The sequence below is a fragment of the Citrobacter freundii complex sp. 2024EL-00216 genome (assembly GCF_043945515.1).
GTDB lineage: Bacteria > Pseudomonadota > Gammaproteobacteria > Enterobacterales > Enterobacteriaceae > Citrobacter > Citrobacter portucalensis.
In genome coordinates, this window is the sequence record NZ_JBIMRA010000004.1 from 173,015 (window position 1) to 230,685 (window position 57,671).

50 protein-coding genes and 1 riboswitch (2 of these 51 running past the window's edge) are annotated in these 57,671 nt (G+C 53.3%); of the genes, 23 read left to right on the forward strand and 27 right to left on the reverse strand.

Annotated elements, in window-relative coordinates; genetic code table 11:
• The 4 genes from ACHHZ7_RS06855 to sgrT all read right to left on the reverse strand — a co-directional run.
• Positions 1 to 421 carry the 5' portion of an MFS transporter gene (locus ACHHZ7_RS06855; protein WP_003829574.1) on the reverse strand. Its footprint begins 863 nt before the window's first position, so only the first 421 of its 1,284 coding nucleotides appear in the window; its start codon is at positions 419 to 421; its stop codon lies beyond the left edge, outside the window.
• A 58-nt stretch (positions 422 to 479) separates the two neighbouring features.
• Positions 480 to 1,244 carry a gluconate 5-dehydrogenase gene (idnO, locus tag ACHHZ7_RS06860; RefSeq protein ID WP_008786186.1) on the reverse strand — a complete coding sequence of 255 codons (765 nt, stop codon included), beginning with the start codon at positions 1,242 to 1,244 and terminating at the stop codon, positions 480 to 482.
• A 278-nt stretch (positions 1,245 to 1,522) separates the two neighbouring features.
• A complete protein-coding gene (locus ACHHZ7_RS06865; protein WP_060682756.1) occupies positions 1,523 to 2,701 on the reverse strand; it encodes a sugar efflux transporter in 1,179 nt (392 codons plus the stop codon).
• Between the two features lie 108 nt (positions 2,702 to 2,809).
• Positions 2,810 to 2,938 (reverse strand): glucose uptake inhibitor SgrT, encoded by a 129-nt coding sequence (gene sgrT, locus ACHHZ7_RS06870; RefSeq protein WP_060682757.1) that lies wholly within the window; start codon positions 2,936 to 2,938, stop codon positions 2,810 to 2,812.
• Positions 2,939 to 3,037: 99 nt separating this feature from the next.
• Here sgrT and sgrR point away from each other — a divergent pair, with 99 nt between their 5' ends.
• The 4 genes from sgrR to thiQ all read left to right on the forward strand — a co-directional run bounded on the left by sgrR (position 3,038) and on the right by thiQ (position 8,273).
• Positions 3,038 to 4,693: an HTH-type transcriptional regulator SgrR gene (gene sgrR, locus ACHHZ7_RS06875; RefSeq protein ID WP_057067388.1), complete on the forward strand. Its 1,656-nt coding sequence runs from the start codon at positions 3,038 to 3,040 to the stop codon at positions 4,691 to 4,693.
• Between the two features lie 46 nt (positions 4,694 to 4,739).
• Positions 4,740 to 4,864, forward strand: a riboswitch (TPP riboswitch).
• A gap of 157 nt (positions 4,865 to 5,021) precedes the next feature.
• Positions 5,022 to 6,005, forward strand: a complete 984-nt coding sequence (gene thiB / locus ACHHZ7_RS06880) for a thiamine ABC transporter substrate binding subunit (RefSeq protein ID WP_060682758.1) — start codon at positions 5,022 to 5,024, stop codon at positions 6,003 to 6,005.
• On the forward strand, positions 5,981 to 7,591 hold the full coding sequence (thiP, locus tag ACHHZ7_RS06885) for a thiamine/thiamine pyrophosphate ABC transporter permease ThiP (RefSeq protein WP_192463933.1): 1,611 nt from the start codon (positions 5,981 to 5,983) through the stop codon (positions 7,589 to 7,591). The genes thiB and thiP overlap by 25 nt, the downstream gene beginning before the upstream one ends.
• Positions 7,575 to 8,273: a thiamine ABC transporter ATP-binding protein ThiQ gene (gene thiQ / locus ACHHZ7_RS06890; protein ID WP_032942352.1), complete on the forward strand. Its 699-nt coding sequence runs from the start codon at positions 7,575 to 7,577 to the stop codon at positions 8,271 to 8,273. The genes thiP and thiQ overlap by 17 nt, the downstream gene beginning before the upstream one ends.
• 97 nt (positions 8,274 to 8,370) lie before the next feature.
• On the opposite strand, the gene ACHHZ7_RS06895 is transcribed toward thiQ, so the two are convergent.
• Together ACHHZ7_RS06895 and araC are read right to left on the reverse strand one after the other, a co-directional pair.
• Entirely contained in the window at positions 8,371 to 9,138 is a 768-nt protein-coding gene (locus tag ACHHZ7_RS06895; RefSeq protein ID WP_060682760.1) for a DedA family protein, read from the reverse strand.
• Positions 9,139 to 9,257: 119 nt separating this feature from the next.
• Positions 9,258 to 10,103, reverse strand: a complete 846-nt coding sequence (gene araC / locus ACHHZ7_RS06900) for an arabinose operon transcriptional regulator AraC (protein ID WP_003829586.1) — start codon at positions 10,101 to 10,103, stop codon at positions 9,258 to 9,260.
• Between the two features lie 339 nt (positions 10,104 to 10,442).
• On the opposite strand from araC, the gene araB reads away from it, so the two are divergent.
• The 3 genes from araB (at position 10,443) to araD (ending at position 14,457) form a co-directional block, all read left to right on the forward strand.
• Positions 10,443 to 12,152, forward strand: a complete 1,710-nt coding sequence (gene araB / locus ACHHZ7_RS06905) for a ribulokinase (RefSeq protein WP_060682761.1) — start codon at positions 10,443 to 10,445, stop codon at positions 12,150 to 12,152.
• Positions 12,153 to 12,162: 10 nt separating this feature from the next.
• Positions 12,163 to 13,665, forward strand: coding sequence for an L-arabinose isomerase (araA, locus tag ACHHZ7_RS06910; protein WP_003829590.1), 1,503 nt, complete (start codon positions 12,163 to 12,165; stop codon positions 13,663 to 13,665).
• Positions 13,666 to 13,761: 96 nt separating this feature from the next.
• A complete protein-coding gene (gene araD, locus ACHHZ7_RS06915) occupies positions 13,762 to 14,457 on the forward strand; it encodes an L-ribulose-5-phosphate 4-epimerase (protein ID WP_060682762.1) in 696 nt (231 codons plus the stop codon).
• A gap of 40 nt (positions 14,458 to 14,497) precedes the next feature.
• On the opposite strand, the gene ACHHZ7_RS06920 is transcribed toward araD, so the two are convergent.
• Positions 14,498 to 14,884, reverse strand: a complete 387-nt coding sequence (locus tag ACHHZ7_RS06920; protein WP_395148844.1) for a DUF4751 family protein — start codon at positions 14,882 to 14,884, stop codon at positions 14,498 to 14,500.
• Between the two features lie 574 nt (positions 14,885 to 15,458).
• Here ACHHZ7_RS06920 and polB point away from each other — a divergent pair.
• The 3 genes from polB (at position 15,459) to rluA (ending at position 21,565) form a co-directional block, all read left to right on the forward strand.
• Positions 15,459 to 17,810 carry a DNA polymerase II gene (gene polB / locus ACHHZ7_RS06925; RefSeq protein WP_192463934.1) on the forward strand — a complete coding sequence of 784 codons (2,352 nt, stop codon included), beginning with the start codon at positions 15,459 to 15,461 and terminating at the stop codon, positions 17,808 to 17,810.
• A 177-nt stretch (positions 17,811 to 17,987) separates the two neighbouring features.
• The gene (gene rapA / locus ACHHZ7_RS06930) at positions 17,988 to 20,894 is read left to right on the forward strand and encodes an RNA polymerase-associated protein RapA (RefSeq protein WP_048236149.1); all 2,907 of its coding nucleotides are present in this window, start codon (positions 17,988 to 17,990) and stop codon (positions 20,892 to 20,894) included.
• Positions 20,895 to 20,905: 11 nt separating this feature from the next.
• Complete coding sequence (gene rluA / locus ACHHZ7_RS06935) at positions 20,906 to 21,565, forward strand: bifunctional tRNA pseudouridine(32) synthase/23S rRNA pseudouridine(746) synthase RluA (protein ID WP_060682765.1); 660 nt, start codon at positions 20,906 to 20,908, stop codon at positions 21,563 to 21,565.
• Positions 21,566 to 21,660: 95 nt separating this feature from the next.
• Here rluA and djlA read toward each other — a convergent pair whose 3' ends face one another.
• A complete protein-coding gene (gene djlA, locus ACHHZ7_RS06940) occupies positions 21,661 to 22,476 on the reverse strand; it encodes a co-chaperone DjlA (protein WP_008786173.1) in 816 nt (271 codons plus the stop codon).
• 379 nt (positions 22,477 to 22,855) lie between these two features.
• Here djlA and lptD point away from each other — a divergent pair, with 379 nt between their 5' ends.
• The 6 genes from lptD to apaH are packed head-to-tail and all read left to right on the forward strand — an operon-like array spanning position 22,856 to position 29,602.
• The gene (gene lptD, locus ACHHZ7_RS06945; RefSeq protein ID WP_060682766.1) at positions 22,856 to 25,216 is read left to right on the forward strand and encodes an LPS assembly protein LptD; all 2,361 of its coding nucleotides are present in this window, start codon (positions 22,856 to 22,858) and stop codon (positions 25,214 to 25,216) included.
• 54 nt (positions 25,217 to 25,270) lie between these two features.
• A complete protein-coding gene (gene surA, locus ACHHZ7_RS06950) occupies positions 25,271 to 26,557 on the forward strand; it encodes a peptidylprolyl isomerase SurA (protein ID WP_003829603.1) in 1,287 nt (428 codons plus the stop codon).
• Entirely contained in the window at positions 26,557 to 27,549 is a 993-nt protein-coding gene (gene pdxA / locus ACHHZ7_RS06955) for a 4-hydroxythreonine-4-phosphate dehydrogenase PdxA (RefSeq protein ID WP_060682767.1), read from the forward strand. The genes surA and pdxA overlap by 1 nt, the downstream gene beginning before the upstream one ends.
• Positions 27,542 to 28,363, forward strand: a complete 822-nt coding sequence (gene rsmA, locus ACHHZ7_RS06960; protein WP_003829609.1) for a 16S rRNA (adenine(1518)-N(6)/adenine(1519)-N(6))-dimethyltransferase RsmA — start codon at positions 27,542 to 27,544, stop codon at positions 28,361 to 28,363. The genes pdxA and rsmA overlap by 8 nt, the downstream gene beginning before the upstream one ends.
• Before the next feature lie 2 nt (positions 28,364 to 28,365).
• Positions 28,366 to 28,743 carry a Co2+/Mg2+ efflux protein ApaG gene (gene apaG, locus ACHHZ7_RS06965; RefSeq protein ID WP_003018867.1) on the forward strand — a complete coding sequence of 126 codons (378 nt, stop codon included), beginning with the start codon at positions 28,366 to 28,368 and terminating at the stop codon, positions 28,741 to 28,743.
• A gap of 10 nt (positions 28,744 to 28,753) precedes the next feature.
• The gene (gene apaH / locus ACHHZ7_RS06970) at positions 28,754 to 29,602 is read left to right on the forward strand and encodes a bis(5'-nucleosyl)-tetraphosphatase (symmetrical) ApaH (RefSeq protein WP_003829612.1); all 849 of its coding nucleotides are present in this window, start codon (positions 28,754 to 28,756) and stop codon (positions 29,600 to 29,602) included.
• 90 nt (positions 29,603 to 29,692) lie between these two features.
• Here apaH and folA read toward each other — a convergent pair whose 3' ends face one another.
• The 9 genes from folA to ACHHZ7_RS07015 form a co-directional block, all read right to left on the reverse strand.
• Positions 29,693 to 30,172, reverse strand: a complete 480-nt coding sequence (folA, locus tag ACHHZ7_RS06975; protein WP_003018873.1) for a type 3 dihydrofolate reductase — start codon at positions 30,170 to 30,172, stop codon at positions 29,693 to 29,695.
• Between the two features lie 198 nt (positions 30,173 to 30,370).
• The gene (gene kefC / locus ACHHZ7_RS06980) at positions 30,371 to 32,233 is read right to left on the reverse strand and encodes a glutathione-regulated potassium-efflux system protein KefC (protein ID WP_003829616.1); all 1,863 of its coding nucleotides are present in this window, start codon (positions 32,231 to 32,233) and stop codon (positions 30,371 to 30,373) included.
• On the reverse strand, positions 32,226 to 32,756 hold the full coding sequence (gene kefF / locus ACHHZ7_RS06985) for a glutathione-regulated potassium-efflux system oxidoreductase KefF (RefSeq protein ID WP_003829618.1): 531 nt from the start codon (positions 32,754 to 32,756) through the stop codon (positions 32,226 to 32,228). The genes kefC and kefF overlap by 8 nt, the downstream gene beginning before the upstream one ends.
• Before the next feature lie 103 nt (positions 32,757 to 32,859).
• Positions 32,860 to 33,093 carry a YgdI/YgdR family lipoprotein gene (locus tag ACHHZ7_RS06990; protein WP_003018880.1) on the reverse strand — a complete coding sequence of 78 codons (234 nt, stop codon included), beginning with the start codon at positions 33,091 to 33,093 and terminating at the stop codon, positions 32,860 to 32,862.
• A gap of 91 nt (positions 33,094 to 33,184) precedes the next feature.
• Positions 33,185 to 34,528 (reverse strand): MFS transporter, encoded by a 1,344-nt coding sequence (locus ACHHZ7_RS06995; protein WP_020996234.1) that lies wholly within the window; start codon positions 34,526 to 34,528, stop codon positions 33,185 to 33,187.
• A gap of 147 nt (positions 34,529 to 34,675) precedes the next feature.
• Positions 34,676 to 34,963 (reverse strand): ferredoxin-like protein FixX, encoded by a 288-nt coding sequence (gene fixX, locus ACHHZ7_RS07000; protein ID WP_000203736.1) that lies wholly within the window; start codon positions 34,961 to 34,963, stop codon positions 34,676 to 34,678.
• The gene (locus ACHHZ7_RS07005) at positions 34,960 to 36,246 is read right to left on the reverse strand and encodes an FAD-dependent oxidoreductase (protein WP_003018887.1); all 1,287 of its coding nucleotides are present in this window, start codon (positions 36,244 to 36,246) and stop codon (positions 34,960 to 34,962) included. The genes fixX and ACHHZ7_RS07005 overlap by 4 nt, the downstream gene beginning before the upstream one ends.
• Positions 36,247 to 36,294: 48 nt before the next feature.
• Positions 36,295 to 37,236, reverse strand: a complete 942-nt coding sequence (locus ACHHZ7_RS07010; protein WP_032942344.1) for an electron transfer flavoprotein subunit alpha/FixB family protein — start codon at positions 37,234 to 37,236, stop codon at positions 36,295 to 36,297.
• A 15-nt stretch (positions 37,237 to 37,251) separates the two neighbouring features.
• Positions 37,252 to 38,022 (reverse strand): electron transfer flavoprotein FixA, encoded by a 771-nt coding sequence (locus ACHHZ7_RS07015; RefSeq protein ID WP_032942343.1) that lies wholly within the window; start codon positions 38,020 to 38,022, stop codon positions 37,252 to 37,254.
• A gap of 479 nt (positions 38,023 to 38,501) precedes the next feature.
• On the opposite strand from ACHHZ7_RS07015, the gene caiT reads away from it, so the two are divergent.
• The 6 genes from caiT (at position 38,502) to caiE (ending at position 45,644) form a co-directional block, all read left to right on the forward strand.
• A complete protein-coding gene (caiT, locus tag ACHHZ7_RS07020; protein ID WP_003829695.1) occupies positions 38,502 to 40,019 on the forward strand; it encodes an L-carnitine/gamma-butyrobetaine antiporter in 1,518 nt (505 codons plus the stop codon).
• 34 nt (positions 40,020 to 40,053) lie between these two features.
• Positions 40,054 to 41,196, forward strand: coding sequence for a crotonobetainyl-CoA dehydrogenase (gene caiA, locus ACHHZ7_RS07025; RefSeq protein ID WP_060682768.1), 1,143 nt, complete (start codon positions 40,054 to 40,056; stop codon positions 41,194 to 41,196).
• A gap of 123 nt (positions 41,197 to 41,319) precedes the next feature.
• Entirely contained in the window at positions 41,320 to 42,537 is a 1,218-nt protein-coding gene (gene caiB / locus ACHHZ7_RS07030; protein WP_003018901.1) for an L-carnitine CoA-transferase, read from the forward strand.
• Positions 42,538 to 42,598: 61 nt separating this feature from the next.
• Positions 42,599 to 44,152 (forward strand): crotonobetaine/carnitine-CoA ligase, encoded by a 1,554-nt coding sequence (gene caiC, locus ACHHZ7_RS07035; RefSeq protein WP_060682769.1) that lies wholly within the window; start codon positions 42,599 to 42,601, stop codon positions 44,150 to 44,152.
• 54 nt (positions 44,153 to 44,206) lie between these two features.
• Entirely contained in the window at positions 44,207 to 44,992 is a 786-nt protein-coding gene (caiD, locus tag ACHHZ7_RS07040) for a crotonobetainyl-CoA hydratase (RefSeq protein WP_032942338.1), read from the forward strand.
• A 55-nt stretch (positions 44,993 to 45,047) separates the two neighbouring features.
• On the forward strand, positions 45,048 to 45,644 hold the full coding sequence (gene caiE, locus ACHHZ7_RS07045; RefSeq protein ID WP_008786161.1) for a carnitine operon protein CaiE: 597 nt from the start codon (positions 45,048 to 45,050) through the stop codon (positions 45,642 to 45,644).
• A 76-nt stretch (positions 45,645 to 45,720) separates the two neighbouring features.
• Here the strand turns inward: caiE and caiF are convergent, their stop codons facing one another.
• From caiF to ACHHZ7_RS07070, 5 genes are all read right to left on the reverse strand, one after another.
• Positions 45,721 to 46,116, reverse strand: coding sequence for a carnitine metabolism transcriptional regulator CaiF (caiF, locus tag ACHHZ7_RS07050; protein WP_003829705.1), 396 nt, complete (start codon positions 46,114 to 46,116; stop codon positions 45,721 to 45,723).
• Between the two features lie 277 nt (positions 46,117 to 46,393).
• Positions 46,394 to 49,618: a carbamoyl-phosphate synthase large subunit gene (carB, locus tag ACHHZ7_RS07055; RefSeq protein WP_003829707.1), complete on the reverse strand. Its 3,225-nt coding sequence runs from the start codon at positions 49,616 to 49,618 to the stop codon at positions 46,394 to 46,396.
• Between the two features lie 17 nt (positions 49,619 to 49,635).
• A complete protein-coding gene (gene carA, locus ACHHZ7_RS07060; protein WP_060682770.1) occupies positions 49,636 to 50,784 on the reverse strand; it encodes a glutamine-hydrolyzing carbamoyl-phosphate synthase small subunit in 1,149 nt (382 codons plus the stop codon).
• 455 nt (positions 50,785 to 51,239) lie between these two features.
• Entirely contained in the window at positions 51,240 to 52,061 is an 822-nt protein-coding gene (gene dapB / locus ACHHZ7_RS07065) for a 4-hydroxy-tetrahydrodipicolinate reductase (RefSeq protein ID WP_060682771.1), read from the reverse strand.
• A gap of 268 nt (positions 52,062 to 52,329) precedes the next feature.
• The gene (locus ACHHZ7_RS07070) at positions 52,330 to 52,962 is read right to left on the reverse strand and encodes a hypothetical protein (protein WP_060682772.1); all 633 of its coding nucleotides are present in this window, start codon (positions 52,960 to 52,962) and stop codon (positions 52,330 to 52,332) included.
• 92 nt (positions 52,963 to 53,054) lie between these two features.
• Here ACHHZ7_RS07070 and ACHHZ7_RS07075 point away from each other — a divergent pair, with 92 nt between their 5' ends.
• A complete protein-coding gene (locus ACHHZ7_RS07075; protein ID WP_032942336.1) occupies positions 53,055 to 53,963 on the forward strand; it encodes a LysR family transcriptional regulator in 909 nt (302 codons plus the stop codon).
• Here ACHHZ7_RS07075 and rihC read toward each other — a convergent pair whose 3' ends face one another.
• From rihC to ileS, 5 genes are all read right to left on the reverse strand, one after another.
• A complete protein-coding gene (gene rihC / locus ACHHZ7_RS07080; RefSeq protein WP_060682773.1) occupies positions 53,964 to 54,878 on the reverse strand; it encodes a ribonucleoside hydrolase RihC in 915 nt (304 codons plus the stop codon). It abuts the gene before it with no gap.
• Positions 54,879 to 54,943: 65 nt separating this feature from the next.
• Positions 54,944 to 55,894, reverse strand: coding sequence for a 4-hydroxy-3-methylbut-2-enyl diphosphate reductase (gene ispH / locus ACHHZ7_RS07085; protein WP_060682774.1), 951 nt, complete (start codon positions 55,892 to 55,894; stop codon positions 54,944 to 54,946).
• Position 55,895: 1 nt separating this feature from the next.
• The gene (gene fkpB / locus ACHHZ7_RS07090; protein WP_003018929.1) at positions 55,896 to 56,345 is read right to left on the reverse strand and encodes an FKBP-type peptidyl-prolyl cis-trans isomerase; all 450 of its coding nucleotides are present in this window, start codon (positions 56,343 to 56,345) and stop codon (positions 55,896 to 55,898) included.
• Positions 56,346 to 56,462: 117 nt separating this feature from the next.
• Positions 56,463 to 56,960, reverse strand: coding sequence for a signal peptidase II (lspA, locus tag ACHHZ7_RS07095; protein WP_003018932.1), 498 nt, complete (start codon positions 56,958 to 56,960; stop codon positions 56,463 to 56,465).
• Positions 56,960 to 57,671 carry the end of an isoleucine--tRNA ligase gene (gene ileS / locus ACHHZ7_RS07100; RefSeq protein WP_003829724.1) on the reverse strand. The gene runs 2,105 nt beyond the window's last position, so the window shows 712 of its 2,817 coding nt (coding positions 2,106–2,817); the start codon falls outside the window, past its right edge; its stop codon occupies positions 56,960 to 56,962. The genes lspA and ileS overlap by 1 nt, the downstream gene beginning before the upstream one ends.

A 57,671-nucleotide genomic window follows, 5' to 3' on the forward strand; every position in this document is an offset into this window, starting at 1 on the left:
TGGCGCGCGAGCGTTCAGTTTTGGTAAACCAGTTGCTGATATAAATCAGCATCGCGGGCATCACTGCCGCTTCGACGATGCCGAGAATAAAGCGGATCGCCATCAGCGTTGGGATATTGCTGACAAAGCCGGTCGCCGCGGCACAAAGCCCCCAAAGGATCAGGCTGTAAAAAATCATTTTGCGCACGCTATGCTTTACGGCGTACATCGCGCCCGGCACCTGGAAAAAGAAATAGCCCAGGAAGAATAACGCGCCAATTAACGATGCTGTTCCCTGAGTAATCCCTAAGTCATGTTCAATACCGGCGGCAGCGGCAAAGCCGTAATTGGCGCGGTCGAGATAAGCTAAGCTGTAGGTAATAAAAATAATCGGCATTAAATACCACCAGCGACGCGCTGGCAGTTTTGCGAGCATATTCATACTCACTCCTTGGATTATTGTTTTATCGCTCAGGCCGCGCGTTGCGGCCCATTATTGATCAGACCGCGGCCAGCATGCCGCCGTCCACAAACAGAAGATGCCCATTCACAAAGTCAGAAGCGGGCGCGGCAAGATAAACCGCCGCGCCGATCAGCTCCTCCGGGTTACCCCAGCGAGCGGCGGGCGTGCGCTGGAACAGCCAGGCGGAGAATGCTTCATCGTTGACCAGCGCGGTGGTCATGTCGGTGGCGAAATAGCCGGGAGCAATGCCGTTGACCTGAATATTGTATTCCGCCAGCTCCACGCACATGCCACGGGTTAACATTTTGACCGCGCCTTTTGACGCCGCATATGGAGTAATGGTTTTACGACCTAATTCGCTTTGCATTGAGCAGATATTAATAATCTTCCCGCGGCGGCGTTGCACCATGTAGCGGGAAACCTGCTGCGACACCAGAAAGACCGATTTCTGGTTTACATCAATCACTTTGTCCCATTCAGCCTCCGGGAATTCGGTGAAGGGAAAACGACGCTGAATTCCGGCGTTGTTAATTAAAATATCAATGGCCCCAACTTCCTTTTCGATTTGCGCGATGGCGCGCGCAACCTCTTCCCCGTTGGTGACATCAAATCCATAGCCAACGGCGCGATAGCCTTCGGCAACCAGTTTGTCCGCCGCCGCCTGAGCGCGCTGCTGGGTAATATCGTTAATCACAATCTCAGCACCGTGCGCCGCCAGACCGTTGGCCAGCAGGTTACCAATGCCCTGAGCGGAACCGGTAATCAGCGCGCGTTTACCGGTCAGGTCGAATAGGTTCTTCATAAAAAACTCCTTTTTTAATAACTGTTACGCGTAACTGTATACGCGTAACAGTAGAAAAAAGAAGATCCAGGAAGAGGAAAATGATCGTTATGTGATCAACATTGCATTTACGTGCAAGATGAAAAAAAGAGGGATTGGCCTGATAAGCGTAACGCGATCAGGCCGTAAGGACAGGTTGCCGGATGGCGGCGTAAACGCCTTATCCGGCCTACAAAAACGACAAAAGCGAATACGAAATGTCGTCCGGTCGGGCACTGCAACGCCGGGACTGCACCGGACTAAACATCCTTCACCCGCCCGGTCATCCACAGCGTCACCACCGAAATCACCGCAATCACCCAATAGACGGCATAGTGACCGTAGCTTTGCGCAACAGCCCCCTGAATCACCCCTGCCAGAATGACTCCCGTTGAAATACTGTTGGTAAATAATGTGGTCGCTGAGCCCGCACGTCCGGGCATCAGATCCTGAAACCACAGCATGCCTATCCCGGCGATAATACCGATAAATATCGCGTTAAACAGTTGCAGCACCAGCAGCGCCGTACGGCTGTGAAAGAAGATCAAACCAAGATAAAACAGCACGCCTGCCGCGACGGCCGCGATCATCATTCGCCGTTTGCCAAAGCGCTTCACGTAATAGCCCGCAAGAATCATCGCCGGAATTTCCAGTCCAGCCGCCGTCCCCATTAAAATCCCGGCCAGCTTGTCCGGCAAGCCCAGTTCGAGGCTTATCCACAGCGGCATATCGATGATGTACATGGTGTTGCAGGTCCACATCAGCGTGGAGGCAATAAACAACATGCGTACATTTTTGTCCTGCCAACCGCCGGTCTGTTCCAGCGGCACGTCTACAGGCTGCTCCACCCGAGCAACTGACGGCAGTATCAGCGCAATCAGCACCAGGCTAATGGCAAAAATCCCTGCGGCAATGGAAAACATCGCCGTAAAGCCGTAATTCAGCGCCAGCATAAAAGCCAGCGGTGGGCCAATTACCCAGGCCAATGAAAGCTGCGCACGCATCACCGAGCTAAACATCACCACTTCACGCGCGGAGTTATCAGCATATTCCCGCGCCAGCGCAAACAGCTGCGGCATGGCGGTGTTCGCCAGCGAGGCCAGCAGCACACCGCAGGTGATCAGCGTAAGATAGTGACGATTAAAGGCAAACAGCAACGCATTGCCAATTGCCATCAGGCAGCAGAACATGATCAACTTACGTCGATCGCCCTGGCTGTCGGATCGTTTCGCGAGGCCAAGGCTGACGACGATCCCGACAATCGCATTGACGGTGTAAAACAGCCCGACCCAAAATGGCTGCGCCCCGACTTCACGGCTCAGGAACAGACTCAGCGTGGGTGCCTGCAATGCCCCCGCCACGCCCATCATAAAAGCGACCAGCATAAATGCCGCGTAAACGCCGTTGAGGCGCCGTCCCATGGTCATAATCCAGAGCATATCTTTCCTTTTAAGCGCAGCTGAAACGAAAAAAGCCAGCAGATGATACCTGCTGGCGCGGCGATTAACACCAATACTCAGTCACACATGATGTCTGCAATTTCCAATTCAGGAGTCAGATGTCATCTCCCACTGCATCAGCTCTTCGAGCATATTTAAGCGCTGCGGGGCACTCGGGCAAGCCAACCAGGACGATTTTTCTGTCGCGGTAAAGTACTTCAACCAGAACTGACGCATAGATGACCCCTTCGTTGTCTCATCGCTTCATCGGAATCTATTATTGGCTTAATATAGGGATTATAAAATTGCTGAGTTTTCCGCAGGAGTTCCCCTTTTATGTCTTCTGGTCGTTTGCAACAACAGTTCATCCGTCTGTGGCAATGCTGTGACGGCAAGACGCAAGAAACGACGCTCAACGAGCTGGCGGATCTGCTGAGCTGCTCGCGCCGCCATATGCGTACGCTGCTTAATACCATGCAGGATCGTGGCTGGTTAACGTGGGAAGCTGAAGTTGGACGAGGTAAACGCTCGCGACTGACATTCCTCTATACCGGGCTGGCGCTCCAGCAGCAGCGCGCGGAAGACCTACTGGAACAGGATCGCATCGATCAACTAGTGCAGCTTGTCGGTGACAAAACGGCCGTACGGCAAATGCTGGTCTCCCACCTTGGCCGCAGCTTTCGCCAGGGTCGGCATATCATGCGCGTTCTCTATTATCGCCCGATGCACAACCTGCTCCCCGGTACGGCATTACGCCGCTCCGAAACCCATATCGCCCGCCAAATTTTCAGTGCCTTAATTCGGGTAAATGAGGAAAATGGGGAACTGGAAGCGGACATTGCCCATCACTGGCAGCAAATTTCACCTTTGCATTGGCGATTCTTCCTGCGCCCGGGGATCCATTTTCATCATGGCCGCGAGCTGGAAATGGAAGATGTTATCGCCTCGCTGAGGCGCATTAACGCCCTACCACTGTACTCACACATCACGCAGATCGTCTCTCCCACGGCCTGGACGCTGGATATCCATCTGGCCCAGCCAGATCGCTGGCTTCCCTGGCTATTGGGGCAGGTCCCCGCCATGATCCTGCCGCGAGAATGGGAAACGCTAAACAACTTTTCCAGCCACCCGATTGGTACCGGTCCGTATGCGGTAATGCGCAATACCAATAACCAACTGAAAATTCATGCATTTGATGATTACTTTGGCTACCGGGCGCTGATTGACGAAGTTAACGTTTGGGTATTACCCGACATCGGAGAAGAGCCTGGCGGCGGGTTGACGCTAAAAGGTCCAACAGAGGATGAAAAGGCGATCGAAAGCCGCCTCGAAGAAGGTTGCTACTACCTGTTGTTTGATGCGCGTAGCCACCGTGGCGCGAACCAGGAGGTTCGCGAGTGGGCAAGCCGCGTTCTCTCGCCAACGAATTTAATCTGCCACGCCGATGAACAGTACCAGCGGTTGTGGTTTCCCGCCTACGGTTTGCTTCCCCGCTGGCATCACGCCAAACCTGGCCATGGTGAAAAACCCGCCGGGCTGGAAACGCTGACGATCACCTACTATCGCGATCATATCGAACACCGGATTATCGCGCAGATCATGAAAACGTTGCTGGCGCAGCATCAGGTACAGTTGAATATTCAGGAGATCGACTACGATCAATGGCATGCAGGTGAAATCGTCAGCGATATCTGGCTCAACAGCGCCAACTTTACCCTCCCGCTGGACTTCTCACTGTTCGCCCATTTGTGCGAAGTCCCTTTGCTGCAAAACTGTATCTCGCGTGACTGGGAAAACGATGCGGCTCGCTGGCGAACGGGCGAAATGAGCCTGGCAGCATGGTGCCAACAGTTGCTCGCCACAAAGGCCATTGTGCCATTAATCCACCACTGGCTGATCATTCAGGGACAGCGCAGTATGCGCGGGCTGCGCATGAATACCCTCGGCTGGTTTGATTTTAAATCGGCGTGGTTTGCTCCGCCGGATCCTTAGATCCGGCTCTTGATTGCCGCCCAGCAACAAAATCACTACACTAACGCCGTTCTCAACGGGGTGCTAAATAAAAAACATACACAAAATCATTCGATCTGTGTATGGGCTGAGAGATACCCGTCGAACCTGATCCGGATAATGCCGGCGAAGGGATTTGAGGCTGTAGCTCAAGTCCTTTGCCACCTAACTCGTCATATTTCAAGCTGCAGATGCGTTGGCTTTCCTCGCTCACCCCAGTCACGTACTACCTGTACGCTCCTGGGGATGCGCTGCGTCGCCGCCTTCCTGCAACTCGAATTATTTAGAGTTTTACTTTATGAGGTGCAAAGTGTTTAAAAAATGTCTTCCGCTTTTACTGCTGTGCGCAGCGCCTGCCTTCGCTAAACCTGTACTGACCGTCTATACCTACGACTCGTTCGCAGCTGACTGGGGCCCGGGCCCGACAATCAAAAAAGCCTTTGAAGCTGACTGCAACTGCGAGCTAAAACTGGTGGCGCTGGAAGATGGCGTTTCGCTGCTTAACCGCTTGCGAATGGAAGGAAAAAACAGCAAAGCCGACGTCGTACTGGGTCTGGATAACAACCTTCTGGAAGCCGCTACAAAAACCAAACTGTTTGCCAAAAGTGGTGTTGCAAACGACGCCGTTAACGTACCCGGCGGCTGGAAAAACGATACCTTCGTTCCGTTTGATTACGGCTATTTCGCCTTCGTTTATGATAAGAACAAGCTGAAGAATCCGCCCAAAAGCCTGAAAGAACTGGTAGAGAGCGACCAAAAATGGCGCGTCATTTATCAGGATCCGCGCACCAGCACGCCGGGATTGGGTCTGCTGCTATGGATGCAGAAAGTCTATGGCGATAAAGCGCCAGAGGCGTGGCAGAAACTGGCAGCCAAAACCGTCACCGTCACCAAGGGCTGGAGCGAAGCCTACGGCCTGTTCCTTAAAGGTGAAAGCGATCTGGTGCTCAGCTACACCACCTCTCCGGCCTATCACATCATCGCCGATAAAAAAGACAACTACGCCGCAGCCGACTTTAGCGAAGGCCATTATTTGCAGGTGGAAGTCGCCGCCCGTACCGCGGCCAGCAAGCAGCCGGAACTGGCCGAGAAATTCCTGAAGTTTATGGTATCCCCGGCATTCCAGAATGCGATTCCGACCGGCAACTGGATGTATCCCGTGACGCAAGTCGCCCTACCGCCAGGATTCGAGCAACTGAATAAACCGACCACCGCGCTGGAATTTTCGCCGCAGCAGGTTGCGGCTCAACGTCAGGCATGGATTAGCGAATGGCAACGCGCCGTCAGCCGTTAATCCCCGGCTGGCTGGTTCCAGGGCTTACCGCCGCCACGCTGATGGTGGCCGTTGCCCTGGCCGCATTTTTGGCACTGTGGTTTAACGCCCCGCAGGGAGAATGGCTCTCGCTGTGGCAAGATGACTACCTGTGGCACGTGGTGCGCTTTTCTTTCTGGCAGGCTTTTTTATCCGCAGTGTTGTCGGTTGTCCCGGCGATTTTCCTTGCCAGAGCGCTCTATCGTCGCCGTTTTCCAGGACGTCTGGCGCTGCTGCGCCTGTGCGCGATGACGTTAATCCTGCCAGTGCTGGTCGCGGTATTCGGTATTCTTAGCGTCTACGGTCGCCAGGGTTGGCTGGCCTCGCTCTGGCATACATTCGGGCTGGAGTGGACGTTTTCGCCATACGGTTTGCAGGGCATTCTGCTGGCGCATGTCTTTTTCAATCTGCCGATGGCCAGCCGCCTGCTGTTACAGTCGCTGGAGAATATTCCCGGCGAACAGCGGCAGTTAGCCGCTCAGTTGGGTATGCGTGGCTGGCATTTCTTCCGTTTTGTTGAATGGCCATGGCTGCGTCGTCAGATCCTGCCCGTCGCGGCACTCATCTTTATGCTGTGCTTCGCCAGTTTCGCCACCGTTCTGTCGCTTGGCGGCGGGCCACAGGCCACCACCATCGAGCTGGCTATCTATCAGGCGCTGAATTTTGATTACGATCCTGCCCGCGCAGCCATGCTGGCGTTGATCCAGATGGTTTGTTGTTTGGCGCTGGTGCTCCTCAGTCAACGTCTGAGCCGGGCGATTGCTCCCGGTGCTACCCTGGTACAAGGCTGGCGCGATCCCGACGATCGCCTGCACAGCCGACTGGCTGACGCAATCCTGATTATTCTTGCCCTGTTGCTGTTATTGCCGCCGTTGCTGGCGGTGATTGTCGATGGCTTAAACCGCCAGGTTCTGGATGTACTGATGCAGCCAGTGCTGTGGCAGGCGCTGGGAACCTCGCTGCGCATCGCATTAGCAGCAGGAGCGTTATGCGTCGTGCTCACTATGATGCTGTTATGGAGCAGTCGTGAACTTCGTGCCCGACAGCAACTGCTGGCAGGTCAGATGCTGGAGTTGAGCGGCATGATGATCCTCGCCATGCCGGGCATCGTGCTGGCAACCGGCTTCTTTCTGCTGCTCAATAATACCATTGGGCTTCCCGAATCTGCCGACGGTATTGTCATTTTTACCAATGCGCTGATGGCGATCCCTTATGCACTGAAGGTACTGGAAAACCCAATGCGTGACGTCACTGCGCGCTACAGTATGTTGTGCCAGTCGTTAGGCATTGAGGGATGGTCGCGTCTGAAAGTGGTTGAACTGCGCGCCCTGAAGCGCCCGCTGGCGCAGGCGATGGCGTTTGCCTGCGTCCTGTCGATTGGCGATTTTGGCGTAGTGGCATTATTTGGTAATGAGGATTTCCGTACCCTGCCATTTTATTTATATCAGCAGATTGGCTCTTATCGCAGTCAGGATGGCGCGGTTACGGCGTTATTACTGCTGATCCTGTGCTTTACGCTGTTTACCGTTATTGAGAAATTGCCGGGTCAAAATGTTAAAACTGATTGATATCACATGGCTTTATCACCATTTGCCTATGCGCTTTACGCTGTCGGTCACGCGCGGTGAGCAAATAGCTGTACTCGGGCCCAGCGGTGCCGGGAAAAGTACGCTGCTGAATCTGATTGCCGGCTTTCTCACGCCTGCCAGCGGTACCATGATGATTGACGGTGAAGATCACACCACCACGCCGCCCTCACGCCGACCCGTATCCATGCTGTTTCAGGAAAACAACCTGTTCAGCCATCTGAGCGTACAGCAAAACATCGGCCTGGGCCTGAATCCGGGATTGAAGCTGAACACATCGCAGCGGGAGAAAATGCACCACATCGCTCAACAAATGGGACTCGACTCTCTGCTGGAACGCCTCCCCGGTGAGCTTTCCGGCGGGCAGCGGCAGCGCGTGGCGCTGGCGCGTTGTCTGGTGCGAGAACAACCTATTTTACTGCTTGATGAACCGTTCTCAGCGCTCGATCCCGCGCTGCGCCAGGAGATGCTAACGCTGGTCGCCGAAGTCTGTCGCGAGAAGCAGCTGACGTTGCTGATGGTTTCTCACAGCGTAGAAGATGCCGCGCGAATTGCGTCCCGCTCGATTGTGGTCGCCGACGGGCGCATCGCGTGGCAGGGCAAAACGGACGATCTGTTAAGCGGCAACGCCAGCGCCTCGGCGCTATTGGGCATTAAAGCATAATGCGTTGCCGGATGACGGCGTGAACGCCTTATCCGGCCTGTAGGTCGCACATTTTGTAGGCCGGATAAGGCGAAGCCGCCATCCGGCAAAGGTATCGTCAGTAACCTACAACCTTACGCAGAATGTCGATATACACCGGCATCAGCGGATGGCGCAGTAACGCCACCAGCGCGACCACGCCGATCCCGAGCGTTAACGGCGCCAGATACAGCAAACGGCTGCGGGGGAAATACGTCGTTAAGCGATCAACAGCCGCTTTGCCACTACGCCATAGCCGCCAGCAAAACCAGCCGCCCACCCAGAGCAACACCGCCGTCGCCAGCAGCAACCATTTAAAATCCCCGCTCTGCATATCAGAAGGGATATCAATTGCCGCTCCCGCCAGGATCCCCGGCAGGAAGTAGAACGGTGGCCACAGCACGCAGCCAATAATATTCGGGACGATAAATTTAGCGACAGGCAGATCCAGCATGCCTGCTACCATCGGCACCAGCGGGCGCGTCGGTCCGACAAAACGGCCTACCAGAATGGTAAACATGCTGTGTTGATGCAGGGCGTGCTCGGTTTTATCCAGCAACGCCTTGTTCTTTTTCATGAACGACCAACGGTGCAATGGCTTTTTAAAGCGCCAGCCCAACCAGAAGGAGATCCAGTCCCCCAACAGGCAGCCGACAATGCCCGCAAGCCAGGCATGCCAGAAGTTCAGTTCGCCGCTGCCAATCAGCGCGCCCAACCCCGCCATCATCACGGTCCCGGGCAGAATCAGACCAACCAGCGCCAGCGACTCCAAAAAAGCCACCAGAAGTACGGCGATCAGAGAGTACAGGGCGGACTGGAGAATAAAGTGTTCCAGCAATGCTTGCATAATGTGTCCGTCAAATTTACGAAGCAGGGATTTTGATAACCCCTCTCAACTTCGTCAAGCCATCAATTGTCTGAATAGATTGCGAGTTATGACAACTTTCAGGATACATCATTCACTTTTTATTCACATCCAGCGCGAAACTCGCTCGGACTGGCACCGGTACATTTTTTGAAAACACGAGAGAAATAGAGCTGGTCGTCAAAACCAACATTGCGACCTACGGTGGCGATAGGCATACGTGTGGTACTCAGCAGTAGCTTCGCCTGGCTGATGCGCTGGTCCTCGCGCCAGCTTAATACGCTGATCCCCAACTGCTGACGGAACAGATGCGACAAACGGGAAGGTGACAGGCAGACGTGCTGCGCGACGCTGGCGATATCAAAATTGCTGTCCGCCAGGTGATCGCTGATGTACTGGCAGGCATCACGGACGCGGTTGTCCATGGGCGGGTGTAGCGATTCATTGATGGCTTCCATACGTCGGAGCAACAACTGCTCCAGTAAATTAATCGCCAGCAGTTCGGAATAACGACCTTCTCCCTGCCCGGCGTTAATTATCTGCCCAAACAGTTCGTTAAAATGCGGCTGATGCGCTTCATCCGGGCGGAAAAAGCCGGTCTGGCCAAAAATGGCCGGCCAGGTCAGCCACTCCTGCCAGTAGGCGCGCGGACGAAAGTAAACCCACTGGTGATACCACTCGCTGGCATCAGGGTGGCGCCCGTAGTGGTGAATTTCTCCAGGTGGAAACAACAGAATATCGCCAGGCCGGCAGACAAACTGCTTGCCCTGATTATTGATAACCCCTTCGCCACGGATGGTGAGATTGAGGATATAACCCTTCATACCCAGCGGCCTGTCGATAAAAAAATCCAGGTATCCGTTCGCCTCAATGGGGGTTAATCCGGCCACCAAATGCGCGTTAAACGAATAACCAGGCAACAGGGGATCGTTTTGCGTTTCAGCCATAATTTCAATACTCCCTACGTCCTGCCAAGAAACAATTTGTCCATATTACGCCAGACATCATCGCTGTCGCCCCTGCGGGCCGCTGTATTTGCGGTAATGGACCACCAACCCCGCTTGTGAAAAGCTCTTTGTAAAAAACATGTACTACGCCAACGTCAAAATCGGCTAACAAAAGTGTCTATAACTACGGCAGAAATGTCCACATTGATTATTTGCACAGCGTCACACTTTGTGATGCCACAGCATTTTAGTCCATAAGATTAGCGGATCCTGCCTGACGGTTTTTATCGCTACTCACTACTGTTTATCCATACCCGTATTTTTGGATGGAGTAAGACGATGGCGATTGCAATTGGCCTCGATTTTGGTAGTGATTCAGTACGCGCTTTGGCGGTGGAATGTGCCACCGGCGAAGAGATCGCCACCAGCGTTGAGTGGTACCCACGTTGGCAGGAAGGGCAGTATTGCGATGGCCCAAACAACCAGTTTCGCCATCATCCGCGCGACTACATTGAGTCCATGGAAGCGGCGCTGAAAACCGTCCTGGCCGAGCTGAGCGCGGAACAACGCGCGGAAGTGGTCGGGATTGGCGTTGACAGTACCGGCTCAACCCCGGCACCCATCGATGCAGACGGTAATGTACTGGCGCTGCGTCCGGAGTTCGCGGAAAACCCGAATGCGATGTTCGTCCTGTGGAAAGATCACACCTCAGTAGAAGAAGCCGAAGAAATCACCCGCCTGTGCCATACACAGGGCAAGATCGATTACTCCCGCTATATCGGCGGCATTTATTCCAGCGAATGGTTCTGGGCCAAAATTCTGCATGTAACTCGTCAGGACCACGCAGTTGCCGAGGCTGCGGTTTCGTGGATTGAGCTATGCGACTGGGTTCCGGCCCTGCTCTCCAACACCGTACGCCCACAGGATATTCGTCGCGGTCGCTGCAGCGCCGGGCATAAATCCCTGTGGCATGAAAGCTGGGGTGGTCTGCCGCCAGCCAGTTTCTTTGACGAACTCGACCCCATCCTCAACCGCCATCTGCAATACCCAATGTTTACCGATACCTTCACCGCGGATCTGCCGGTTGGCACCCTGTGCACCGAGTGGGCACAGCGTCTGGGACTACCGGAAAGTGTGGTGATTGCAGGCGGTGCTTTTGACTGCCATATGGGCGCGGTCGGCGCAGGTGCACAGCCTAACACGCTGGTGAAAGTCATCGGCACGTCAACCTGCGACATTCTGATTGCCGACAAGCAAAGCGTTGGCGAGCGTGCGGTGAAAGGCATTTGCGGCCAGGTTGATGGCAGCGTGGTACCTAATTTTATTGGTCTCGAAGCTGGTCAGTCTGCATTCGGCGATATCTATGCCTGGTTTAGCCGCGTGCTGAGCTGGCCGCTGGAACAGCTTGCCGTACAGCATCCGGAACTGCAGACCCAGATTAAAGCCAGTCAAAAACAGCTGCTACCTGCACTCACCGAAGCATGGGCGAAAAATCCATCACTGGAGCATCTGCCGGTCGTGCTCGACTGGTTCAACGGTCGCCGTACGCCCAATGCCAACCAGCGTTTGAAAGGGGTGATTACCGATCTGAACCTGGCAACCGACGCGCCAGCGCTGTTCGGTGGTCTGATTGCCGCCACGGCCTTTGGCGCGCGCGCCATTATGGAATGCTTCACCGAACAAGGCATTGCGGTTAACAACGTGATGGCGCTTGGCGGTATCGCGCGCAAGAACCCGGTCATCATGCAGGCCTGCTGTGACGTGCTGAACCGTCCGCTACAGATTGTCGCTTCAGACCAGTGCTGCGCACTCGGTGCGGCTATCTTCGCCGCCGTTGCCGCGAAAGTACACGCCGATATCCCTGCCGCTCAGCAGCAGATGGCAAGCGCCGTGGAAAACACGCTGCAACCTCGCCCAGAGCAGGCTCAACGTTTTGAACAGCTTTACCGCCGCTATCAGCAGTGGGCAGTAAGCGCTGAACAGCAATACCTTCCGACTGCCGCTCCGGCGCAACAAGCCCCGGTAGACCTGGCAACCCTGACACATTAAGGACACGACAATGACGATTTTTGATAACTATGAAGTGTGGTTTGTGATTGGTAGCCAGCATCTGTATGGCCCTGAAACCCTGCGTCAGGTAACCCAACATGCCGAGCACGTCGTTAACGCACTGAATACTGAAGCCAAACTGCCCTGCAAGCTGGTATTAAAACCGCTGGGCACTTCCCCTGATGAGATTACCGCTATCTGTCGTGACGCGAATTACGACGATCGCTGTGCAGGTATGGTGGTCTGGCTGCATACCTTCTCCCCGGCCAAAATGTGGATTAACGGCCTGACTATCCTCAACAAGCCGCTGATGCAGTTCCACACCCAGTTCAATGCCGCCCTGCCGTGGGACAGCATTGATATGGACTTTATGAACCTGAACCAGACTGCGCACGGCGGTCGTGAGTTCGGCTTCATCGGCGCGCGTATGCGTCAGCAGCATGCCGTGGTCACCGGTCACTGGCAGGATAAACAAGCGCACGAACGCATTGGCTCCTGGATGCGCCAGGCCGTGTCCAAACAGGATACCCGCCACCTGAAAGTCTGCCGTTTTGGCGACAACATGCGTGAAGTTGCGGTCACCGATGGCGATAAAGTCGCTGCGCAGATCAAGTTCGGCTTCTCGGTAAACACCTGGGCCGTGGGCGATCTGGTGCAGGTAGTGAACGCAATTAGCGACGGTGAAATCAACGCGCTAATCGATGAGTACGAAAGCACATACACCATGACGGCGGCGACGCAAGTCCACGGTGAAAAACGTCAGAATGTCCTGGAAGCGGCCCGTATTGAACTGGGGATGAAGCGCTTCCTGGAACAGGGCGGATTCCACGCCTTCACCACCACATTTGAAGATTTACACGGCCTGAAACAGCTCCCTGGTCTGGCCGTACAGCGTCTGATGCAGCAAGGCTACGGCTTTGCGGGCGAAGGCGACTGGAAAACCGCCGCTCTGCTTCGCATCATGAAGGTGATGTCAACCGGTCTGCAGGGCGGCACCTCATTTATGGAGGATTACACCTACCACTTCGAGAAAGGCAACGATCTGGTGCTCGGCTCGCACATGCTGGAAGTGTGCCCGTCCATCGCGGTGGAAGAGAAACCGATCCTCGACGTACAGCACCTCGGCATTGGTGGTAAAGACGATCCTGCCCGTCTGATCTTCAACACCAAAACCGGCCCGGCAGTGGTTGCCAGCCTGATCGATCTCGGCGATCGCTATCGCCTGCTGGTTAACTGCATCGACACGGTACAAACGCCGCACTCCCTGCCAAAACTGCCTGTCGCTAACGCGCTGTGGAAAGCTCAACCGGATCTGCCAACCGCTTCTGAAGCCTGGATCCTGGCCGGTGGCGCGCACCACACCGTGTTCAGCCACGCGCTGGATCTGAACGACATGCGTCAGTTCGCTGAAATGCACGATATCGAGATCGCGGTGATCGATAACGATACCCGCCTGCCGGCCTTTAAGGACGCGCTGCGCTGGAACGAAGTGTATTACGGGTTCAAACGTTAATTGGTGAAACGGATTGCCCGGTGGCATTTCATTTACCGGGCCTACAAATTACGTAGGCCGGATAAGCGAAGCGCCATCCGGCATTCAGGAGTTAACATGCTAGAAGATCTTAAACGTCAGGTACTGGAAGCGAATCTGGCGCTGCCAAAGCACAACCTGGTGACGCTGACCTGGGGAAACGTTAGCACCGTCGATCGCGAGCACGGCGTGTTTGTGATTAAACCTTCCGGTGTCGATTACAGCGTCATGACCGCAGACGATATGGTTGTTGTCAGTATCGCCACTGGGGAAGTCGTTGAAGGCACGAAAAAGCCCTCCTCCGATACCCCAACACACCGTTTGCTGTATCAGGCGTTCTCGACCATTGGCGGCATTGTTCACACCCATTCGCGCCATGCAACCATCTGGGCACAGGCGGGTCAGTCGATTCCGGCAACGGGGACCACCCATGCGGACTATTTCTACGGTTCGATTCCCTGCACACGCAAAATGACCGACGAAGAAATCAACGGCGAATATGAATGGGAAACCGGTAACGTAATCGTTGAAACCTTTGAAAAACAAGGTATTGACGCCGCACAGATGCCTGGCGTGCTGGTGCACTCTCACGGTCCATTTGCCTGGGGAAAAAATGCCGAAGATGCGGTGCATAACGCCATCGTGCTGGAAGAAGTCGCCTATATGGGGATCTTCTGTCGCCAGCTCGCGCCGCAGTTACCGGATATGCAGCAAACCCTGCTAGATAAACACTACCTGCGCAAACACGGTGCAAAAGCGTATTACGGGCAGTAAAAGAAATAAGCGCGCAGATAATCTACGCGCTCCTTTATAGTTATTCGCTATAATATTCGGCGAATGAACCTTGGTATACACAATCATTTGAACAGATATAATTAATTACATTATCATAGTGTCCATGAGACTTATTTCCTTCCAGACAATGGAAAAAGACATAATCTGTAATCGTCGCCTGCCACTTCTGCCCGTTCAGCAGATAATTAATCACTGTATCTTTGTGCCCCTTACTTTTGTCATTACCCTGCCAGTGAAAAAAAGCGCTACCATTTTCAATAATTTCAGCATTCCACAACTTACCGCCCCATGTTTTATATAAAATATATTTGCTCACAGTTTTAATCGCTGGATTAGAAATCATTGTGTTAACAAACACATAGTTCTGATATTTAATGCCAAACTGATGTTTGGAAAGAACGTTCATAAAAACTCCATTTTTTCAAAATTAATATCAAAAGGACAAAAAAATGCACAAGCCATCGAAAAAAATAAAATTATATTCACAGAGAATTTCCCGACGAAATTGAATTGAAATTGTTTATTTAGAACAATAACAATCCCATTTAAATATATTATATTTAAGATAATGACCCAAACATTTCGAATGAAAGTTTTACACTAACAGCTAATAAAAACAAATAAAAATATAATTTTTTCACTAATCCGAGAAATATGTAGCAAAATCAAATGAGCACTATTCCTAAAAATCATAAAAAGTATGAAAACGAACTTGTAATTAACAATTAAAACATAAACAGCGTAATTAATGGAAACTAATGTACAAATACCAGCTATAACATATCTATCTGTAGCCTATCAAAGCTATTTTATTCATATATTGCATATGAAGATAACATTGTCAGGTAGGAATAATTATTTTACTCAGGAAAGCGTATTTCGGGCAGTAACCTCTTCTGAGCATGACAACTGTATAAAATCACAGCTAATCTATCAGAACCAGGCTATAATAATGCCTGGTTTTTTGACGGATACGCAGCGTGGCGCAAGCAGGTTTTATTTTAACCCGGCACTGGCGGGACACCCCGCAGGGAACTGAGGTCTCATTCTGGCTGGCGACAGACGATGGGCCGCTGCAGGTCACGCTCGCGCCTCAGGAGTCGGTCGCGTTTATTCCCACCAGTCAGGTTCCTCGCGTAATGTCATTATTACGCACTGAAAACGGCTATCGCCTGAAATCGCTGCAATTGCAAGACTTCCACCGCCATCCTGTTTCCGGCCTGTATTGCCGCTCACATCGCCAGCTCATGCGGTTGGAAAAACTGCTGCGCGAAAACGCAGTCACCGTCTATGAGGGCGATGTACGCCCACCTGAGCGGTATCTGATGGAGCGCTTTATCACCTCCCCTGTTTGGGTCGAAGGCGACAGACATAATGACATGCTGGTGAATGCCCGCCTGAAGCCGAACCCTGACTATCGACCACCGCTAAAATGGGTATCGCTGGATATCGAAACCACGCGCCACGGCGAACTCTATTGCATCGGTCTTGAAGGCTGCGGGCAACGTATTGTCTATATGCTCGGCCCGGCAAACGGCGACGCCTCTACGCTTGATTTTGAACTTGAGTACGTTGCAAGCCGCCCGCAGTTGCTGGAAAAACTCAATGACTGGATTGCCCGTCACGATCCTGATGTGATAATCGGCTGGAACGTCGTGCAATTCGATTTACGCGTCCTGCAAAAGCACGCCGAACGTTACCGCATTCCCCTGCGTTTTGGTCGTGATAGCAGCGAGCTTGAGTGGCGCGAGCATGGCTTCAAGAACGGCGTATTCTTCGCTCAGGCTAAGGGGCGCCTGATTATCGACGGTATTGAGGCGCTAAAATCAGCGTTCTGGAATTTCTCGTCATTCTCGCTGGAAACGGTGTCGCAAGAATTGCTGGGTGAAGGCAAGTCGATTGATAACCCGTGGGACCGAATGGACGAAATTGACCGTCGGTTTGCCCAAGATAAACCCGCGCTCGCCACCTACAATCTCAAAGACTGTGAGCTGGTCACGCGTATTTTTCATAAAACCGAGATCATGCCATTTCTGCTGGAGCGCTCGACGGTCAACGGTCTGCCGGTCGACCGTCACGGTGGTTCGGTTGCCGCCTTCGGCCACCTCTACCTTCCGCGCATGCACCGGGCGGGTTATGTGGCGCCGAATCTGGGTGAAGTCCCCGCGCACGCCAGTCCCGGCGGCTATGTGATGGACTCGCGCCCGGGATTGTACGACTCCGTACTGGTGCTGGATTACAAAAGCCTGTATCCCTCAATAATTCGTACTTTTTTAATCGATCCGGTGGGGCTTATCGAAGGGATGGCGCAGCCGGATCCGGAACACAGCACCGAAGGTTTCCTTGACGCCTGGTTTTCACGCGAAAAGCACTGCCTGCCGGAAATCGTTACTCAGATCTGGCACGGGCGCGAAGAAGCAAAACGCCGCGGCAATAAGCCACTCTCGCAGGCGTTGAAAATCATCATGAACGCATTTTACGGCGTGCTGGGCACCACCGCCTGTCGCTTTTTCGACCCGAGACTGGCCTCGTCCATTACCATGCGCGGCCATGCGATCATGCGCCAGACCAAAGCGTTAATTGAGGCTCAGGGTTACGATGTCATTTATGGCGATACCGATTCCACCTTTGTCTGGCTGAAAAAGGCGCACTCAGAAGACGATGCAGCCCGAATTGGTCGGGAACTGGTGAGCTATGTCAACACCTGGTGGGCGCAATCGCTGAAGCAACAAAATCTGACCAGCGCGCTGGAGCTGGAATTTGAAACCCATTTTTGTCGCTTTCTGATGCCGACCATTCGCGGTGCAGATACCGGCAGTAAAAAACGCTATGCGGGGATGATTCAGGACGGTGCTGAGCAACGTATGGTGTTTAAGGGACTGGAAACGGTACGAACCGACTGGACGCCGCTAGCCCAACAATTTCAGCAGGAGCTATACCTGCGAATTTTTCGTAACGAACCTTATCAGGAGTTTGTTCGCGAGACTATTGCCCGTCTGATGGCCGGTGAAATGGATGAACAACTGGTGTACCGCAAGCGCCTGCGCCGCCCGTTAAGCGAATACCAGCGAAATGTTCCACCACACGTTCGTGCCGCGCGACTTGCCGATGAGCAGAATGTAAAACTGGGGCGTCCACCGCAGTATCAGAATCGCGGAACCATAAAATATGTCTGGACGGTCAATGGCCCAGAACCTGTTGATTATCAGCTATCTGTGCTCGATTACGAGCATTATCTGACCCGCCAGATCCAACCTGTTGCTGAGGGAATTCTTCCCTTTATTGACGATAATTTTGCTACACTACTCACAGGACAACTGGGGTTATTTTGACGCGTGACGAAACCGCCGCCATCCAGTACCATAGCGCCCTTTCCATTCCTGGACCCATTTAACACCACTACCACTGATTTATTAGCCTGGTAGCGGGGTCGTATGCTCTCAATAACGGGGATTAGCCCGGAAAATGACGAGTATTGCCTGTAATTAAAGATATAGAGCCGAACATATATGCCTTTTACACTTGGTCAACGCTGGATCAGCGATACAGAAAGCGAATTGGGACTTGGTACTGTTGTCGCCATGGATGCGCGAACCGTCACTTTACTTTTCTCATCGACGGGCGAAAACCGTCTGTATGCGCGCAGTGATTCCCCCGTGACCCGCGTGATGTTCAATCCTGGCGATACGATAACAAGCCATGAAGGCTGGCAACTGCATGTCGATGAAGTAAAAGAAGAAAACGGCCTGCTTGCCTATATCGGAACCCGCCTGGATACCGAAGAAACCGGAGTCATGCTGCGTGAAGTACTGCTCGACAGCAAACTGGTATTCAGCAAACCACAAGATCGCCTGTTTGCTGGCCAGATTGACCGCATGGATCGCTTTGCTCTGCGCTATCGCGCCCGTAAATTTCAGAGCGAACAATACCGTATGCCGTGGAGTGGGTTGCGTGGTCAACGTACCAGCCTGATTCCTCACCAGCTGAACATTGCCCATGATGTTGGTCGTCGTCATGCGCCTCGCGTTTTACTGGCAGACGAAGTGGGTTTAGGTAAAACCATTGAAGCCGGGATGATCCTGCATCAACAACTGCTGTCCGGCGCCGCAGAGCGCGTGCTGATCATCGTCCCGGAGACATTACAGCACCAGTGGCTGGTCGAAATGCTGCGCCGCTTCAACCTGCGTTTTGCACTGTTTGATGATGAGCGTTATGCAGAAGCGCAGCACGACGCCTACAACCCGTTTGAAACCGAACAACTGGTCATCTGCTCGCTGGACTTTGCCCGTCGTAATAAACAACGTCTGGAGCACCTGTGTGACGCCGAGTGGGATCTGCTGATTGTCGATGAAGCCCATCACCTTGTGTGGAGCGAAGACGCGCCCAGCCGCGAATATATGGCCATTGAACAACTGGCAGAACGTGTGCCGGGCATCCTGCTGCTAACCGCTACACCGGAGCAGCTGGGCATGGAAAGTCACTTTGCACGCCTGCGCCTGCTGGACCCGAGCCGTTTCCACGATTTCGCCCAGTTTGTTGAAGAGCAAAAAAATTATCGTCCGGTCGCCGACGCCGTCGCCATGCTACTGGCAGGCAACAAGCTGAGTAACAATGAGCTGAACATGTTAGGCGACATGATTGGCGAGCAGGACATTGAGCCGCTATTGCAGGCGGCAAACAGCGACAGCGAAGACGCCCAGAGCGCGCGTCAGGAACTGGTTTCGATGCTGATGGACCGCCATGGCACCAGCCGTGTGCTGTTCCGTAACACCCGTAACGGTGTAAAAGGCTTCCCGAAACGCGAGCTGCATACCATCAAGCTGCCGCTGCCGACCCAATACCAGACGGCGATTAAAGTCTCCGGCATTATGGGCGCGCGTAAAAGTGCAGAAGACCGGGCGCGCGACATGCTCTACCCGGAACAGATTTATCAGGAATTCGAAGGCGACACCGGCACCTGGTGGAACTTTGACCCGCGCGTGGAATGGCTGATGGGCTACCTGACCAGCCACCGCTCGCAAAAAGTATTAGTTATCTGTGCAAAAGCCACCACCGCGCTTCAGCTGGAGCAGGTTCTGCGCGAGCGCGAAGGTATCCGTGCTGCCGTATTCCATGAAGGGATGTCGATCATTGAACGTGACCGCGCCGCAGCATGGTTTAGCGAAGAAGATAGCGGCGCCCAGGTAATGCTGTGTTCTGAAATCGGCTCCGAAGGGCGTAACTTCCAGTTCGCCAGCAATCTGGTGATGTTTGACCTGCCGTTCAACCCGGATCTGCTGGAACAGCGTATTGGCCGTCTGGACCGTATTGGTCAGGCGCATGATATTCAGATTCACGTTCCGTACCTGGAAAAAACCGCGCAATCTGTGCTGGTGCGCTGGTACCACGAAGGTCTGGATGCATTCGAACACACCTGTCCGACCGGCCGTACTATCTATGACACGGTCTATAACAATCTGATCGGCTACCTGGCTGAACCAGAAAATACCGAGGGCTTTGACGATCTGATCAAAACCTGCCGCGAACAGCATGACGCGCTGAAAGCACAGCTAGAGCAAGGTCGCGATCGCCTGCTGGAGATCCACTCTAACGGCGGCGAAAAAGCACTGGCGCTGGCTGAGAGTATTGAAGAACAGGACGACGATACCAGCCTGATCGCCTTCGCCATGAACCTGTTTGATATCGTCGGAATTAATCAGGATGACCGTGGCGACAATTTAATCGTGCTGACGCCGTCCGATCATATGCTGGTGCCGGATTTCCCTGGGCTGCCGGAAGATGGCTGCACCATTACGTTCGAGCGCGATGTCGCCCTGTCGCGTGAAGATGCACAATTTATTACCTGGGAGCATCCGCTGATCCGCAATGGTCTGGATCTGATCCTCTCCGGCGACACCGGAAGCAGCACTATTTCGTTGTTGAAAAACAAAGCATTACCTGTTGGTACACTGCTGGTTGAGCTGGTCTATGTTGTTGAAGCGCAAGCGCCGAAACAACTGCAGCTAAACCGCTTCCTGCCACCAACGCCGGTACGCATGCTGCTGGATAAAAACGGCAATAACCTTGCTGCACAGGTTGAGTTCGAAACCTTTAACCGTCAGCTCAGCGCCGTTAACCGCCACACCGGCAGCAAACTGGTCAACGCCGTGCAGCAGGATGTTCATGCCATTCTGCAACTCGGTGAAGCGCAGGTGGAAAAATCAGCCCGCGCACTGATCGACGCAGCGCGTAAAGAAGCTGACGAGAAGCTGACGGCAGAACTTTCCCGTCTCGAAGCGCTGCGTGCCGTTAACCCGAACATCCGTGATGACGAACTTAGCGCAATTGAAAGCAACCGTCAGCAGGTGATGGAAAGCCTGGATCAGGCGGGCTGGCGTCTCGATGCCCTGCGCCTGATCGTCGTGACGCATCAGTAACGGAGCCATACATGGGGATGGAAAACTACAATCCGCCGCAGGAACCCTGGCTGGTCATCCTGTATCAGGATGACCACATTATGGTGGTCAACAAGCCGAGCGGCTTGTTGTCTGTGCCAGGTCGTCTGGATGAGCACAAAGACAGCGTGATGACGCGTATTCAGCGCGATTATCCGCAGGCTGAATCCGTGCATCGTCTGGATATGGCAACCAGCGGCGTGATTGTAGTCGCGCTAACCAAAGCGGCAGAGCGCGAGCTAAAACGCCAGTTTCGCGAGCGCGAACCGAAAAAACAGTATGTCGCACGCGTCTGGGGGCATCCTGCTCCGGCCGAGGGTCTGGTTGATTTACCGCTGATTTGCGACTGGCCAAACAGGCCAAAGCAAAAAGTGTGTTATGAGACCGGGAAATCGGCGCAGACCGAGTATGAAGCTGTGGAGTTCGCGGCGGATAACACCGCCCGGGTCGTGCTCAAACCCATTACCGGACGCTCCCACCAGCTGCGTGTGCATATGCTGGCTTTAGGGCATCCTATCCTGGGCGACCGCTTCTATGCTCCGCCGGAAGCTCTGGCGTTAGCGCCGCGCCTGTTGCTGCATGCAGAGATGTTAACCATCACGCATCCCGAATACGGCAACAGTATGACGTTTAAAGTCCCGGCGGATTTTTAAATTCTGAGCCAATTTATGCCGGGGGCGCTTCGCTTGCCCGGCCTACATTCATTAACGTAGGCCGGATAAGGCGCTAGCCGCATCCGGCAATTCAATCACTTGAATCCTTTTTGATCCTTAATCAGCTCGTAAGCTTTTTGGATTTCCTGCGCTTTTTGCTTCGCCATTTCCATCATCTCTGGCGGCAGACCTTTCGCGACCAGTTTGTCCGGATGGTGCTCGCTCATCAGCTTACGGTAAGCCCGCTTGATGGTGGTCGCATCGTCGGTCGTTTTCACACCCAGCACATTACAGGCGTCTTCCAGCGTCGGGCCGCGTTGCGCCTGCTGCCAGCCACCGCCGCCAGACTGCTGCTGATATCCGCCGCCAAACTGTGCGCCGCCCTGCATCATGCGCAGGAACTGATCAAATTGGGTGCGAGAGATCCCCAACTCTTCAGCAATCACATACAGCACTTCACGTTCGTTAGGATGCAACGACCCATCGGCAAATGCCGCCTGGATCTGAATCTCCAGAAACATGCGGATCAGATCGAATCGACCAAAACAGACGCTGCGAAACTGACGCATCTTTTCACGTAATGGGTAATTATCCGATTTTCCTACCCGGAAGGCATGTTGTGCAGCCGTTCGCGAGTCACCGTGCAAATTCATCCGATCCATCAACTGGCTGGCGATATGTATATCGGCTTCCGTGACGCGACCTTTGGATTTGGTCAGATGTCCCATCACCTCAAAAGTGGTGGCAAAAAACAGCGCCTGGCGTTCACGTTGGTTGGCAAACCACGCCATTTTGCGCATGCGGGCTTTGTCGAACATGTGGCCAACTAACAGCCCCAGAACCACACCCCAGAAGCCGCCGCCCATCATTAAGGCCACGGCTACACCAATTATCTTTCCCCAATACTGCATAGACTCCCCAAATCTTTATGCTCTCAGCCAGGCTATGTCCCACAATATAAGGTGCTTTTACCGATTTACGGCTGCGGTCAATTGTGGGACATCGCCTATAATTTGCATTATCATACCTGTCATTCAATGCCGTGCCTAACACCACAAACGCCATACCCGTTGGATTTCGAGTTGCAGCAAGGCGGCAACGTAGTGAGTCCCCTGGAGCTTACCCATGTAAGTGACTGGGGTGAACGAGGAAGACAACGAAGATGCAGCTTGAAAGGTGGCGGGTATAAAATGGGCAGGATTAATACTAGCGAAGTGAAGATGAGATAAGTTAGGCTGTGACCGTTTGTCACGCGCGACGCTACTGATGATGGAACAATAAATACAACGTATGAAAAAACGTATTCCCACTCTTCTGGCCACCATGATTGCCAGCGCCCTCTATAGCCATCAGGGCCTGGCAGCCGATCTCGCCTCACAGTGTATGCTGGGCGTGCCGAGCTATGACCGTCCTCTGGTACAGGGCGAGACTAATGAGTTACCCGTCACCATCAATGCCGACAACGCAAAAGGGAATTATCCCGATGACGCGGTGTTTACCGGCAACGTGGATATCGCACAGGGTAACAGCCGCCTGCAGGCCGACGAAGTACAGCTTCATCAGAAGCAGGCTGAAGGCCAGCCGGAGCCAGTACGTACCGTCGATGCGTTGGGCAATGTCCATTATGACGACAATCAGGTTATTCTGAAGGGACCGAAGGGCTGGTCCAATCTGAATACCAAAGATACCAACATCTGGGAAGGTGATTACCAGATGGTGGGCCGTCAGGGGCGCGGGAAAGCCGACCTGATGAAACAGCGTGGGGAAAACCGTTATACCATTCTGGAAAACGGTAGCTTTACCTCCTGTCTGCCAGGTTCAGATACCTGGAGCGTCGTCGGTAGCGAAGTTATCCACGACCGTGAAGAACAGGTCGCGGAGATCTGGAACGCCCGTTTTAAACTGGGTCCGGTTCCGGTCTTTTACAGTCCTTATTTACAGTTACCCGTCGGCGATAAGCGCCGTTCCGGTTTCCTGATCCCGAACGCAAAATATTCCACCAATAACTATTTTGAGTTCTACCTCCCGTATTACTGGAACATTGCGCCCAATATGGACGCCACCATCACGCCACATTATATGCACCGTCGTGGCGGGATCATGTGGGAGAACGAATTCCGCTACCTCACCCAGGCGGGTGCGGGCTTGATGGAGTTCGACTATCTGAATTCCGATAAAGTGTACGAGGACGAACATCCGAATGATGACAATTCACGTCGCTGGCTGTTCTACTGGCAGCACGCTGGCGTAATGGACCAGGTGTGGCGTTTCAACGTCGACTACACCAAGGTCAGCGACATCAGCTACTTTAACGATTTCGATAATAAATACGGCTCCAGTACCGACGGCTACGCCACGCAGAAATTCAGCGTCGGCTACGCGGTACAAAACTTTGACGCTACGGTATCGACCAAGCAGTTCCAGGTCTTCGACGCACAAAACAGTAATAGCTACTCTGCGCAGCCGCAGTTAGACGTCAACTATTACCAGAATGACGTTGGTCCATTTGATACCCGTATTTATGGCCAGGCGGTCCATTTCGTCAATACCAATGACAACATGCCGGAAGCAACGCGTGTTCACCTGGAACCGACGATCAATCTGCCGTTGTCGAATAACTGGGGCAGTATCAATACCGAAGCGAAGCTGCTGGCGACACACTATCAGCAGACCAATCTGGATTGGTACAACAACAACCCGAGTAACGTTAACAAGCTCGACGAGTCAGCCAATCGCGTCATGCCGCAGTTTAAAGTTGACGGCAAAATGATATTCGAGCGCGACATGCAAATGCTGGCACCGGGCTATACCCAGACGCTGGAGCCGCGCGCGCAGTACCTTTACGTCCCGTATCGCGACCAAAGTCATATCTATAACTATGACTCCTCCCTGCTGCAATCTGACTACAGCGGCCTGTTCCGTGACCGTACTTATGGCGGCCTGGACCGTATTGCTTCTGCCAACCAGGTGACGACCGGGGTCACATCTCGCGTTTATGATGACGCGGCCGTTGAACGTTTTAATATTTCTGTGGGTCAAATCTACTATTTCACCGAGTCTCGCACCGGCGATGACAACATCAAATGGGAGAATGACGACAAAACGGGTTCACTGGTATGGGCCGGCGATACCTACTGGCGCATCTCCGATCGTTGGGGTTTACGCAGTGGGATCCAGTACGACACGCGTCTGGACAGCGTTGCAACCAGCAGTAGCAGTATCGAATACCGTCGCGACGAAAATCGTATGCTGCAATTGAATTACCGTTACGCCAGCCCGGAATATATCCAGGCGACTCTACCGTCTTACTACTCTACGGCAGAGCAGTATAAAAACGGGATTTCGCAGGTGGGCGCGGTGGCAAGCTTCCCGATCGCCGATCGTTGGTCGATTGTTGGTGCTTACTACTTCGATACCAACGTGAACAAAGAAGCAGATTCAATGTTGGGCTTACAGTACAACTCCTGCTGTTACGCCATTCGCTTTGGCTACGAGCGTAAGCTGAACGGTTGGGATGACAAAATGCAGCACGCGATTTATGACAACACGATCGGCTTTAATATCGAACTGCGCGGCCTGAGCTCAAACTACGGTCTCGGCACGACTCAAATGTTACGTTCGAACATTTTGCCGTATCAAAGCGCTTTATGATCTGATTGATTTACTACGTAATCCGCATTGCGGTTAATTAATAATGGAAAAAGTATGAAGAACTGGAAAACGCTGCTTCTCGGTATCGCCATGATCGCGAATACCAGTTTCGCTGCCCCACAGGTAGTCGATAAAGTCGCAGCCGTCGTCAATAACGGCGTCGTTCTGGAAAGCGACGTCGATGGCTTAATGCAGTCAGTAAAACTGAATGCAGGTCAGGCTGGTCAGCAATTACCGGATGACGCCACGCTGCGTCATCAGATCCTGGAACGTTTGATCATGGATCAAATCCTCCTGCAAATGGGTCAGAAGATGGGGGTGAAAATCTCTGACGAGCAGTTGGATCAGGCTATTGCCAACATCGCCAAGCAGAACAACATGACGCTGGATCAGATGCGCAGCCGCCTGGCACAGGATGGCTTAAGCTATTCAACCTATCGTAGCCAGATCCGCAAAGAGATGACCATCTCTGAAGTGCGTAACAACGAAGTTCGCCGTCGCGTCACCATTCTGCCTCAGGAAGTAGATGCCCTGGCGCAACAGGTGGGCAACCAAAACGATGCCAGCACCGAGCTGAACCTGAGCCACATTCTGATCCCATTACCAGAAAACCCAACGTCCGACCAGGTTAACGCGGCTGAAAGCCAGGCGCGCTCGGTTGTTGATGAAGCGCGTAACGGTAGTGATTTCGGCAAACTGGCTATTACTTATTCCGCTGACCAGCAGGCGCTGAAAGGCGGTCAGATGGGTTGGGGACGTATTCAGGAGCTGCCGGGTATCTTTGCCCAGGCGTTAAGCACTGCGAAAAAAGGCGATATCATTGGCCCAATTCGTTCCGGTGTCGGCTTCCACATCCTGAAAGTCAACGATATGCGTGGCCAAAGCCAGAGCATCTCCGTGACTGAAGTTCATGCTCGCCACATTCTGCTTAAGCCGTCGCCGATCATGACCGATCAGCAGGCGCGTCTGAAGCTGGAACAAATCGCGGCAGATATTAAGAGCGGTAAAACTACCTTCGCGGCAGCCGCTAAAGAGTTTTCTCAGGATCCAGGCTCTGCCAACCAGGGCGGCGATCTGGGCTGGGCTGCAGCGGATATTTTCGACCCTGCTTTCCGCGATGCGCTGACCAAACTTAACAAAGGCCAGATGAGCGCCCCGGTGCACTCCTCTTTCGGTTGGCATCTGATCGAACTGCTGGATACACGTAACGTTGATAAAACTGACGCAGCGCAGAAAGACAGAGCTTACCGTATGCTGATGAACCGTAAATTCTCGGAAGAAGCAGCAACCTGGATGCAGGAACAGCGCGCCAGCGCTTACGTTAAAGTTCTGAGCAACTAATGACTCGTGCTCATCGCGTTGTTATCACTCCCGGCGAACCCGCCGGGATTGGCCCGGACCTGGTGGTTCAGCTCGCCCAGCGCGATTGGCCTGTAGAACTTGTTGTCTGTGCGGATGCAGCACTCCTCATTGACCGGGCAGAGATGCTCGGTTTACCGCTTTCACTCCTCCCCTACTCTCCAGATACCCCAGCCAGACCGCAATCAGCAGGCACATTGACGCTGTTACCGATTGCGCTGCGGGCACCTGTTGTCGCGGGTCAGTTGGCGGTAGAAAACGGGCAATATGTGGTGGATACGCTGGCTCGCGCCTGCGATGGCTGTCTGCAAGGTGAGTTTGCGGCGCTGATCACCGGCCCGGTTCACAAGGGCGTTATCAATGACGCTGGCGTCCCGTTTACCGGACATACCGAGTTTTTTGAAGAGCGTTCACAGGCAAAGAAAGTTGTTATGATGCTGGCGACCGAAGAGCTGCGCGTTGCCCTGGCAACCACGCATTTGCCGCTCAGAGCCGTTGCCGACGCCATTACGCCCGCCCTGCTTCAGGAAGTGATCGGCATTTTGCATCATGATTTACGCACCAAGTTCGGCATTGCCGATCCGCATATTCTGGTGTGCGGTCTTAACCCGCATGCTGGTGAAGGCGGTCATATGGGAACGGAAGAGATAGATACCATCATTCCGGTACTCGATGAACTGCGTGCGCAGGGAATGAAATTAAACGGTCCGCTGCCCGCAGATACGCTGTTTCAGCCCAAATATCTCGACCACGCGGATGCCGTGCTGGCAATGTACCACGATCAGGGTCTCCCCGTGCTAAAATACCAGGGATTTGGTCGCGGTGTGAATATCACGCTGGGCCTGCCCTTTATTCGCACATCCGTCGATCACGGCACCGCACTTGAACTCGCGGGTCGTGGACAAGCAGATGTCGGCAGTTTTATTACGGCGCTTAATCTCGCCATCAAAATGATTGTTAATACCAATGAATAATCGAGTCCATCAGGGCCATTTAGCCCGTAAACGTTTCGGGCAGAACTTCCTCAACGATCAGTTTGTGATCGAAAGTATTGTCTCTGCTATCAACCCGCAGAAAGGTCAGGCTATGGTCGAAATCGGCCCGGGTCTGGCGGCATTGACCGAACCAGTAGGCGAACGTCTGGACAAGCTCACGGTCATTGAACTCGACCGCGATCTGGCAGCACGCCTACAGACACACCCGTTTTTAGGGCCTAAGCTGACGATTTATCAGCAAGATGCCATGACCATGAACTTCGGCGAACTGGCACAAACGATGGGACAGCCGCTGCGCGTATTCGGCAACCTGCCGTACAACATCTCCACGCCGCTCATGTTCCATCTTTTTTCCTATACTGATGCCATTGCCGACATGCATTTCATGTTGCAAAAAGAGGTGGTGAATCGTCTGGTTGCAGGGCCAAACAGTAAAGCGTATGGTCGATTAAGCGTCATGGCGCAGTATTACTGCAATGTGATCCCGGTACTTGAAGTACCGCCTTCCGCATTTACGCCAGCGCCTAAAGTTGATTCAGCCGTTGTGCGTCTGGTCCCTCATACGACGATGCCGTACCCGGTTAAAGATGTTCGTGTGCTGAGCCGTATTACCACTGAAGCGTTTAATCAGCGCCGTAAAACGGTACGTAACAGTCTCGGCAACCTGTTTAGCGTTGAAGTACTGACAGAGCTGGGCATTGATCCGGCGATGCGAGCGGAAAATATCTCTGTCGCGCAATACTGCCGGATGGCTAACTATCTGTCAGAAAACGCGCCATCGAAGGAGAGTTAAACATGATCAATTCGCCCCGAGTGTGCATTCAGGTACAAAGCGTCTACATTGAGGCGCAATCCTCACCTGATGATGAACGTTACGTTTTTGCTTACACCGTAACTATCCGCAATTTGGGGCGAGCGCCTGTGCAGCTGTTGGGGCGTTATTGGTTGATCACTAATGGTCATGGCCGCGAAACCGAAGTTCAGGGTGAAGGCGTGGTTGGCGTCCAGCCCCACATCGAACCCGGCGAAGAGTACCAGTACACCAGCGGTGCGGTGATTGAAACACCGCTGGGCACCATGCAGGGTCATTACGAAATGATCGATGAACAAGGCATCGCCTTTACCATCGATATTCCCGTATTCCGACTCGCCGTTCCAACACTCATTCATTAAAACAATAACTATGGCGACATACCTTATTGGCGACGTTCACGGTTGTTACGATGAACTGGTAGCCTTGCTGCATCAGGTAGACTTTAATTCCGAAAAAGACACCCTATGGCTCACCGGCGATCTGGTCGCTCGTGGACCGGGCTCGCTGGACGTTTTGCGCTACGTGAAATCACTGGGCGACAGCGTGCGGTTAGTATTGGGTAATCACGATTTACACCTGCTGGCCGTATTTGCCGGTATCAGTCGTAATAAACCTAAAGACAGGGTCACATCGCTGCTCGAAGCACCGGATGCCGACGAATTACTTAACTGGCTCCGCCGTCAACCGCTGTTGCAGGTAGATGAAGAGAAGAAGCTGGTGATGGCGCATGCCGGTATCACCCCACAGTGGGACCTGCAGACGGCAAAAGACTGTGCTCGCGATGTTGAAGCCGTGTTGTCGAGCGACTCGTATCCCTTCTTCCTTGATGCGATGTACGGCGACATGCCCAATAACTGGACCCCGGAACTGACCGGGCTGGCACGCCTGCGTTTTATTACCAACGCCTTTACCCGCATGCGTTACTGCTTCCCTAACGGTCAGTTGGATATGTACAGCAAAGAGTCACCAGAAGACGCACCTGCCCCGCTGAAGCCCTGGTTTGCCATTCCTGGACCTGTCAGTGAAGCATACAGCATTGCATTCGGGCACTGGGCATCGCTGGAGGGTAAAGGCACGCCAGAAGGTATTTACGCGCTGGATACGGGGTGTTGCTGGGGAGGTGATCTCACCTGTCTGCGCTGGGAAGACAAACAGTACTTCGTGCAGCCGTCAAATCGCCATCTGAATCTGGATCCTGGCGAAGCGGTCAACGCCTGATAGTCGTTTGCCGGATGCGGTGCTCGCACCTTATCCGGCCTACATAAGCTGGATGATAAGGCGTTTCGCCGCCATCCGGCACTTACAGTATTAACGACGTTCCAGAATCTCGAAGCAGTAGCTGTGAGAGTTTTGCGCGTCGGCATCGTGGAATTCACTGAACACCGATTCCCAGTCATCCGGTTCGTAGTCCGGGAAATGCGTATCCCCTTCCACTTCCGCATCAATGTGCGTCAGATACAGTTTCTGTGCTTTTGGCAGGAACTGCTCATACACACGCCCACCGCCAATTACCATAATTTCAGGTTCATCGCCGCAGGCCGCAATTGCTTCATCCACAGACTTCACCCACTGCACGCGATCGTCGGTGCCAGGCTTACTGCTGATGACGATATTTTTACGCCCAGGTAACGGTCGCCCGATGGATTCCCAGGTGTGGCGTCCCATGACAACCGGCTTGTTTAAGGTATTACGTTTAAACCAGGCGAGATCGGCAGGGAGGTTCCACGGCATGGCGTTCTCCATACCGATGACGCGATCTACCGCTAACGCCGCAATCAGACTGATCATTGAATATTTCCCGGATACAAAAAAATTGTCGCCACTATACGGAAAGCGCAATCTTTCGTCGACTGGCGGAAAGAGGATGAACAGGAAAATTTTCCGTTCTGCTGGCGAACCGACCTATTTAAGGTGGTACGCCAGCATTACAGTAGTTCAAAAACAGCCAATTAGCAGTAAAGTTTGCAGAACATCACATTTTTTACCCTATGCTGACGGTTTCACTTCCGGCTCATCGGCGACGTCGCCCGTATGCTTACCTTCATCCGTGCCTTGCCAGCCATGGCGTTGAATTAACGATAAGTGCTGACGATCTTCCGCAATAATTTCACTCAGCATTGCGCTGGTGCGTTTATAAACGGCCGCGCGGGAAGTCGCGTCATTTTCCCCTTTCACCATCTCCTCTACCATCATGGTATTGAATCGGCGGAATACGTCAGCCCGCTCACGTGCCTCATAGCGCCCTAGCCCGAGACCTTCCAGCGCCAGACGTCCGGTCTTCAGTGCACCTTCAAAGGTTTCACGTTCTGGCATATCCACGCCCGCCTGGCGCAGGCGGATGTAATGATCCACGTCGCGCGCACGAGCAATAATTTGCAGATGCGGGAAATGCTCTTTCACCATTTCGGTTAATTGCAGACTGGTTTGCGGATCGTCAATGGCATTAATAATGACTTCAGCTTTCGCCGCCCCGGCAGACTCCAGCAGATCCATCCGGGTCGCGTCGCCATAGAAAACCTTCATCCCGAATTTACGCAGCGTTTCGATATGGTCCGGGTCATGATCAAGAACCACCATTTTGACCCCGCTCGACAACAGCAAACGACCGGTTATCTGGCCAAATCGCCCAAACCCGGCGATGATCACCCTAGGTTGTTCCTCATCGATTTCATCGGCTTCGCGCTCTTCCTCAGTCGCCGATTTTTCCAGACGCGTCAAAATCACCAGCAAAATCGGTGTAGCCGCCATCGACAACGCCACCGCCAGCGTCAGCGATTTCGCCCAGTCAGGATCGAGCACATTTGCCATTTGCGCCGCGCCAAACACCACAAAGGCAAACTCACTGCCCTGCCCTAATAATACGGCAAACCAGCGACGCTGCTTGTTCGGCACCTGCAACGGTTTCGCTATCAACCACAGCATGACGGTTTTGATAACCAGGAAACCGACCAGCAAAATGATAATGCGCAAGGGATTATCAATCAGCGTACCAAAGTCGATAGACATCCCTACACCGATGAAGAACAGCCCCAGCAGCAGTCCTTTAAATGGCTCAATGTCGCTTTCCAACGCGTGGCGATACTCAGAGCTTGCCAGCAGCACCCCGGCCAGGAATGCCCCCATCGCCATCGACAATCCAACCTCTTCCAACAGCAGACCGAAGCCAAACACGAGGAACAGCGCAACGGCACTGAACACTTCCCGCAGGCCCGAACGGGCGACAAAACGCAAGGCAGGACGTGTGACATAACGACCTAACAGCACCACCAGCACCAGTGCGCCCGCTACCTTAAGGGCAGACAATGCAAACGCCCCAAGCGTTGTTGATGCGCCACTCGCTGCCAGTAATGGGATCATCGCCACCAGTGGAATAGCAGCGATATCCTGGAACAGCAGCACGGCAAACGCGCTGCGGCCCATTTGCGAAACCATCAGGTTGCGTTCATTCATTGCCTGCATAGCGATAGCCGTAGAGGAAAGCGCCAGCGTCATGCCGATCAGCTCCGCTACCTGCCAGCGCAGGCCGAGGAACATACAGAACACACCAATCAGGCCTCCGCAGACCACCATTTGCAATGCGCCGCCGCCGAACACCGAGGCTCGCAGTTTCCACAAACGTTGAGGATCCAGCTCCAGACCAATGACAAACAGCATCAGCACCACACCGATCTCCGCAAAATGCAGGATGGATTCGGCGTCCGTCACCAGCCTCAGGCCCCATGGGCCGATAATGCACCCGGCGATGAGATACCCCAGTACCGACCCGAGCCCCAGCCGTACGGCGATGGGGACAATCAGTGCCGCCGATCCGAGATAAATCAGCGCCTGTATCAGCGTATGGCTATCCATGGTGTGCCTCCTGCCATTCCATCAGACGCTGTTTGTAGTGACGCGCCTGCGCTTGCAGGGTTTCATCATCACAGATAAACGTACAGTGCATCGCAAACGGCGGTAGCCATTTGAGGCCACAATAAAGTGCCGTCGCCTGTAAGGGTTGAGAAAGCACATCAAATCCGGGATGGGAGCCAATATCGAAGTGGTTTTCACCGCCGCCGGTCGTCACCGCCCACAGCAGATGTTTACCGTGCAGCGCAGTACCGCCATGGCCATACGCCCAGCCGTGCGAAAGGACTTTATCCATCCACAGCTTGAGTAATGGAGGTGTGCTGTACCACTGCATCGGATGCTGCCAGATGATCAAATCAGCGCGTGCCAGCGCATCCTGTTCAGCGGCAATATCGATATTGAAGTCGGGGTAGAGCTGGTAGAGCGAGCGGATCTCCACGCCCTCCAGCGTCCTTGCCTGTTCAAGCATCCGCTTATTCGCATGCGAATGCTGCGGATAGGGATGCGCATAAATGATGAGGATCATGATTAGCCTGTTTCACTGCATTATTGTAATAACAGTGAGTTTAGTCACTTAATCCACAGGCTAACAGTCAATATTATTGAGTGGCTGAATGGAGAAAACTGAACTAGTTATCCAGTTCACTCATATCTTTAACCTGATCGCGGTTAATCTGTTCCGTCTTACCCGTTTGCGCATTTTTATACGACACCAGGCCAGTATCATCATCGACTTGCGGTTTGCCGTCAGTGACGATTGTTTTACCATCGGTGGTTTTAACCGCCTGGTTTGAGGAACAACCGGCCACGGTAAACAGTGCTGCTGCGGTAAAAATTGAGGTGATCAGGATATGTTTTTGCATGATGTTCTCCCTGCTTTTCAGTTGTTTTCTGTGATATACCCAGTTAACTGTAGGCTAACTGACTGAGTTGCAGGGAAAATACAGAACACTCCTAATAACTCGCTCTGGTCACGGGCTTACTGCGAATCGTCATTTGGCTGGTTTGCGCCAGCGTCAGACCTCGCGTTTCCGGGGCGAAAGCGATGGACACCAGCAGGCCAATCAGCGAAATTCCTGCGCCCATCAGCATGACATTGCTGATCCCGTATTTGGTAATGAACACCGGCAGCGCCCAGGTTGAAACAATGGTGCCGATGCGGCTTAAGGACATAATCACCCCGACGGCAGATGCGCGAATGTCGGTAGGGAACAGTTCATTTGGGTACAGCCACTGAAGATTTCCCGGTCCCCCCGAGAAAAAGGCGTACACGGCAAACGCCAGCACCACCAGCCACGCTCCCATATCAGGAATTAACCCCAGCACGGCCAGCGCCAGCGTCATCATAATAAAGCTGCCAATTAACAATGGCCGACGGCCCGCGCTATTGAGCCAGAACATGGGCGGAATGCACCCCAGCATAAAGCACAGGCTTATCACCACATTGCCCAACGCCGCGCTTTTCCCGGCACCAAGCCCCAACAGTCCAACAATCTGCGGACCAAAGGTATAAATGGCGAACATCGGGATCACCTGACAGGTCCAGATAGCGGCAACAAACAGGACAAACGGGAAATGACGGCGGTTAAACAGCTGCAGGAAGCGCGTCTCCTGCGGCGCCTCTTCGTCGAACACCACCGGTTCGCCGAACAGTTTGATCATCATCGCTTCACACTCTTTCACCCGACCTTTACGCAGCAGCCAGCGCGGCGATTCAGGAAGATCGAAGCGCCCAATCAGGATCAAAATACAAGGGATCACCGCGCTGCCCAGCATCCAGCGCCATCCTCCCTCAACATCATACAGCCAGTAACCGACCAGATCGGCACAGGTGGCGCCGACATACCACATCGCGGCGATAAAACCGATGGAGAAAGCGCGCTGGCGGGTATTGGAGAACTCGGTAATCATCGAGGTAGCAATCGGATAATCGGCACCAATCACAATGCCGATCAGCACACGCATTACCAACAGCTCAATGGGTGAGGAAACAAACATGGTTGCCGCCGATATCACGCCAATGGCAATAATATCGATGATAAACATTTTTCGCCGCCCGACCTTATCGGAAATGTAGCCAAACAGCGACGTCCCCACAAACAGACCGGCGAGCGTGCCGGCCCCCAGCAGACCAATCCACTGAGCGTCCAGTTTCAACGCTGGCGTGAGCTGTTCCAGCGCCACGCCAATCATCACCAGCACATAACCATCCAGAAATGGCCCACCGCTTCCCCACAGCATTATCCGGCGGTGAATAGAGGTAAATTTGATGTCATCAAAGTTCCTGGGCTGCTGCATAGCGACTTCCTGTTTCAACACGGGCAAAGCGTCATCTGTAGGCCGGATAAGGCGTTTAGGCCGCCATCCGGCATTGGCGCCACATGATTGCCGGATGGCGACGCTACCGCGTCTTATCCGACCTACGGGTGCACAACCTCGTACTTATTAGCCGTAGCGAAACTCCACGCCAAATGTCCCGCGCGGGTATTCCCATTTTTCCAACGCTGTATCAAGTCCGAGAATGCGGCACGTTCCGCACTCCAGGCATCCGGCGTAATCAAAACGGACGCTGCCGTCGTCCTGTTTTTTATACAGTCCGGCCGGACAGGCCTTAATCAGTACTTCCAGCGCCTGTTTATCAGGATCGGTTTTGAGAATGATGTGCGGGCTGTCTTCATCCACATTGAACTTATTGACGCCCAGTTTGACGTCCACATTGACGGGAGATGTCATAATACGGTCACTCCTTTCAGGCCATCTTTCATCAGGTTGATGAAGCCCACTTTCTTCGCATGACGCAGGATTTTTTTGCGCATTGGCACCGGAGCAGAGCCATCCACGGTGAACAGGTCGCGCGCGATGCTGACCGCCATTTCGGGATAGGCGGTAAACATGCGTGGGTTATCAAGGAAAGCGGGAAGCTTCTGATACATGCGCATATCGCGCATTGGACCATCATCGAGATGCTGACGGTATTCGCCCAGCGACTGTTTGCTGAAGTCGTCGCGCTTCATTGCGGAAAGCACCGTTTTCGCGGCCGCTTCGCCTGCGGATATGGCGAGATCCATACCGCGGATGGTAAAGCCGAGGTTCATACACATTCCGGCAGCATCACCGGCAATCAGTACACCGTCACCCACCAGTTCAGGCTGCATATTCATACCGGCCTCCGGTACGACGTGCGCGGCATATTCCACCAGCTTGCCACCGGCGATCAGTGGGGCAACCGCCGGATGCTGTTTGAAATCTTCCAGCATTTGTGGGACCGATTTTTTAGCATCTTTCAGATGATGAAGACCGCAGACCAGCCCCAGAGAAAGGGTCGTTTCATTAGTATAGAGGAAGCCCCCGCCCATCAACCCATCAGTTGGAGAACCGGCAAACAGGCAAGCTGCACCTTCGTTCCCCTGTAACTGGAAACGATCTTCAATCACCGATTTTGGCAATTCGATCAGCTCTTTTACGCCAACGGCAACATGCGATGCCTCAACGCGCTTTGCCATGCCCAGTTTTTCTGCCAACAAAGAATTCACCCCGTCAGCGAGGATCACCACTTTGGCTTCCAGAATATCGCCGTCGGCTTCCACACCCACGACTTTGCCTTCGCGTTGCACAACGTTATCCACCCGAATACCGGTGATAAGCTGGGCTCCCGCCTCCTCGGCCTGCTCCATCAGCCAGGCGTCAAATTTGCTGCGTAAGACGGAATAAGAAACCTGCGACGATGCGGCCTCTTCACCATTGCAATAGTCGATGGTCATCGCCCCTTTGTCGGTCATAAAGGCGAGTTTTTCGTGGGTGATTATGCGTTCAATGGGGGCCTGCTCAGCAAAGCCGGGAATGATGCGTTCCAGGCTATGCGCATACATGCGCCCACCGGTGACATTCTTCGCGCCAGCAGAATTACCGCGCTCGATGACCAGCACCTGTGCACCTTCCCGAGCCAGCACCAGCGCCGCAACCGAACCGGCCAGACCTGCACCCACGATGATGGCATCAAAGATATCTTCGGACATACGTACTCCTGTCAGTGGCAGGATACTTTCGCACCCTGCCCGAATGGTTTAACGCGCCAGAGCAGCCGTCAGCGCAGGCAGGATCTTCAGCGCATCGCCAACGATGCCAAAATCTGCGTACTGGAAGATCGGCGCATTTTTATCTTTGTTGATGGCGAAAATCGTCTGCGCGCCGTTGGCGCCGACCATATGTTGGATCTGCCCGGAGATCCCCACGGCCAGGTACAGTTCTGGCTTGAGCATCAGGTTGGAAATGCCGACGTAGCGTTCGTGCTCCATCCACTTCTCGTTTTCCGCCACCGGACGTGAACAGGCCAGCTCAGCGCCAATCGCCTGGCACAGCGCTTCGGCCAGCGAGATATTTTCTTTGCTACCAATACCGCGTCCCACGCTGACCACCAGACGGGCTTTGTCGAGATCGACGCTGTTGCTCTGACGCGCCTGCGTTGCCGTACGGGTCACGGCGATAGTCGGAGCCTGCCACTGAACGGTGTGCACCTCGCCGCTGCGGGCGGTATCCGGTTGCTGCGCGTCAAACGTTCCGCTACTGAGAGTGATCACGGCAAACGGTGAAGCGATTGTTTCTGCTCCCATCGCCAGGCCGCCGTAGACCATATGTTTGACCGCCGCTTTTCCGTCCTGTACTTCGACTGCGCTGGCGTCGTTTGAGACTGCAGCCGACAAGCGAAAGCCCAGCTTTGCCGCTAACAGCTTGCCCCGACGCGTATTCGGCAGCAGCACCGCGCCGCCCTCGCTGTGCTGACGAATGGTTTCGGCCATCGCATCGGCGTAGTCTTCAACCATACGGTCTTCTGGTTTGCCGCTGAGCAGCCAGACATGATCCGCACCTAAATGGCATGCCGCCGCGCTGTCCTCATCGCTGAGCACAAACGTGTTAACGTTTTCACCTAAAGCCTGCGCACCATTCATCAGTTCCGGCAGACGAGAAGGGGTATCGCTGAATACCCAGACACTGGAAAATTTGTTCATAACATCCCCTGATAATTAAATGATTTTGCGAAGATTCTCGACAAACGCGGCAATCTGTTCTTCACCGTCACCTTCAATCACAACGCGCTGACGCTCGCGCTGCTTCGGTGCGGCAACCTGTTGTTCGGAATACGCTTGCGCGCCGTTCAGCCCAATGTCCGCAGACGACCAGACCTGGACCGGTTTTTTCGCTGCACCAAGAATGGCTTTCATGGAAGGGATTTGAGGGGTGTTGATGTCGGTAGAGACCGCGATCACCGCCGGAAGCGGGATACTCAGGGTTTCAACTTCATCTTCCAGTTCACGCTCTACCGTCAGCGTGCTGTCGGTAAGAGAGAGGATTTTACTCACGCCGTTAATCGCCGGCACGTTCAGCATTTCGCCCACCAGCAGACCAACCTGCTGTGCATAAAGATCGGAAGAACCGTCGCCGCAAATAAGCAGATCAAAACCTGATTTTTGTGCGGCGGCAGCCAGCGCAGTGGCGGTTTGTTGCGGCAGCGCCTGTTCAAATTGATCGTCAATGACAACAATCAGTTCATCAGGGCCACGGGAGAGCACATCTTTGCGCCCTTTTGCATTGGTCAGCGCTTTGCCGCCGACGCTCATGGCCACAACCTGAGCCTCTCCCACCTGCTGTTTTAACTGGCAAGCCGCTTCGATCGCATTCAGATCATATTGGCTGATTTTGCCATCTGCTTTGCTGAAATCGAGTGTTCCATCAGCATTATTAATCGCAATATCCTGCTCATCAGGTACGCATTTGTAGCAAGTAATTATCTTCATTGCATCTCCAGAAATCATGAAGGAAACGTATTTATATCGGCGGTGTTAAATACAGATATCACGCTCTTTAATTCGGAAATAAAACATTAATCACCAATATTGAAAATGTCACACATTGATATTCGTAACTTTCAATAGTGTTATGCACCTCACCAATATTGAAAGAAACATGTCAAACACGAAAATTTTCAATATTGTTTGCTGGTTCAACAATATTGAACGTCAGTCACTTAAAAAAGTTAAAAAAGCAACATCAACATTATGATTAACAAGGGAATTATTTGTATTTTCAGACAAAATAACCAGCATAAGAAAGTGTGACGCAGATAACAGAATAGCCGGAAATGAATACCCATTATGAGTTACTCACTGAGGCGCCCAGAGGTTAAAAGGTTATCAACAAATCATTAATAATAAATAAACAAACGATCACATACGGGCACGCTAAATAAATTTCGTTTTCACACTGGAATTCACTTATGAAAAATGAAAAGAGAAAGTCGGGAATTGAACCAAAGGTTTTTTTTCCGCCATTAATAATTGTTGGGATACTTTGTTGGTTAACAGTAAGAGATCTTGATGCCGCTAACGTCGTTATTAATGCGGTATTCAGTTATGTCACCAACGTCTGGGGCTGGGCATTCGAATGGTATATGGTCGTCATGCTCTTCGGCTGGTTCTGGTTGGTCTTTGGCCCGTATTCGAAAAAGAAATTAGGCGACGAAAAACCTGAGTTTAGTACCGCCAGCTGGATTTTTATGATGTTCGCTTCCTGTACATCCGCCGCGGTGCTGTTCTGGGGTTCCATCGAGATCTACTACTATATCTCTACCCCGCCGTTTGCTCTCGCCCCCAACTCCGTTGGCGCAAAAGAGATAGCTCTGGCGTACAGCTTGTTCCACTGGGGACCGCTGCCGTGGGCGACCTACAGCTTCCTTTCAGTCGCGTTCGCCTACTTCTTCTTTGTACGCAAAATGGACGTTATCCGCCCCAGTTCCACGCTGGTACCGTTAGTTGGCGAGAAGCATGCTAAGGGCTTGTTCGGCACCATCGTCGATAACTTCTATCTGGTGGCGCTGATCTTCGCGATGGGCACCAGCCTCGGTCTCGCTACCCCGCTGGTAACCGAGTGTATGCAATGGCTGTTCGGTATTCCGCATACGCTGCAACTCGACGCCATCATCATTACCTGCTGGATCATATTGAACGCCATTTGCGTGGCCTGCGGCCTGCAAAAAGGGGTCAAGATCGCCAGCGACGTACGTAGTTATCTGAGCTTCCTGATGCTCGGCTGGGTGTTTATCGTCAGTGGCGCCAGCTTCATCATGAACTACTTCACCGACTCGGTCGGCATGCTGCTGATGCATCTGCCGCGCATGCTGTTCTATACCGATGCCATCGGCAAAGGCGGCTTCCCGCAGGGCTGGACTGTTTTCTACTGGGCGTGGTGGGTTATTTACGCTATCCAGATGAGTATCTTCCTGGCACGTATTTCTCGGGGTCGTACCGTACGTGAACTGTGTTTCGGGATGGTACTGGGCCTGACCGCTTCCACCTGGATCCTGTGGACCGTCCTTGGCAGCAACACGCTGCTGCTGATGGATAAAAACATTCTCAACATCCCACAACTGATTGAACAACACGGCGTGGCGCGCGCCATTATCGAAACCTGGGCTGCTTTACCGCTCAGCACCGCCACCATGTGGGGATTCTTTATCCTCTGCTTTATTGCCACCGTCACGCTGATTAACGCCTGCTCCTACACCCTGGCGATGTCCACCTGTCGCGAAGTTCGTGATGGTGAAGAACCGCCGCTGTTGGTGCGTATCGGTTGGTCCGTTCTGGTCGGCGTCATCGGCATCGTTCTGCTGGCGCTGGGTGGGCTGAAGCCTATTCAGACCGCAATTATCGCCGGGGGATGTCCGCTGTTCTTCGTCAACATCATGGTGACGCTGTCCTTTATTAAAGACGCCAAAGTGCACTGGAAAGACAAGTAATTCTTATTAACCCAATTGATCAAGAGGCTGAAAGATGGATTTCAACTTAAATGACGAGCAGGAACTGTTTGTCGCCGGTATTCGTGAACTGATGGCCAGTGAGAACTGGGAAGCTTATTTTGCCGAGTGCGATCGCGACAGCGTCTACCCTGAGCGTTTTGTAAAAGCGCTGGCGGATATGGGCATCGATAGCCTGTTGATCCCGGAAGAACACGGCGGGCTGGAAGCCGGTTTTGTCACCGTTGCCGCCGTCTGGATGGAACTCGGACGTCTTGGCGCACCGACTTACGTGTTGTACCAATTACCAGGCGGTTTTAACACTTTTCTGCGTGAAGGTACCCAAGAGCAAATCGATAAAATCATGGCGTTCCAGGGCACCGGTAAGCAGATGTGGAACTCTGCTATCACCGAACCGGGAGCGGGATCGGATGTTGGCAGTCTGAAAACCACTTATACACGCAAAAATGGTAAGGTTTATCTTAATGGCAGTAAGTGCTTTATCACCAGTAGCGCCTATACCCCGTACATCGTAGTGATGGCGAGAGATAGTGCATCGCCGGATAAACCTGTTTATACCGAGTGGTTTGTTGACATGAGCAAGGCGGGTATCAAGGTCAACAAACTGGAGAAACTCGGTCTGCGCATGGATAGCTGCTGTGAAATCACCTTTGATGACGTTGAACTGGACGAGAAAGACATGTTCGGTCGGGAAGGTAATGGCTTCAACCGTGTGAAAGAAGAGTTTGACCATGAACGCTTCCTCGTCGCGCTGACCAACTACGGTACGGCAATGTGCGCTTTTGAAGACGCCGCGCGTTACGCCAACCAACGCGTACAGTTTGGCGAAACGATCGGCCGTTTCCAGCTGATCCAGGAGAAGTTCGCGCACATGGCGATCAAATTGAATTCCATGAAAAACATGCTGTTGGAAGCCGCATGGAAAGCGGATAACGGCACCATTACTTCGGGTGACGCGGCAATGTGTAAATACTTCTGCGCCAACGCCGCGTTTGAAGTGGTAGACACCGCCATGCAGGTACTGGGAGGTGTTGGTATCGCGGGCAACCACCGCATCACGCGTTTCTGGCGTGACCTGCGCGTTGACCGTGTTTCTGGTGGTTCTGACGAAATGCAGATCCTGACGTTGGGTCGTGCGGTACTCAAGCAATACCGATAGAACGACGCAACCTGTAGGCCTGATAAGACGCCTTAGCGTCGCCATCAGGCAATCAATGCCGGATGGCGGCGCGAGCGCCTTACCCGGCCTACATGGACACCCATAAATGCCAGGAGAAAAATGATGAATCATTTACCAATGCCAGCCTTCGGCCCGCTTTCCGGGGTACGCGTTGTCTTTTCAGGGATCGAAATTGCCGGTCCGTTCGCCGGACAGATGTTCGCCGAATGGGGCGCTGAGGTTATCTGGATTGAAAACGTCGCATGGGCCGATACCATCCGCGTACAGCCTAACTATCCGCAGCTCTCACGCCGTAACCTGCACGCCCTGTCACTGAATATTTTCAAAGATGAAGGCCGGGAAGCGTTTCTGAAGCTGATGGAAACCACCGATATTTTCATTGAAGCCAGTAAAGGTCCGGCCTTTGCCCGCCGCGGTATTACCGATGAAGTGCTGTGGGAACATAACCCGAAACTGGTTATCGCCCACCTTTCCGGCTTTGGCCAGTTTGGTACCGAGGAGTACACCAATCTTCCGGCGTATAACACCATCGCACAGGCGTTCAGCGGCTATCTGATCCAAAACGGCGACGTGGATCAGCCAATGCCCGCCTTCCCGTACACCGCCGATTACTTCTCCGGGATGACCGCAACGACAGCAGCGCTGGCGGCCCTGCACAAAGTGCGCGAAACGGGTAAAGGTGAAAGCATCGATATCGCTATGTACGAAGTGATGCTGCGCATGGGTCAGTATTTCATGATGGATTACTTCAACGGCGGCGAAATTTGCCCACGCATGACCAAAGGCAAAGACCCGTATTACGCTGGCTGCGGCCTGTATAAATGCGCCGATGGCTATATCGTCATGGAGCTGGTCGGCATCACGCAAATCAACGAATGCTTCAAGGATATTGGCCTCGCCCACATTCTTGGCACACCGGAAGTCCCGGAAGGCACCCAGCTTATCCATCGTGTTGAATGCCCTTACGGCCCGCTTGTGGAAGAGAAACTGGACGCCTGGCTGGCAACGCACACCATCGCCGAAGTCCAGGCGCGCTTTGCTGAGCTGAACATCGCCTGCGCGAAGGTGCTGACTATTCCTGAACTGGAAGGCAACCCGCAGTACGTTGCCCGTGAATCTATTACGCAGTGGCAAACAATGGATGGCCGCACCTGCAAAGGGCCAAACATCATGCCAAAATTTAAAAACAACCCGGGGAAAATCTGGCGTGGCATGCCGTCACATGGCATGGATACTGCCGCCATTCTGAAAAATATTGGTTATAGCGAAGCAGACATAAATGAGCTGGTCGGCAAAGGCCTGGCCAGAGTTGAGGAATAAACGCGACGCGCTGACCCCTCGATGGTTAGCGCTCACGCCTGATTTCAGTGGATAAAGCAATATGGATATCGTTGGCGGACAAAACTTACGTCAGATGTGGGACGACCTGGCCGGGGTGTACGGAGATAAAACGGCGTTAATTTTCGAATCCTGCGAAGGAATCGTTCGGCAGTTTAGCTATGCCTCGCTCAATGAAGAGATTAACCGCACGGCAAACCTGTTCCATTCCTTAGGGATCCGCAAGGGCGATAAGGTCGCATTGCATCTGGATAACTGTCCGGAATTCATTTTTTGCTGGTTTGGGCTGGCAAAAATTGGCGCCATCATGGTACCGATTAATGCCCGCTTGCTGGGTGAAGAAAGTGCCTGGATCCTGCAAAATAGCCAGGTAAGTCTGCTGGTCACCAGCGCCCAGTTTTATCCTATGTACCGCCAGATACGACTGGAAAATAGCACCCCGCTTAATCATATCTGTCTGATTGGCGAACAGCTTCCGGCTGACGACGGTGTGAGTCACTTTACCCAACTGCAATCCCGCCAGTCCACCACGCTGTGCTATACGCCCGCGTTATCCACTGACGATACGGCGGAAATTCTGTTTACCTCAGGCACCACCTCGCGGCCTAAAGGGGTGGTAATTACCCACTACAACCTGCGGTTTGCAGGCTACTACTCTGCCTGGCAAATCGCCCTGCGCGATGATGACGTCTACATGACGGTGATGCCCGCGTTTCATATCGACTGTCAGTGTACCGCCGCAATGCCCGCATTCTCCGCTGGCAGCACCTTTGTGCTGCTAGAGAAGTACAGTGCCAGGGCGTTCTGGAATCAGGTGCATAGATATAAGGCGACGGTTACCGAATGCATTCCGATGATGATCAGAACGCTAATGGTGCAGCCCGCTGCACCAACCGACAGACAACATCACCTGCGCGAAGTGATGTTCTACCTCAATTTATCCGAGCAGGAAAAAGACGATTTTACCGAACGCTTTGGCGTCAGGCTGCTGACCTCCTACGGTATGACTGAAACCATCGTCGGTATTATCGGCGACCGTCCCGGTGACAAACGACGCTGGCCCTCCATTGGTCGCGTGGGATTTAGCTATGAAGCCGAAATCCGTGACGATCACAACCGTCCCCTGCCCGCCGGAGAAATTGGCGAAATCTGTATTAAAGGCGTGCCGGGCAAAACAATCTTCAAAGAGTACTACGCGCAGCCGGAGGCTACCGCCAAAGCGCTGGAACCTGAGGGCTGGTTGCATACCGGTGATTCGGGCTATCAGGATGAGGATGGCTATTTTTATTTCGTCGACAGGCGCTGCAACATGATTAAACGCGGCGGAGAAAATGTCTCCTGCGTCGAGCTGGAAAATATTATTTCTGCGCATCCCAAAATTCAGGACATTGTGGTTGTCGGTATTAAAGATTCGATCCGTGATGAAGCCATTAAAGCGTTTATCGTCCTTAATGAAGGTGAAACATTAAGCGAAGCCGAGTTCTTCAGCTTCTGCGAAAACAATATGGCGAAATTCAAGGTTCCCTCTTTTATGGAGATAAGAACCGACCTGCCGCGCAATTGTTCAGGAAAAATAATCAAAAAAAATCTGAAATAACCCTTCCGACAGGAACTCCTCCTGCCGGGAAATCTATTTATCTGGAGATGAACTATGAGTGATTCATTACATCTGACCCGTAACGGCCCGATCCTGGAAATTACCCTCGACCGGCCTAAAGCCAATGCCATTGACGCCAAAACCAGCTTTGCCATGGGTGAAGCGTTTCTTAATTTTCGTGACGACCCGGAATTACGCGTAGCGATTATCACCGGCGGCGGTGAGAAATTCTTTTCTGCAGGCTGGGACTTAAAAGCGGCAGCTGAAGGTGAAGCGCCAGATGCCGATTTTGGCCCAGGCGGCTTCGCCGGTTTAACCGAAATTTTCGATCTCGATAAGCCGGTCATCGCTGCGGTAAACGGCTATGCGTTTGGCGGTGGTTTTGAATTGGCGCTGGCAGCGGATTTTATTGTCTGCGCGGAAAATGCCAGCTTCGCACTGCCGGAAGCCAAGCTCGGGATCGTGCCTGACAGCGGCGGCGTACTGCGTCTGCCTAAGCTGCTGCCACCGGCAATCGTCAACGAAATGGTGATGACCGGCAGACGAATGAGCGCCGAAGAAGCGCTGCGTTGGGGCATCGTCAACCGCGTTGTCAGCCAGGGCGAACTGATGGATAGCGCGCGTGAACTGGCGCAGCAATTGGTCAATAGCGCTCCGCTGGCTATCGCCGCACTGAAAGAGATCTATCGCACCACCAGCGAAATGCCGGTGGAAGAAGGCTACCGCTACATCCGCAGCGGCGTGCTGAAACACTATCCATCTGTACTGCATTCGGAAGATGCGCTTGAAGGTCCGCAGGCGTTTGCCGAAAAACGCGACCCGGTGTGGAAAGGTCGTTAATGAGCCGATGCCGGATAGCGATTCGCTGATCCGGCAATAAAACCGAGATAAAACGATGAGCTACTACGCCTTTGAGGGCCTGATTCCGGTGGTACATCCGGATGCCTTTGTCCATCCCAGCGCCGTGCTGATTGGCGATGTCATAGTGGGTGCCGGAGTTTATATTGGCCCGCACGCATCATTGCGCGGTGACTATGGTCGCTTGATCCTGGAGGCTGGTTCTAATTTGCAGGATGGCTGCATCATGCACGGCTACTGTGACACCGATACCATCGTGCATGAGAACGGACACATCGGCCATGGCGCAATCCTGCACGGTTGCGTGGTGGGCAGAGATGCGCTGATCGGCATGAACAGCGTCATTATGGACGGCGCAGCGATTGGTGAAGAGAGCATTGTCGCCGCCATGAGCTTTGTCAAAGCCGGATTTCAGGGAGAGGCAAGGCAGATGCTGGTTGGCTCACCCGCTCGCGTATTGCGTGAAGTCACGGACCAGGAACTGCACTGGAAACGGCTAAACACCAAAGAGTATCAGGATCTTGCAACTCGCTGCCACACAGGTCTACACGAAACACTGCCCTTAACGCGGGTCGAAGAAAACCGGCCACGCCTGAAAGGCACAACGGACGTAAAACCCAAATCAGCACAGTAATTGATGCCGGATGCGCTCACGCTTATCCGGCCTACGCGTCAATCACCGTTTATGCCGCCATCAGGCAAACTGATTATTAGCGACGCATACTCTTGGAGAGCATCATCTGCCATTTCTGCTCACGGTTGAGCTCTGTTGGAGGAACGGCAGACAGGCGTGGCGTTTTCGCCATGCTCACCTTTTTCTCCTGCAAATTGTGATTCAGTCGGCTATAGAGATGAGAGTCAATACTCACGACTTTCACCAGACGCTGGCACTGACAACCCCGACCGGCAATCTGATTAGGGATCATCTTAACTTCACAAACAATTTCTCCCACTTCCGACAGAATATAAGAGAGCGTATTAATTGCTTTGCAGTGCTCGATATCAAAATGGCGGGAAATTTCCTTTGCGGTGATCCAACGATCCTCGGCCATCATCCAGTCAGCAATTAACAAATAAAGCGGTCTTTCAACATATTTTTCACACATAAGCACACCATTTTCACAAATTAAAAATCTGGCTACGGCCTGTCCAAATTAATAAAAACTAAGCCATATTAAAATTGTGGATATAAAGGATAGTATGCGACTTGAATGTTGATTAGTGTGAGCAATATCGTGCTTATTACATTGAAAATGTGGTTACGGAAACGGACTTGTCCAGGAATGACCTTACGCAAGACAAAAAAAGGGTTTCTTTACAGAAACCCTTTCAAAATTATATTACAGATCCGGTTAGAGCAATATTCACCGGACCTTTTGTTTATTACTTTTTGATCTGCGCGTGCATTTCCTGCACCGAGGTTACCTTCTCGGTGGCATCGGCATTCAACGCCATCGCTGTGGCGAAACCGCCGTTCAGCGTAGTGTCATAATGCACTTTGTACTGCAGCGCGCTGCGGCGAATAAGCTTGGAGTCTTCAATCGCCTGACGACCTTCGGTGGTGTTGATGATATAGGTGTACTCGCCATTCTTGATACGGTCCTGAATGTGCGGACGACCTTCATGCACCTTGTTCACCAGACGTGGATTGATACCCGCTTCACCCAGAACAATCGCGGTCCCGTGCGTCGCATCCAGCTCGAAGCCAAACTTCAGCAGTTTCGCTGCCAGGTCAACCACGCGCTCTTTATCGCCTTCGCGAACGGAGAGCAGTGCACGACCCTGTTTTTTCATGGTGGAGCTACTGCCCAGCTGTGCCTTGGCGAACGCTTCAGCGAAGGTACGGCCCACGCCCATCACTTCCCCGGTAGAGCGCATTTCTGGCCCTAACAGCGGGTCAACGCCCGGGAACTTGTTGAACGGCAGCACCACTTCTTTTACCGAGTAGTACGGCGGGATAACTTCTTTGGTTACGCCCTGCTGTGCCAGCGTTTTCCCGGCCATCACGCGCGCCGCGACTTTCGCCAGCGGTACACCAGTTGCCTTGGAGACGAACGGAACGGTACGTGCCGCACGCGGGTTCACTTCAATCAGGTAAACTTCGTTATTCTTCACTGCAAACTGGACGTTCATCAGACCGCGAACCTGCAGTTCGAAGGCCAGTTTCTGCACCTGTTGGCGCATCACATCCTGAATTTCCTGACTCAGGGTGTACGCTGGCAGAGAACATGCGGAGTCACCGGAGTGCACGCCCGCCTGTTCGATGTGCTCCATGATGCCACCAATCAGCACCATTTCACCGTCGCAGATAGCGTCCACGTCCACTTCAACCGCGTCATCAAGGAAACGGTCCAGCAGTACCGGCGCATCGTTAGAAACGCTGACTGCGGTCTGGAAGTAGCGACGCAGGTCGGCTTCGTCGTAGACGATTTCCATCGCGCGACCACCGAGAACATACGACGGACGCACTACCAGCGGGTAGCCAATCTCTTTCGCCTTCTCAACAGCCTGTTCGATAGCCGTTACGGTAGCATTCGCCGGTTGTTTCAGCTTCAGACGGTCAACCGCCTGCTGGAAACGCTCGCGGTCTTCCGCGCGGTCGATGGCATCCGGGCTGGTACCGATAACCGGTACACCTGCCGCTTCCAGCGCACGCGCCAGCTTCAGCGGGGTCTGCCCGCCGTACTGTACGATGACGCCTTTCGGCTTCTCGATACGAACGATTTCCAGTACGTCTTCCAGCGTGACCGGTTCGAAGTACAGGCGGTCAGAGGTGTCGTAATCAGTTGAAACGGTTTCCGGGTTACAGTTGACCATGATGGTCTCGTAACCGTCTTCGCGCAGCGCCAGCGAGGCGTGTACGCAGCAGTAGTCAAACTCAATACCCTGACCGATACGGTTTGGACCACCGCCCAGCACCATGATTTTATCGCGGTCAACGGACGGGTTCGCTTCGCACTCATCTTCATAGGTGGAGTACATGTAAGCGGTGTCGGTGGCAAATTCTGCCGCACAGGTATCCACGCGTTTGTAGACCGGGTGCAGATTGTACTGGTCGCGCAGTTTGCGGATTTCCGCTTCGCGAACGCCGGCCAGTTTCGCCAGACGCGCATCGGCGAAGCCTTTGCGCTTCAGTACGCGCAGGAAGTCAGCGTCGAGGCCGTTGATGCCAAGGTCGGTGACTTTTTCTTCCAGACGTACCAGCTCTTCAATCTGCACCAGGAACCAGCGGTCGATGTTAGTCAGGTTGAACACGCCATCGACGGACAGGCCAGCACGGAAGGCATCGGCGATGTACCAGATACGCTCAGCGCCAGCGTCTTTCAGCTCGCGACGGATTTTAGTCAGTGCTTCCGGGTCGTCCAGGCTTACTTTCGGGTCGAAGCCGGTCGCGCCCACTTCCAGACCGCGCAGCGCTTTCTGCAGCGATTCCTGCTGGGTGCGGCCAATCGCCATCACTTCACCGACAGATTTCATCTGCGTGGTCAGACGGTCATTAGCGCCAACGAATTTCTCGAAGTTGAAGCGTGGAATTTTCGTCACAACGTAGTCGATGGACGGCTCAAACGAGGCCGGAGTACGGCCACCGGTGATGTCGTTCATCAGTTCGTCGAGGGTGTAACCTACGGCCAGCTTGGCAGCGACTTTCGCAATCGGGAAGCCGGTAGCTTTGGACGCCAGCGCCGAGGAGCGGGATACGCGAGGGTTCATTTCGATGACAATCAGGCGACCGTTTTTCGGGTTTACCGCAAACTGGACGTTAGAACCGCCAGTTTCTACGCCGATTTCACGCAGTACCGCCATCGAGGCGTTACGCATGATTTGGTATTCTTTGTCGGTCAGCGTCTGGGCTGGTGCTACGGTGATGGAGTCACCGGTATGGATGCCCATCGCATCGAAGTTTTCGATGGAGCAGACGATGATGCAGTTGTCGTTTTTATCACGCACCACTTCCATCTCGTACTCTTTCCAGCCAATCAGTGATTCATCAATCAGCAGCTCGTTGGTTGGGGAAAGATCCAGACCGCGTTCGCAGATTTCTTCGAACTCTTCGCGGTTATAGGCGATACCGCCACCGGTACCGCCCATGGTGAAGCTAGGGCGGATAATGCACGGGAAGCCAACGTCAGCTGCAACCGCCAGCGCTTCTTCCATGGTGTGAGCGATGCCTGAACGCGCGGTGTCGAGACCAATCTTCTTCATCGCGATATCGAAGCGACGACGGTCTTCCGCTTTATCAATGGCATCCGCCGTTGCGCCAATCATTGTCACGCCGAACTCAGCCAGTACGCCCTGGCGTTCCAGTTCCAGCGCACAGTTCAGCGCTGTCTGACCGCCCATGGTTGGCAGCACTGCATCCGGACGTTCTTTCTCAATAATTTTGCGTACCACTTCCCAGTGAATCGGCTCGATGTAAGTGGCATCGGCCATTTCCGGGTCGGTCATGATGGTTGCCGGGTTGGAGTTCACCAGAATAACGCGGTAACCCTCTTCACGCAGGGCTTTACACGCCTGCGCGCCGGAATAGTCAAACTCACACGCCTGACCGATAACAATCGGACCCGCGCCCAGAATCAGGATACTTTTTATGTCTGTACGTTTTGGCATGGCTCTTTTACTCCTGATTATTTCGCGGACTGACGGTATTGCTCAATTAACTCGATAAAGTGGTCGAACAACGGTGCAGCGTCGTGCGGACCCGGACTCGCTTCAGGGTGCCCCTGGAAGCTAAACGCCGGTTTATCGGTACGATGAATCCCCTGCAAGGTGCCGTCGAACAGTGACTTGTGGGTCACGCGCAGGTTGGCAGGCATGGAGGCTTCATCTACGGCAAAACCGTGGTTCTGTGCGGTGATCATCACGGTATTGTTATCAATATCTTTTACCGGATGGTTACCGCCGTGGTGGCCAAACTTCATCTTAATGGTCTTCGCACCGCTCGCCAGCGCCAGCAGCTGATGGCCGAGGCAGATGCCAAATACCGGAATATCGGTTTCGAGGAATTTCTGAATCGCGGTAATTGCGTAGTCGCACGGCGCCGGGTCGCCAGGGCCGTTGGACAGGAAGATACCGTCCGGATTCATCTTCAGAACGTCTTCTGCTGAGGTTTTCGCCGGTACAACCGTCAGGCGGCAGCCGCGGTCCGCTAACATACGCAGAATGTTACGTTTGGCACCGAAATCGTAAGCCACAACGTGGAACGGCATTTCATCGGCAGATTTCGCTTCCGGCAGGTTACCGGCTAGTGTCCAGCTCCCCTGCGTCCAGCTATAAGGCTCCGCGGTGGTTACCTCTTTCGCCAGATCCATACCGTTCAGGCCAGGGAAAGCTTTTGCTTTTTCCAGTGCCAGCGCCGCATCCGGGTTATCGCCCGCGATGATGCAGCCGTTCTGTGCGCCCTTTTCACGCAGCAAACGCGTCAGCTTACGGGTATCGATATCAGCAATCGCCACAATGTTATGGCGCTTGAGGTAAGAAGAGAGGTCTTCAGTATCGCGGAAGTTGCTGGCAATCAGCGGCAGGTCGCGGATGACCAAGCCTTGCGCATGTACCTGAGAAGATTCTGCATCGGCTTCATTGGTGCCGACATTACCGATATGAGGATAAGTAAGAGTGACGATTTGGCGGGAATAGGAAGGATCAGTGAGGATTTCTTGATAACCGGTCATTGAAGTATTGAAAACGACTTCCCCAACCGCCGAACCTGTTGCCCCTATGGCCCGACCGTGAAACTGGGTTCCGTCTTCCAGAACCAATAGCGCTGACTTAATCAAAACACCCTCCAGAGAATATTCACTCACTTTATTTGCATATTAATTCATTAACACCTCATGAATCAATGCAAATTTGCTTACCTATGGATTTCTGGCAAACGGCGGCATTCTAGAGATAGCTCACACAAAAGTCTACCCAAAAGGGCTTTTTTTATTATTATTTTGCGCCACTGGGATAAAACACACGACTTAACAGGCAAAAAGATCAGCTAACTCAGGGTGGAAAACGCTTGCGGCAGGCAAAGAGTGTAAAAACAGAATGCGGGAGAGAAAAAAGTGGACCATTTGGTCAAAATTTACATTGAGATAACAGAACAACCCAACAAAACATAGAAAAACAACCAATTAAAAGAAAATACACATTCAAAATCTAAAAATAAAAGGGCAATAAAATATTGCCCTATGTAATCAAATAATTATGATTACAATAACCACATCACGAAGGGTAATGAAAGCTATAAACTGCGTAAATCAAGCACATCTTTCATATCAAAAAGACCATTTGACTTTGATTTTAGCCAAATTGCCGAACGCACTGCGCCATTGGCAAAAGTCATGCGGCTGGACGCTTTATGCGTGATCTCAATACGCTCGCCAATATCAGCAAACATCGCGGTATGCTCACCGACGATATCCCCCGCACGCACCGTGGCAAAACCAATCGTGCCCGGTACGCGCTCGCCGGTGTAACCTTCACGCGAATAGACGGCACACTCTTTTAAATCTTTATCCAGCGCCCCGGCAATCGCCTCGCCCATCGCCAGCGCAGTGCCTGACGGCGCATCAACTTTATGGCGGTGGTGAGCTTCAATAATCTCAATATCGGTGTAATCGCCCATCACTTTCGCCGCCTTCTCCAGCAGCTTAAGCATAACGTTCACGCCGACGCTAAAGTTCGCGGCGAAAACGATCGCAATCTCCTGCGCGGCATCACGAATAGCCTGTTTACCGGCATCGTCAAAGCCGGTGGTGCCAATCACCATCCCTTTACCGTGCTGGCGGCAAAACGCCAGATGCGCCAGCGTGCCTTCCGGGCGGGTAAAATCGATGAAAACATCGAAATCATCTTTCACCGCTTCAAGGCTGCTTTGCACGGTAACGCCCGTTTTTCCAGCCCCCGCTAATTCTCCGGCATCGCTTCCCAGTAAGGACGAGCCTTCGCGCTCTAACGCGGCACCCAATTGAACACCTTCCATCGCCATGGCGGCCTGGATTAACTGCCGTCCCATGCGGCCACCGGCGCCGGCAATGGCGACACGGATTTGTGCTTCATGCATAGCTATTCTCTTTTATAAAAATTGCGTAAACCGTTTTCAGAGTAACCAGCGCGCCCGGAGGCCGCTAGCTGAAAACACCCATAATTAGAATTTAATGATAAACAGAGGGGAATATCAGTAAAAGACATGATTCATCCCGCAGGATGAATCATTGCTGGAGCACAGGAAAGAAGTCAAACTTACTCAGTATGGCGCAAAATGATGGGAAAACGACGGAAATACGAGCATAAATCAGCCAGTCTGCGTAGATATTTTCGCGAGTGTGGTTTTATAGCACGAGCGTGTAGTTGACGATCATTTGCCCTTTTTTCATCTTCACCTGAGTAATCGTCACCGGTCCAATCTCAGAGAGATGGGCAACATGCGTCCCTCCGCAGGGATAAGCGAGGAGAGGACCAAATCCAACCTGCCGCAACCCGTCGGTGAATGTCACTTGTCTGGAGAGATTGTCTGCCTGCCAGGCGTTGATTTTCTCCTGCAGCGATAGCGTATCCGGTAACGTACCGTTTTCACCGGCGGCGAAAGTAATGCGCCCCTCATTGGGCCAATGGTGTGCTTTCACCGGGATCCAGCCGAACGCTGTACCCGCCAGGCCGATAAGATGTCCTGCCGAGTGCAGGCGGGCGTGTAGTTGACGCAACGCGGCATCCACACGCAGGTTCACGATACCGGGGAGGAGCGGTTTTGCCACGATGTGCACCACATCGTCACCACTCGCGAGGACTGTTTCAACCCGCTCATCATCAATCCAGCCCGCATCCGCAGGCTGCCCGCCTCCCTGCGGGTGAAAAAGGGTTCTATCCAGTACCACCGCGTACCGTCCATCCGGCTCAGCCGAGCAACTCAGTAAGTTAGCCTGGCCTTCAGTGTTATCGCTGGTGTAATAAAGACGTTCAGTCATGATTGCTCTCCTATTGATGGGAAGAGTATATTCACTTTACTGACGGCGATAATCCTGCGCTGGTTCAATGCATCTTTGCCTGGTACGCACAAATGAACCCTAACCTTCTTCCCGACCTTGCCACCTTTGTGTTGATTATCGACCAGGGGAGCTTCTCCGCTGCCGCCAAAGCCTCGGGTGCTACGCCTTCCGCTATTAGCCGCAGCGCTTCACGCCTCGAGAAGGCGTTGGGCAGTAAGCTGCTGCACCGTACGACGCGCAAGCTGGCGCTCAGCGAAACGGGCAAAATTGTGTATGCACACGCGCAGGAAATGCTGCATGCGGCGCAAATGGCCGTCGACTCAGGCAGCAGTCGACAAACCATCGCGCAAGGGCAACTGACCCTCAGCGTGCCGAAAGCGGTGGGGCGATTTGTCATTCATCCACTGATGGCCGAATTCTTTACGCGCTACCCGCAAGTGGACGTCTGCCTTCGGCTGGAAGACCGGTATATGGATTTAATCGACGACGGCGTCGACCTTGCACTGCGCATCAGTCAGTCGCCCTCCCCGGGCCTGTACGGGAAACCGCTGATGCCGGTCAGCCATGTGATATGCGCAACCCCCGAATACTTACGCAAGCACGGTACGCCCGAGCATCCACAGGCACTGCGCGAGCATAGCTGTATCAGTCTTGGCGAGACACCTGCGGATTCACGTTGGAAGTTTCGACGCGGTGAGCGCATGGAGACCATTCAGACTCATGGCCGCTACGCCGCCAACCACACCGGTGTACGTCTGGACGCGGTAAAAAAGGATCTGGGAATCGGCAGCCTGCCACTGTTCACCGCCAGCGAGGCACTCGCCAATGGCGAGATTGTCCAGGTACTGCCAGAATGGGAATTTATCAGCGACTACAGCGGGGAACTGTGGCTGCTATGGACGCGCAATCAACATATGCCCGCCAGAATGCGGGCGATGATTGATTATCTCAGCGAGAAGGTGCCGTTGCACAACACCTGATTACAGCGCGCGGGCAAATACCTCTGCCACCCACTGCTGGAAACCTTCAACGTTCAGGCCCAGCGCAACCTGCGCATTTGCCGGATGCCCCAAGCGTCCTTCAATGTCCACTACCGTCGTACCCGAGGTATATTCGCCCTGGGTTTCAACCGCCACGAAACACGACTGCAGGGTAAACAGTTCCGGGCGCACCAGCCAGGCAATGGCACACAGATCGTGCATTCGCAGCCCCGTATTCATGCTGCCGCTACGGTAATGGCTAAACAGTGCATGCAGCATTTTTCCCGTCTGGTTAAGTTGAGGCAACGTCGCCAGATAGTCTGGGGCGAGCATGGCCTGATTGGTCACATCCAGCCCACACATCACAATCTCCAGCTCACTCTGGAAGACTTTCGCTGCGGCCTCGGGATCGATAGCAATATTAAACTCGGCGTTGGGTGTGAAGTTCCCACGCCCGGCAGAGCCGCCCATAATCACCAGACGGTGAATGTTGAATACGCATTCAGGATAATGGGTCAGCAGCAGCGCAATGTTGGTCAGCGGGCCAATTGCCACCAGCGTCACGGGCTGCGGGGCATGCATCAGCGCATCGCGAATCGCCTGGAAGGCGGGTTTTGCCATCGCCTGCCGGTCGTGCTCGACAAATTCATACCCTTCCATACCGGACTCGCCGTGCACGGAAGCGGCATCACGCAGCGGTCGCACCAGCGGCATTGATGCTCCCTGCGCTAGCGGAACATCCGCATTCCAGAAGTGCAGCAGTTGCAACGCATTACGGGTGGTTTTTTCCACCGACACATTGCCTGCTACCGTGGTCATCAGTTGCAGATCCAGCTCAGGGGCAAACAGCGCGGCGGCAATGGCCGCGGCATCATCAATGCCGGGATCGGTATCAAGAATGATCGGTAAGCGCATGGTTTCTCCATAAAAAATGCCAGACGTTAAGTCTGGCATCTTCTCATAATCGTAACCGGAAAGACTTACTCTACTTCACGAACATCCACACGCAGCTCTTTCGGCACTTCGAAAACGATGTTCTCTTCGCGGCCTTCCAGTGGGCTCGCTTCCCCACCGCCAAGCTCTTGCAGGCGAGCAATCACGTTTTGCACCAGGATATCCGGCGCCGAGGCTCCGGCCGTCACGCCCACACACTTCGCTTCTTTCACCCACGCTTCCTGAATGTCGGTCGCATCGTCAATCAAATACGCCGCTTTCCCCATTCGCTGGGCCAGTTCAGCCAGACGGTTGGAGTTAGAGGAGTTCTTCGAGCCGACCACCAGCACAACATCAGCCTGTTCCGCCAGCGCGCGAACCGCTTCCTGACGGTTGGTGGTGGCATAACAGATATCGTCTTTGCGCGGCCCGACAATTTTCGGGAAGCGTTGACGCAGCGCATCAATAACGTCAGAAGTGTCGTCAACGGAAAGCGTTGTCTGCGTCATGAAGGATAATTTTCCTTCATTTTTCACATTCAGTTTCAGCACATCATCTGGTGATTCAACCAGATACATTCCCCCTTGCGGGTTGCTGTACTGGCCCATCGTGCCTTCGACTTCCGGGTGCCCAGCGTGACCAATCAGAATGGATTCTTCACCACGACGACTGGCACGGGCAACTTCCATATGCACTTTCGTTACCAGCGGGCAGGTCGCATCAAAAACCGTGAGGTCACGGCCTTTGGCTTCGTTACGCACCGCCTGAGATACGCCATGAGCGGAGAAAATCAGGATCGCGCCATCCGGCACTTCGCTGATTTGCTCGATAAAAATAGCGCCGCGCTCGCGCAGGCTATCCACCACATAGCGGTTATGCACCACCTCGTGACGGACATAAATCGGCGCGCCATAAATAGCCAGCGCGTTTTCCACAATGCTGATAGCGCGGTCTACGCCAGCGCAAAAACCGCGCGGGTTGGCCAACAGGATCTGCATTTTACGCCTCCAGTGCCGGTTCGACTTCCAGCACTTCAATATCAAAATGAACGGTATGCCCGGCCAGCGGATGGTTGAAATCAACCGTGATCGAATCACCGTTGATTTCGCGGATCACGCCAGGCATCTCACTGCCGTCCATTGCGGTAAAGAGCATGATAGCGCCAATTTCTGGCTCGCCCGCGTCCATAAACTCCCGACGCGAGAAATACTGAATTAAGTCCGGACTTGACACGCCAAAGGCGGCATCCGGTTCCAGAGCAAAAGTGGTTTTATCACCTTCTTTTAGCCCCAACAGGTGTTGTTCCAGTCCTTCAGACAGAGAACCGTCGCCCAGGCGAAACAGCGCAGGCTTGCCGTTATTGCGGGTTGACTCTGCGGTTGAGCCATCGTCGAGCTTAAGGGTGAAGTGCACCAGCACCGCACTGTTACTCTGTACTGATTTAGACATGCAGGTTGCTCTTTAAAATTGCTGCCGCCTGTTTGCCCGGTGGCGATACGCTTACCAGGCCAACAAGGATCGCAGTATATTGTAGGCCGGATTAGCATAGCGCCATCCGGCATTTTTTTATGCGGCTTTTTTCTCTTTCGACGGCAGGAAGCCTTCGAGAACAATCAATGCCGCGCCGATACAGATAGCAGTATCGGCCAGATTGAAGGTCGCGAAATGCCAGTCGCCGACGTAAAAGTCAATCATATCAACCACGAAGCCGTGCCACAGGCGGTCGAACAAGTTGCCCAGCGCACCGCCAATGATTAACGCATACGCGATGTTGTTCAGCTTCTGGGTCGCCTTCGAGCGATACATCATCACCATCAGGATGACGCAAATACCGATGGCGATGCCGGCAAAGAACCAACGTTGCCAGCCGCCGCTGTCGGCTAAGAAGCTAAACGCCGCACCATAGTTACGCGCGTAGTGCAGATTAAGCGACGGAAACAGCGACACCGTATCCCCCAGAGCAAAGTTCTGGAGGATCAGGTATTTGCTGCCTAAATCGATAATCAGCACGACTACCACCAGCCACAGCCAGCGTAGTCCTGTTGAACAAAGAGGCTTACTCATCAGGCAAACTTACGTTGTTCGCCATCACCGGCGATGTTGCTGACACAGCGTCCGCAGATATCTGCATGTTCCGCCACCTGGCCGACGTCGGTAGTGTAATGCCAGCAGCGCGGGCATTTCTCACCTTCGGCTTTGCTCAGTACGATTTTCAGACCTTTGAGCAGTTCGCTCTGCTGAGCATCAGCAGGAGCCGCTGCATAATCCGCAACCGTCGCACCAGAGGTCAGAAGTACAAAACGCAACTCTTCGCCCAGCGCGGTCAGTTTCGCCGCCAGCTCAGGTTCAGCGTACAGGGTCACTGCAGCCTCCAGAGAACCACCGACTTTCTTATCCGCACGCGCCTGTTCGATGACTTTGTTCACTTCGCCACGCACTTTCAACAGCTCGTCCCAGAAGGCATCGTTCATCGCTTCGGTTTCGCCTAAGCCAAACAGACCTTCGTACCATTCACCGGTAAAGACATACTTCTCACGATCGCCCGGCAGGTAGCCCCAGATTTCATCGGCGGTGAAGGACATGATCGGCGCCATCCAACGAACCAGCGCTTCAGCGATATGGAACAGCGCTGTCTGGCAGCTACGACGCGCCACGCTATCCGCTTTCGCGGTGTACTGACGGTCTTTGATGATGTCGAGGTAGAACGAACCCATTTCGACGGAGCAGAAGCGCATCAGGCGCTGTACCACTTCGTGGAAGTCATAGGCTTCATAG

Coding starts and splice junctions, on each gene's coding strand:
- thiP (WP_192463933.1), top strand. CDS start 5,981: ATGGCAACGCGCCGTCAGCCGTTAATCCCCGGCTGGCTGGTTCCAGGG.
- caiB (WP_003018901.1), top strand. CDS start 41,320: ATGAATCATTTACCAATGCCAGCCTTCGGCCCGCTTTCCGGGGTACGC.
- caiC (WP_060682769.1), top strand. CDS start 42,599: ATGGATATCGTTGGCGGACAAAACTTACGTCAGATGTGGGACGACCTG.
- araB (WP_060682761.1), top strand. CDS start 10,443: ATGGCGATTGCAATTGGCCTCGATTTTGGTAGTGATTCAGTACGCGCT.
- ispH (WP_060682774.1), bottom strand. CDS start 55,894: ATGCAGATCCTGTTGGCCAACCCGCGCGGTTTTTGCGCTGGCGTAGAC.
- ACHHZ7_RS07010 (WP_032942344.1), bottom strand. CDS start 37,236: ATGAACAAATTTTCCAGTGTCTGGGTATTCAGCGATACCCCTTCTCGT.
- rapA (WP_048236149.1), top strand. CDS start 17,988: ATGCCTTTTACACTTGGTCAACGCTGGATCAGCGATACAGAAAGCGAA.
- surA (WP_003829603.1), top strand. CDS start 25,271: ATGAAGAACTGGAAAACGCTGCTTCTCGGTATCGCCATGATCGCGAAT.
- araA (WP_003829590.1), top strand. CDS start 12,163: ATGACGATTTTTGATAACTATGAAGTGTGGTTTGTGATTGGTAGCCAG.
- caiA (WP_060682768.1), top strand. CDS start 40,054: ATGGATTTCAACTTAAATGACGAGCAGGAACTGTTTGTCGCCGGTATT.
- caiE (WP_008786161.1), top strand. CDS start 45,048: ATGAGCTACTACGCCTTTGAGGGCCTGATTCCGGTGGTACATCCGGAT.
- thiQ (WP_032942352.1), top strand. CDS start 7,575: ATGTTAAAACTGATTGATATCACATGGCTTTATCACCATTTGCCTATG.
- ACHHZ7_RS06990 (WP_003018880.1), bottom strand. CDS start 33,093: ATGCAAAAACATATCCTGATCACCTCAATTTTTACCGCAGCAGCACTG.
- ACHHZ7_RS07015 (WP_032942343.1), bottom strand. CDS start 38,022: ATGAAGATAATTACTTGCTACAAATGCGTACCTGATGAGCAGGATATT.
- ACHHZ7_RS06895 (WP_060682760.1), bottom strand. CDS start 9,138: ATGCAAGCATTGCTGGAACACTTTATTCTCCAGTCCGCCCTGTACTCT.
- lspA (WP_003018932.1), bottom strand. CDS start 56,960: ATGAGTAAGCCTCTTTGTTCAACAGGACTACGCTGGCTGTGGCTGGTG.
- folA (WP_003018873.1), bottom strand. CDS start 30,172: ATGATCAGTCTGATTGCGGCGTTAGCGGTAGATCGCGTCATCGGTATG.
- caiD (WP_032942338.1), top strand. CDS start 44,207: ATGAGTGATTCATTACATCTGACCCGTAACGGCCCGATCCTGGAAATT.
- ACHHZ7_RS06995 (WP_020996234.1), bottom strand. CDS start 34,528: ATGCAGCAGCCCAGGAACTTTGATGACATCAAATTTACCTCTATTCAC.
- sgrT (WP_060682757.1), bottom strand. CDS start 2,938: ATGCGTCAGTTCTGGTTGAAGTACTTTACCGCGACAGAAAAATCGTCC.
- apaG (WP_003018867.1), top strand. CDS start 28,366: ATGATCAATTCGCCCCGAGTGTGCATTCAGGTACAAAGCGTCTACATT.
- ACHHZ7_RS07075 (WP_032942336.1), top strand. CDS start 53,055: ATGAACCCTAACCTTCTTCCCGACCTTGCCACCTTTGTGTTGATTATC.
- fkpB (WP_003018929.1), bottom strand. CDS start 56,345: ATGTCTAAATCAGTACAGAGTAACAGTGCGGTGCTGGTGCACTTCACC.
- fixX (WP_000203736.1), bottom strand. CDS start 34,963: ATGACATCTCCCGTCAATGTGGACGTCAAACTGGGCGTCAATAAGTTC.
- kefF (WP_003829618.1), bottom strand. CDS start 32,756: ATGATCCTCATCATTTATGCGCATCCCTATCCGCAGCATTCGCATGCG.
- idnO (WP_008786186.1), bottom strand. CDS start 1,244: ATGAAGAACCTATTCGACCTGACCGGTAAACGCGCGCTGATTACCGGT.
- carB (WP_003829707.1), bottom strand. CDS start 49,618: ATGCCAAAACGTACAGACATAAAAAGTATCCTGATTCTGGGCGCGGGT.
- ACHHZ7_RS06865 (WP_060682756.1), bottom strand. CDS start 2,701: ATGCTCTGGATTATGACCATGGGACGGCGCCTCAACGGCGTTTACGCG.
- pdxA (WP_060682767.1), top strand. CDS start 26,557: ATGACTCGTGCTCATCGCGTTGTTATCACTCCCGGCGAACCCGCCGGG.
- rihC (WP_060682773.1), bottom strand. CDS start 54,878: ATGCGCTTACCGATCATTCTTGATACCGATCCCGGCATTGATGATGCC.
- apaH (WP_003829612.1), top strand. CDS start 28,754: ATGGCGACATACCTTATTGGCGACGTTCACGGTTGTTACGATGAACTG.
- djlA (WP_008786173.1), bottom strand. CDS start 22,476: ATGCAGTATTGGGGAAAGATAATTGGTGTAGCCGTGGCCTTAATGATG.
- araC (WP_003829586.1), bottom strand. CDS start 10,103: ATGGCTGAAACGCAAAACGATCCCCTGTTGCCTGGTTATTCGTTTAAC.
- sgrR (WP_057067388.1), top strand. CDS start 3,038: ATGTCTTCTGGTCGTTTGCAACAACAGTTCATCCGTCTGTGGCAATGC.
- lptD (WP_060682766.1), top strand. CDS start 22,856: ATGAAAAAACGTATTCCCACTCTTCTGGCCACCATGATTGCCAGCGCC.
- kefC (WP_003829616.1), bottom strand. CDS start 32,233: ATGGATAGCCATACGCTGATACAGGCGCTGATTTATCTCGGATCGGCG.
- ACHHZ7_RS07005 (WP_003018887.1), bottom strand. CDS start 36,246: ATGTCCGAAGATATCTTTGATGCCATCATCGTGGGTGCAGGTCTGGCC.
- rsmA (WP_003829609.1), top strand. CDS start 27,542: ATGAATAATCGAGTCCATCAGGGCCATTTAGCCCGTAAACGTTTCGGG.
- caiT (WP_003829695.1), top strand. CDS start 38,502: ATGAAAAATGAAAAGAGAAAGTCGGGAATTGAACCAAAGGTTTTTTTT.
- ACHHZ7_RS07070 (WP_060682772.1), bottom strand. CDS start 52,962: ATGACTGAACGTCTTTATTACACCAGCGATAACACTGAAGGCCAGGCT.
- ACHHZ7_RS06920 (WP_395148844.1), bottom strand. CDS start 14,884: ATGAACGTTCTTTCCAAACATCAGTTTGGCATTAAATATCAGAACTAT.
- dapB (WP_060682771.1), bottom strand. CDS start 52,061: ATGCATGAAGCACAAATCCGTGTCGCCATTGCCGGCGCCGGTGGCCGC.
- araD (WP_060682762.1), top strand. CDS start 13,762: ATGCTAGAAGATCTTAAACGTCAGGTACTGGAAGCGAATCTGGCGCTG.
- caiF (WP_003829705.1), bottom strand. CDS start 46,116: ATGTGTGAAAAATATGTTGAAAGACCGCTTTATTTGTTAATTGCTGAC.
- rluA (WP_060682765.1), top strand. CDS start 20,906: ATGGGGATGGAAAACTACAATCCGCCGCAGGAACCCTGGCTGGTCATC.